The organism is Nocardia lijiangensis NBRC 108240 (genome assembly GCF_001613045.1).
In the GTDB taxonomy this organism is placed as follows: Bacteria; Actinomycetota; Actinomycetes; order Mycobacteriales; family Mycobacteriaceae; genus Nocardia; species Nocardia lijiangensis.
The window spans coordinates 1-57354 of sequence record NZ_BDBP01000043.1; the positions used below are offsets into that span (position 1 = coordinate 1).

Annotated in this window: 56 protein-coding genes and 1 pseudogene (1 of these 57 only partly in view); 32 read left to right on the forward strand and 25 right to left on the reverse strand. The window is 68.5% G+C overall.

All coding sequences use genetic code 11. The features are described 5' to 3' along the window. From NL1_RS17035 to NL1_RS17060, 6 genes are all read right to left on the reverse strand, one after another. Window positions 1-688 (reverse strand): DoxX family protein (locus tag NL1_RS17035; protein WP_156094910.1); only part of this gene is annotated, 688 nt, incomplete at its 3' end. A 177-nt stretch (window positions 689-865) separates the two neighbouring features. Beyond that, a complete protein-coding gene (locus NL1_RS17040) occupies window positions 866-1756 on the reverse strand; it encodes an alpha/beta fold hydrolase (protein WP_067840522.1) in 891 nt (296 codons plus the stop codon). Window positions 1757-1898: 142 nt separating this feature from the next. After that, window positions 1899-3575: a steroid-24-oyl-CoA synthetase gene (gene casG / locus NL1_RS17045; RefSeq protein WP_067840524.1), complete on the reverse strand. Its 1677-nt coding sequence runs from the start codon at window positions 3573-3575 to the stop codon at window positions 1899-1901. 34 nt (window positions 3576-3609) lie between these two features. Beyond that, a complete protein-coding gene (locus NL1_RS17050) occupies window positions 3610-4650 on the reverse strand; it encodes an NAD(P)-dependent alcohol dehydrogenase (RefSeq protein ID WP_067840652.1) in 1041 nt (346 codons plus the stop codon). A gap of 8 nt (window positions 4651-4658) precedes the next feature. After that, entirely contained in the window at window positions 4659-5810 is a 1152-nt protein-coding gene (locus tag NL1_RS17055; protein WP_067840526.1) for a serine hydrolase domain-containing protein, read from the reverse strand. A 4-nt stretch (window positions 5811-5814) separates the two neighbouring features. Further along, the gene (locus tag NL1_RS17060) at window positions 5815-7182 is read right to left on the reverse strand and encodes a flavin-containing monooxygenase (RefSeq protein ID WP_084510684.1); all 1368 of its coding nucleotides are present in this window, start codon (window positions 7180-7182) and stop codon (window positions 5815-5817) included. Between the two features lie 180 nt (window positions 7183-7362). Here NL1_RS17060 and NL1_RS17065 point away from each other — a divergent pair, with 180 nt between their 5' ends. Both NL1_RS17065 and NL1_RS17070 read left to right on the forward strand, forming a co-directional pair. Next, a complete protein-coding gene (locus NL1_RS17065; protein ID WP_067840529.1) occupies window positions 7363-7989 on the forward strand; it encodes a TetR/AcrR family transcriptional regulator in 627 nt (208 codons plus the stop codon). A gap of 154 nt (window positions 7990-8143) precedes the next feature. Beyond that, window positions 8144-8899, forward strand: coding sequence for a DUF6319 family protein (locus NL1_RS17070; RefSeq protein ID WP_067840531.1), 756 nt, complete (start codon window positions 8144-8146; stop codon window positions 8897-8899). 61 nt (window positions 8900-8960) lie between these two features. Here the strand turns inward: NL1_RS17070 and NL1_RS17075 are convergent, their stop codons facing one another. Genes NL1_RS17075 through NL1_RS17085 form a run of 3 tightly spaced genes read right to left on the reverse strand, consistent with a single transcriptional unit; the run spans window position 8961 to window position 11676 of the window. Beyond that, window positions 8961-10517: a GGDEF domain-containing protein gene (locus NL1_RS17075; protein WP_067840532.1), complete on the reverse strand. Its 1557-nt coding sequence runs from the start codon at window positions 10515-10517 to the stop codon at window positions 8961-8963. Further along, window positions 10517-11086, reverse strand: coding sequence for a hypothetical protein (locus tag NL1_RS17080; protein ID WP_067840654.1), 570 nt, complete (start codon window positions 11084-11086; stop codon window positions 10517-10519). The genes NL1_RS17075 and NL1_RS17080 overlap by 1 nt, the downstream gene beginning before the upstream one ends. Before the next feature lie 5 nt (window positions 11087-11091). Further along, a complete protein-coding gene (locus tag NL1_RS17085) occupies window positions 11092-11676 on the reverse strand; it encodes a pyruvoyl-dependent arginine decarboxylase (RefSeq protein WP_245673336.1) in 585 nt (194 codons plus the stop codon). A gap of 172 nt (window positions 11677-11848) precedes the next feature. Between NL1_RS17085 and galK the strand changes: the two genes are divergently transcribed. The 3 genes from galK to NL1_RS17100 all read left to right on the forward strand — a co-directional run bounded on the left by galK (window position 11849) and on the right by NL1_RS17100 (window position 15227). Next, on the forward strand, window positions 11849-12958 hold the full coding sequence (gene galK / locus NL1_RS17090; protein WP_245673338.1) for a galactokinase: 1110 nt from the start codon (window positions 11849-11851) through the stop codon (window positions 12956-12958). A 331-nt stretch (window positions 12959-13289) separates the two neighbouring features. Then, window positions 13290-14963 (forward strand): sodium:solute symporter family protein, encoded by a 1674-nt coding sequence (locus NL1_RS17095; RefSeq protein ID WP_067840659.1) that lies wholly within the window; start codon window positions 13290-13292, stop codon window positions 14961-14963. A gap of 12 nt (window positions 14964-14975) precedes the next feature. After that, window positions 14976-15227: a hypothetical protein gene (locus tag NL1_RS17100; RefSeq protein ID WP_067840533.1), complete on the forward strand. Its 252-nt coding sequence runs from the start codon at window positions 14976-14978 to the stop codon at window positions 15225-15227. 82 nt (window positions 15228-15309) lie between these two features. Here NL1_RS17100 and NL1_RS17105 read toward each other — a convergent pair whose 3' ends face one another. The 6 genes from NL1_RS17105 to NL1_RS17140 form a co-directional block, all read right to left on the reverse strand. Beyond that, window positions 15310-16023 carry a DUF8020 domain-containing protein gene (locus NL1_RS17105; protein ID WP_067840534.1) on the reverse strand — a complete coding sequence of 238 codons (714 nt, stop codon included), beginning with the start codon at window positions 16021-16023 and terminating at the stop codon, window positions 15310-15312. 133 nt (window positions 16024-16156) lie between these two features. Continuing rightward, window positions 16157-17629 (reverse strand): PepSY-associated TM helix domain-containing protein, encoded by a 1473-nt coding sequence (locus NL1_RS17110; RefSeq protein ID WP_245673340.1) that lies wholly within the window; start codon window positions 17627-17629, stop codon window positions 16157-16159. Between the two features lie 210 nt (window positions 17630-17839). Continuing rightward, window positions 17840-18403 (reverse strand): hypothetical protein, encoded by a 564-nt coding sequence (locus tag NL1_RS17115; RefSeq protein ID WP_084510687.1) that lies wholly within the window; start codon window positions 18401-18403, stop codon window positions 17840-17842. A gap of 100 nt (window positions 18404-18503) precedes the next feature. Then, window positions 18504-20504 carry a TerD family protein gene (locus tag NL1_RS36650; protein ID WP_084510688.1) on the reverse strand — a complete coding sequence of 667 codons (2001 nt, stop codon included), beginning with the start codon at window positions 20502-20504 and terminating at the stop codon, window positions 18504-18506. 118 nt (window positions 20505-20622) lie between these two features. Next, a complete protein-coding gene (locus NL1_RS17135) occupies window positions 20623-22278 on the reverse strand; it encodes an acyl-CoA synthetase (protein WP_067840541.1) in 1656 nt (551 codons plus the stop codon). A 205-nt stretch (window positions 22279-22483) separates the two neighbouring features. After that, the gene (locus tag NL1_RS17140; protein ID WP_084510689.1) at window positions 22484-24109 is read right to left on the reverse strand and encodes an acyl-CoA synthetase; all 1626 of its coding nucleotides are present in this window, start codon (window positions 24107-24109) and stop codon (window positions 22484-22486) included. A 245-nt stretch (window positions 24110-24354) separates the two neighbouring features. Here NL1_RS17140 and NL1_RS17145 point away from each other — a divergent pair, with 245 nt between their 5' ends. Next, on the forward strand, window positions 24355-25332 hold the full coding sequence (locus NL1_RS17145; protein ID WP_067840545.1) for an acyl-ACP desaturase: 978 nt from the start codon (window positions 24355-24357) through the stop codon (window positions 25330-25332). Between the two features lie 66 nt (window positions 25333-25398). Here NL1_RS17145 and NL1_RS17150 read toward each other — a convergent pair whose 3' ends face one another. The 3 genes from NL1_RS17150 to NL1_RS17160 form a co-directional block, all read right to left on the reverse strand. Beyond that, window positions 25399-26040: a hypothetical protein gene (locus NL1_RS17150; protein ID WP_067840547.1), complete on the reverse strand. Its 642-nt coding sequence runs from the start codon at window positions 26038-26040 to the stop codon at window positions 25399-25401. Window positions 26041-26219: 179 nt separating this feature from the next. Continuing rightward, window positions 26220-27443, reverse strand: a complete 1224-nt coding sequence (locus NL1_RS17155) for an acyl-CoA dehydrogenase family protein (RefSeq protein ID WP_067840549.1) — start codon at window positions 27441-27443, stop codon at window positions 26220-26222. 34 nt (window positions 27444-27477) lie between these two features. Beyond that, window positions 27478-28872: an acyl-CoA dehydrogenase family protein gene (locus NL1_RS17160; protein ID WP_373862565.1), complete on the reverse strand. Its 1395-nt coding sequence runs from the start codon at window positions 28870-28872 to the stop codon at window positions 27478-27480. Between the two features lie 290 nt (window positions 28873-29162). Between NL1_RS17160 and NL1_RS17165 the strand changes: the two genes are divergently transcribed. Beyond that, window positions 29163-29465: a hypothetical protein gene (locus NL1_RS17165; protein ID WP_156094903.1), complete on the forward strand. Its 303-nt coding sequence runs from the start codon at window positions 29163-29165 to the stop codon at window positions 29463-29465. A gap of 231 nt (window positions 29466-29696) precedes the next feature. Then, window positions 29697-31160 carry a glycosyltransferase family 39 protein gene (locus NL1_RS17170; RefSeq protein ID WP_067840555.1) on the forward strand — a complete coding sequence of 488 codons (1464 nt, stop codon included), beginning with the start codon at window positions 29697-29699 and terminating at the stop codon, window positions 31158-31160. A 2-nt stretch (window positions 31161-31162) separates the two neighbouring features. Here the strand turns inward: NL1_RS17170 and NL1_RS39555 are convergent, their stop codons facing one another. After that, on the reverse strand, window positions 31163-31348 hold the full coding sequence (locus NL1_RS39555; RefSeq protein WP_245673342.1) for an alpha/beta fold hydrolase: 186 nt from the start codon (window positions 31346-31348) through the stop codon (window positions 31163-31165). Here NL1_RS39555 and NL1_RS39560 point away from each other — a divergent pair. Beyond that, window positions 31326-31619, forward strand: coding sequence for a hypothetical protein (locus NL1_RS39560; protein ID WP_245673344.1), 294 nt, complete (start codon window positions 31326-31328; stop codon window positions 31617-31619). The genes NL1_RS39555 and NL1_RS39560 overlap by 23 nt on opposite strands. On the opposite strand, the pseudogene NL1_RS39565 reads toward NL1_RS39560, so the two are convergent. Continuing rightward, window positions 31605-32075, reverse strand: a pseudogene (locus NL1_RS39565) (alpha/beta fold hydrolase); the annotation flags it as partial. The gene NL1_RS39560 and the pseudogene NL1_RS39565 sit on opposite strands and share 15 nt — an antisense overlap. Here NL1_RS39565 and NL1_RS17180 point away from each other — a divergent pair. After that, a complete protein-coding gene (locus NL1_RS17180; protein WP_067840556.1) occupies window positions 32074-33039 on the forward strand; it encodes a Vgb family protein in 966 nt (321 codons plus the stop codon). The pseudogene NL1_RS39565 and the gene NL1_RS17180 overlap by 2 nt on opposite strands. Before the next feature lie 47 nt (window positions 33040-33086). After that, complete coding sequence (locus NL1_RS17185; protein WP_245673346.1) at window positions 33087-33614, forward strand: GNAT family N-acetyltransferase; 528 nt, start codon at window positions 33087-33089, stop codon at window positions 33612-33614. On the opposite strand, the gene hisN is transcribed toward NL1_RS17185, so the two are convergent. Together hisN and NL1_RS17195 are read right to left on the reverse strand one after the other, a co-directional pair. Next, window positions 33615-34400 carry a histidinol-phosphatase gene (hisN, locus tag NL1_RS17190; RefSeq protein ID WP_067840560.1) on the reverse strand — a complete coding sequence of 262 codons (786 nt, stop codon included), beginning with the start codon at window positions 34398-34400 and terminating at the stop codon, window positions 33615-33617. Window positions 34401-34690: 290 nt separating this feature from the next. After that, a complete protein-coding gene (locus tag NL1_RS17195; RefSeq protein ID WP_067840562.1) occupies window positions 34691-35281 on the reverse strand; it encodes an NADPH-dependent FMN reductase in 591 nt (196 codons plus the stop codon). 145 nt (window positions 35282-35426) lie between these two features. Here NL1_RS17195 and NL1_RS17200 point away from each other — a divergent pair, with 145 nt between their 5' ends. Together NL1_RS17200 and NL1_RS17205 are read left to right on the forward strand one after the other, a co-directional pair. After that, window positions 35427-36284: a helix-turn-helix domain-containing protein gene (locus NL1_RS17200; protein ID WP_067840564.1), complete on the forward strand. Its 858-nt coding sequence runs from the start codon at window positions 35427-35429 to the stop codon at window positions 36282-36284. 168 nt (window positions 36285-36452) lie between these two features. Further along, window positions 36453-38531, forward strand: a complete 2079-nt coding sequence (locus NL1_RS17205; RefSeq protein ID WP_067840566.1) for an ATP-binding protein — start codon at window positions 36453-36455, stop codon at window positions 38529-38531. On the opposite strand, the gene NL1_RS17210 is transcribed toward NL1_RS17205, so the two are convergent. Beyond that, a complete protein-coding gene (locus NL1_RS17210; protein ID WP_067840567.1) occupies window positions 38493-39179 on the reverse strand; it encodes an alpha/beta fold hydrolase in 687 nt (228 codons plus the stop codon). The genes NL1_RS17205 and NL1_RS17210 overlap by 39 nt on opposite strands. Before the next feature lie 49 nt (window positions 39180-39228). After that, window positions 39229-40332, reverse strand: a complete 1104-nt coding sequence (locus tag NL1_RS17215; RefSeq protein WP_067840568.1) for an FAD-dependent monooxygenase — start codon at window positions 40330-40332, stop codon at window positions 39229-39231. Window positions 40333-40666: 334 nt separating this feature from the next. On the opposite strand from NL1_RS17215, the gene NL1_RS17220 reads away from it, so the two are divergent. Both NL1_RS17220 and NL1_RS17225 read left to right on the forward strand, forming a co-directional pair. Further along, on the forward strand, window positions 40667-43366 hold the full coding sequence (locus NL1_RS17220) for an ATP-binding protein (RefSeq protein WP_084510690.1): 2700 nt from the start codon (window positions 40667-40669) through the stop codon (window positions 43364-43366). A gap of 102 nt (window positions 43367-43468) precedes the next feature. After that, window positions 43469-43795, forward strand: coding sequence for a MoaF-related domain-containing protein (locus NL1_RS17225; protein WP_156094904.1), 327 nt, complete (start codon window positions 43469-43471; stop codon window positions 43793-43795). 14 nt (window positions 43796-43809) lie between these two features. Here the strand turns inward: NL1_RS17225 and NL1_RS17230 are convergent, their stop codons facing one another. After that, entirely contained in the window at window positions 43810-44607 is a 798-nt protein-coding gene (locus NL1_RS17230) for an AfsR/SARP family transcriptional regulator (RefSeq protein WP_156094905.1), read from the reverse strand. A gap of 222 nt (window positions 44608-44829) precedes the next feature. Between NL1_RS17230 and NL1_RS17235 the strand changes: the two genes are divergently transcribed. The 17 genes from NL1_RS17235 to ftsX all read left to right on the forward strand — a co-directional run. After that, window positions 44830-45654 (forward strand): alpha/beta fold hydrolase, encoded by an 825-nt coding sequence (locus tag NL1_RS17235; RefSeq protein WP_067840576.1) that lies wholly within the window; start codon window positions 44830-44832, stop codon window positions 45652-45654. 56 nt (window positions 45655-45710) lie between these two features. After that, a complete protein-coding gene (locus tag NL1_RS17240; RefSeq protein ID WP_067840578.1) occupies window positions 45711-46505 on the forward strand; it encodes an alpha/beta fold hydrolase in 795 nt (264 codons plus the stop codon). A gap of 152 nt (window positions 46506-46657) precedes the next feature. Further along, a complete protein-coding gene (locus NL1_RS17245; protein ID WP_084510692.1) occupies window positions 46658-48115 on the forward strand; it encodes an NAD(P)/FAD-dependent oxidoreductase in 1458 nt (485 codons plus the stop codon). Then, window positions 48115-48936: an alpha/beta fold hydrolase gene (locus NL1_RS17250; RefSeq protein ID WP_067840580.1), complete on the forward strand. Its 822-nt coding sequence runs from the start codon at window positions 48115-48117 to the stop codon at window positions 48934-48936. Before NL1_RS17245 ends, NL1_RS17250 begins: the two co-directional genes overlap by 1 nt. A gap of 5 nt (window positions 48937-48941) precedes the next feature. Beyond that, window positions 48942-49193 (forward strand): hypothetical protein, encoded by a 252-nt coding sequence (locus NL1_RS38185; protein WP_162272747.1) that lies wholly within the window; start codon window positions 48942-48944, stop codon window positions 49191-49193. Beyond that, on the forward strand, window positions 49190-49537 hold the full coding sequence (locus NL1_RS38190) for a glycosyltransferase (protein ID WP_067840584.1): 348 nt from the start codon (window positions 49190-49192) through the stop codon (window positions 49535-49537). The genes NL1_RS38185 and NL1_RS38190 overlap by 4 nt, the downstream gene beginning before the upstream one ends. Then, on the forward strand, window positions 49534-50130 hold the full coding sequence (locus NL1_RS17265; protein WP_067840586.1) for a hypothetical protein: 597 nt from the start codon (window positions 49534-49536) through the stop codon (window positions 50128-50130). Before NL1_RS38190 ends, NL1_RS17265 begins: the two co-directional genes overlap by 4 nt. 148 nt (window positions 50131-50278) lie before the next feature. Next, a complete protein-coding gene (locus NL1_RS17270) occupies window positions 50279-51160 on the forward strand; it encodes an alpha/beta fold hydrolase (protein ID WP_067840588.1) in 882 nt (293 codons plus the stop codon). 79 nt (window positions 51161-51239) lie between these two features. After that, window positions 51240-52694 (forward strand): M14 family zinc carboxypeptidase, encoded by a 1455-nt coding sequence (locus tag NL1_RS38760; protein ID WP_067840590.1) that lies wholly within the window; start codon window positions 51240-51242, stop codon window positions 52692-52694. 53 nt (window positions 52695-52747) lie between these two features. After that, window positions 52748-53383: a TetR/AcrR family transcriptional regulator gene (locus NL1_RS17280; RefSeq protein ID WP_084510693.1), complete on the forward strand. Its 636-nt coding sequence runs from the start codon at window positions 52748-52750 to the stop codon at window positions 53381-53383. 37 nt (window positions 53384-53420) lie between these two features. Then, window positions 53421-53699, forward strand: coding sequence for a helix-turn-helix domain-containing protein (locus NL1_RS40040; RefSeq protein ID WP_307623012.1), 279 nt, complete (start codon window positions 53421-53423; stop codon window positions 53697-53699). Continuing rightward, a complete protein-coding gene (locus tag NL1_RS36655; RefSeq protein WP_307623028.1) occupies window positions 53603-54001 on the forward strand; it encodes an MmyB family transcriptional regulator in 399 nt (132 codons plus the stop codon). The genes NL1_RS40040 and NL1_RS36655 overlap by 97 nt, the downstream gene beginning before the upstream one ends. A 66-nt stretch (window positions 54002-54067) precedes the next feature. Further along, window positions 54068-55183 (forward strand): peptide chain release factor 2, encoded by a 1116-nt coding sequence (prfB, locus tag NL1_RS17290; RefSeq protein WP_067840596.1) that lies wholly within the window; start codon window positions 54068-54070, stop codon window positions 55181-55183. A 102-nt stretch (window positions 55184-55285) separates the two neighbouring features. Further along, on the forward strand, window positions 55286-56143 hold the full coding sequence (locus NL1_RS17295; RefSeq protein WP_156094907.1) for a mechanosensitive ion channel family protein: 858 nt from the start codon (window positions 55286-55288) through the stop codon (window positions 56141-56143). Next, window positions 56130-56288, forward strand: a complete 159-nt coding sequence (locus NL1_RS40505) for an Rv3103c transmembrane domain-containing protein (RefSeq protein WP_431952819.1) — start codon at window positions 56130-56132, stop codon at window positions 56286-56288. Before NL1_RS17295 ends, NL1_RS40505 begins: the two co-directional genes overlap by 14 nt. Window positions 56289-56338: 50 nt before the next feature. Further along, window positions 56339-57028 carry a cell division ATP-binding protein FtsE gene (gene ftsE / locus NL1_RS17300; RefSeq protein ID WP_067840597.1) on the forward strand — a complete coding sequence of 230 codons (690 nt, stop codon included), beginning with the start codon at window positions 56339-56341 and terminating at the stop codon, window positions 57026-57028. Continuing rightward, on the forward strand, window positions 57028-57354 hold the 5' end (the start) of the coding sequence (gene ftsX, locus NL1_RS17305; RefSeq protein ID WP_067840598.1) for a permease-like cell division protein FtsX. The gene runs 576 nt beyond the window's last position; 327 of the gene's 903 nt are visible here — the first part of the coding sequence; it begins with the start codon at window positions 57028-57030; its stop codon lies beyond the right edge, outside the window. The genes ftsE and ftsX overlap by 1 nt, the downstream gene beginning before the upstream one ends.

Sequence of the window (57354 nt, forward strand, 5' to 3'; positions counted from 1 at the left end):
CCGCGCCGCGCTCCTTGGCCACGGCGGCGATCGCCGCGCCGCGCTGCCTGGCGGCGGCGGCCCACTCGGGTCCGTGGGTCTGCACGGTCTCGGCGAATTCCGAGCCCCTGGTCACGGCGGTGTCGCCGAGCGACCTCGCGCGCACCGCCGCATCGTGCGCGTGCTGGCGCAGCGACTCACCGCCCGAGCCCTCGGCGGCCGCGCCGAAGGGCAGCGCCGCTGAGACCGTGGCGGCCGCGTTGCGGGCTGCGCGCCTGCCGCGCCAGCCGAGCGACGGCTTGCCCTCGGTATCGGCGGCGGCGATCAGCAGCCCGCCGAGCAGGCTCATGTCCTTGAGGAAGGCCGTGCGCTTGGCCGCCTTCCGATCCGGGTCCTCTTCGGCCCAGAAGTCCTGCTCGGTGACGGTGGCGGGCACGACCGTCGCCGCGAGCACGAGCGAGGCGAGGCGCGGTGCCTTGCCCAGCGCGAGGAGGACGCCGCCGGAGACCTGCGCGATGGCGTTGATCCGCACCACGGTGGCCGGGTCGGCGGGCAGCTTCGCGGCGACGTTGTCCGGCAGCGAACGCTCCCCGCGCTGGACGAGTGCCGCGGCGGTCTTGGCGCGCGGTTCCGGATGGATCAGGGTGTCGACCCCGTCGGCGACGAAGGCGGTCGCCAGCAGTGGCCGGGCTAGTCGGCGCAGCAACATGAACGTCAACCCTTTCCTCGATGGCTTATCGACCGGGTTCCCGTGGCATAGATCGCCAAACACCAAGATCAGCTTACCCCGGGCGCGGTCGATCCCGGGGTGACAGCGCACGTCAGCAGGTCGAGGCGGACTTCGGCACCGGCCGCGGCATGCGTCGATTTCGGACCGGCGCGCCGGTCACGAACTGCGCGGCAGCGACGTGTCGGTACGCGCCGCGTGCGGACGGCTCGCCCCGTGCGGACGGATCTCGGGCGCGGCGAGGAAGTCGGTGATCACGGTGGTCACCGTGGTCGGGTCCTCCACCATCGGCAGATGGCCGCAGTCGGGGAGCACCACGCTGGTGTGCGGATGCAGTGTGCGATCCAGGACGGCGCCCGCCGAGGCCGAGAGGATGTGGTTCTGCTTGCCCCAGATCGTGCAGATCGGCGGGAAAGCGGGCCCGGGGGTGAACTCGTCGAGGACGCGGAACGACGGGAAATCCTGCACGAGACCGTGCAGCGCTCGCAGCCTGCCGCGATCGCCCCAGTGCGCCTTGAGCCGCCGCGAATGCTGCAGGCCGAGGCGCTTGCCGCGCGCGCCGAGCTGGTTGGCGATGATCAGCGAGATCACCTTGTCGGGCAGCGCGAGCCGCTCGGCCAGCGGCGCCAGCGGCAGCTTGGCGTCCACCCAGGCCAGGCCCGCCTGTTCGCCCTTGCGCACGGTGTTGCGGGTCAGCGGGCTGACCAGCACCAGCGCGCGCACGTTCGACGGATGTGCCATGGCATAGCCGAGCGAGGTGGCGCTGCCGAGGCAGTTGCCGACCAGGATCACGTCGGCCAGGTCGTGCGCATCGAGGAAGGCGCCGAGCATGCGCACGTACTCGTCGAGCCGGTAGCCCGCGGCCGGTTGCTCCGATTCGCCGTAGCCGGGCAGGTCGAGTGCGAAGACTTCGTGATCGCGCCGCAGCACCGCCACCTGATCGTCCCAGATATGTCGCTGCGTTCCCGCGTTGTGCAGCAACACGATCGGCGGCCCGCTGCCGATGCGATCGAAGACTACGGTCCGGCCCTGGTGCGCGAAAGTCGCCACGTCGCCTCCTTGCGAGTGGTGCGGCGTACGACGTGCACGCCTGATTCACAAGGTAGACCTCTCTATGGCGTCGGGTCGACCCCCGAATCCAGGGCCATCGGACCGGTCGGTTTGCCGATGTTTCCGTGCGGAACGGACTCCGTCACCCCGCGGCGTCGGAGAGCGTTTCGGCAATGCCCGCGCGAATCACCTTTCCGGTCGCGTTGCGGGTGAGTGGCGTGGTCGTGAGCCGCCAGACGGCGGGCACCTTGTAGTAGGCCAGCCGCTCCCCGGCGAACGCGCGCAGATCCGCCTCGGTGACCGTCGCGCCCTCGTTCACCACCACGAGAGCGGCGACCTGCTGGCCCAGATCGGCGTCCGGCACGCCGACGACGGCGCTCTCCTGAACCTCCGGGTGTTCGTCGAGACACTGCTCGACCTCGGTGGGATAGACGTTCTCCCCGCCGCGCAGGATCAGATCCGATCGCCTGCCGGACAACCGCAGCCTGCCCTCCTCCAGGACGCCGATGTCGCCGGTGCGCAACCAGCGATCCGAGGTGATGGCCGCCGCCGTAGCCTCGGGATCGTTCCAGTAGCCGAGCATCACGTAGGGGCTGCGCACCCAGATCTCGCCCTCGACGCCCGCGCCGACCGGCTCGCCCATCGGGTCGCGGATCTCCAGGCTCACTCCGATCACCGGGCGGCCCACCGTGTCCGGGAACGCGGCGAGTTCTGCGGGAGCGGCGATGGTGGCGGCGGTCGAGCACTCGGTCATGCCGTAGCTGGTCACCAGCGCGGTCCGCGCGACGGGCAGCTGCTGCCGCAATCGATCTTGCAGCGCGGCCGAGGAGGGCGCGGAGTTGAGTGAGAAGGCGGCCAGCGAGGACACGTCGTAGGCGGAGAGGTCGGCCTCGAGCAGCCGAGTGGCCATGGTCGGCATCGCGCCCCAGTTGCTGATGCGCTCGCGTTCGATCAGCCGAAGCACCCGGTCGGCGTCGAAAGCGCCCTGGTAGATGACGGCCGTGTCGCCGGTGGCCATCCGCGGCAGCACCAGATTGTGCAGGCTGGCGATGTGGAACAGCGGCGAGGTGAGCAGGAAGCGCCTGCCCTTGGGGCCGCCGTCGTCCACCCCGCCCGTGAAGGCCGCCGCGAGCGCGTCGTTGAAGCGGTGGTAGTCGATGACGGCCAGCAGGTTCCGGTGCGTGTGCACCGCGCCTTTGGGCCGCCCGCTGGTGCCGCTGGTGTACAGGATGACGGCCGGATCGTCCTCGGCGACGGCCGTATCGGGCAGCTCGCCCGCCGCGAACTCGGCCACCAGGTCCGGGATGTCGCGCTCCATGGTGAGCACCGGAACGTCGACGCCGAGGCCGGCGACCTGCGCGGCCCGCTTGGCGTCCGCGATCAGCACCGAGGGCGCGGTGTGCTCGAGACCGTAGGCGATCTCGCGCGGCGCCCACCACGCGTTGTAGCCGACCGCGATCGCGCCGAGGCACTGCGCGGCCCAGAACGCCACCACCCACTCGGGGGTGTTCGCCGCGAGGATGCCGACGCGATCGCCCTTGCCGACGCCGTAGCGGTCCCGCAGCACCCTGGCCAGCGCGCCCGCCTCGGCGGCGTGCTCGGCATAGGAGAGGCGCCGATCCTCGGTCACCAGGTAGTCGCGGTCGCCGAGCGCGACCGACGCCGCGAGCACCTCGCGCAGCGCGCGGCCCCGGTTCTTCACCACCGGCAGCGGCGCGCCGAGGACGTCCTCGACCGTCATCTCGAACGCGCCGCCCGGCCCGGTGAGCCGCCCGACGATGGTCGCTGCCAGCGCCTGCGGGTCCATGGATTTCGTCATCGAATATTCCTCGTCGTTCGTACGCGGTTCGGGTTCACGGGATCAGCACCGCTCGCCCGCGGATCCGCCCGTCCGCCAGGCGATCGAGCGCTTCGCGGCCGTCGTCGAGCGCGAAGGTCTCGACCTCGACCCGGAGTCTGCCCGATCGCGCGAGCGCGACGGACTCGATCAGATCGGATTTGGTGCCGCCGTAGGACTTTCGTACCGTGGCGCCCCACGGCCAGCCGGGGCCGCCCGCGGGCGCCGCGGTGAGTTCCGGCGCGCCGCCGCCGAGCCCGACCATCCGGTATGCGCCGTTGGGCGCCACACACTCGACCGCCAGGCGCGCGGTCTGCTCGGCGCCGACGAAATCGAACACCGCCTCCGCGCCGCGTCCCCCGGTCAGGTCGAGGATCGCCGCGGCGGTCCCGGCGTCGGCGAGCAGTCCTTCGTCGGCGCCGCACGTGCTTGCCACGGCAAGCTTGTCCTCGCTCACGTCCACCGCGAGCACCCTGGCCGCGGTGGTGGCGGCGAGGATCTGCACCGCGACGTGACCGAGCCCGCCGACCCCGATGACGACGGCTGTCGCGCCCGGCCGCAGCTGGTCGCGCGCGCCGTCGATCGCGTGATAGCTCGTCAGCGCCGCGTCGGCGAGCGGCGCGGCCTGGGCGAAGTCCAGCTCGCCGATCGGCACGAACGCGGTCGCCGGAATGCGGATGTACTCCGCCATGCCGCCGTCGGGACCGAGCCCGGGACACGGCGGCATCGCCGTGCGACCCGCGGCAAGGCACACGTTCTCGTTGCCGCGCACGCATTCCCGGCACTCGCCGCACGACCAGCACAGGTAGACGACACCGCGGTCGCCGACCTCCCGGCCGGTCACCCGGTCGCCGATCGCCACGACGGCGCCCGCCACCTCGTGGCCGAGCGTCAGGGGATCCTCGCGCAGCCGGAACGGTATCTCCAGCACGTGCAGGTCCGAATGGCAGATGCCCGCCGCGCCGACCCGCAGCAGCAGATCGTCGGGCCCGATCGACGGCACCGGTACCTCCCGCAACTCCAGCGTGCCGGGACCGGTCAGCTGCAGCGCTCGCATCATGGAAGTCATACCGCTCCCTCCCGCACGGCCGCGTAGGTCGCGCGTAAGTAGGCGTCGGCGCGAGCCGAGCCGAGGACGCCCGGCTCCATCTTGTTCATGGTGTAGGCGAAAGTGAGACGGTGGTCCAGGTCGTTGACCACGATCGCCCCGCCGTACCCGGCCCACCAGCAGACCCGGCCCTCGGGCACCGCGGGCGCGGTCTGCGGATGCGGCAGCCCGTAGCCGATGCCGAAACGCAGCGGCACCAGCAGCGCTTGGTCCACGCCGTCGGATTGCTGCTCGAAGATCAGGTCGATTGTCTTGTCCGACAACAGCTTCCGTCCGTCCAGCGCGCCACCGCAGGACACCAGGGACTGCACCCTGGCCACCGAGCGTGCGTTGCCGTGACCGTTGACCGCGCCGATCTCGGCCCCTTGCCACCCGGCGGTGGCGGTCTCGGCGACGTCGAGCAGCGGACTGGTGAGGGTCTTGACCAGAATGCTGTCCTGGTCGAGCGCCGCCATGTCGAACTGCACGGCAGGCGGCGGGATCAGTGGCGCGATGCGCGGACGGTGCTCGGGCCCGGTGCCGATGTGGAAGTCGGCGCCCAGCGGCCCGGCGAGTTCCTCGGCGAAGAAATGCCCGAGACTGCGCCCGGTGAGACGACGGACCACCTCGCCGACCAGGTGCCCGTAGTTGAGCGCGTGATAACCCGATGCGGCGCCGGGCTCCCACCACGGCGGCTGGGCGGCCAGGCGCGCGGCGGCCGCCTGCGCGTCGTAGATGTCGGCCAGGTCGATCGGCGGCTGCCACCCGGAGACACCTGAGGTGTGCCCGAGGATGTGCCGAATCTCGATGCCGCCCTTGCCGTTCGCGCCGAACTCCGGCCAGTAGTGCGCGACCTTCTGGTGCACGTCCAGCTCGCCGCGATCGACGAGCAGCAGTGCGCACAGCGCGGTCATGGTCTTGCTGATCGAGAAGACGTTCACAAGGGTGTCGGTCAGCCACGGCGCAGTGCGGTCCTCGTCCAGGTGCCCGCCCCAGAGGTCGACCACCGGCTCGCCGTCGATCGTCACGCAGATCGACGCGCCGAGCTCGGCGCCGGAATCCAGTTGGCGCTTCAGCTCCCGCCGTACGCCCTCGAAGCGATCGGCGCAGTATCCCGAGATGTCGCTCACGGCCTCACACCCGATCCAGCGCTCGGGCCGGCACCGGCAGCGCGTTCCCCGCCGCGGCCGCGCGCTTGGCGCCCCTGGCCATCTCGCGCTGCATATCGCGCACGTACGGCTCGAATTCGACCTGGATCGTGTGGCGCGGTGAGTCGTAGTAGCGGCCCGTGCGCGCGGTCTCGGCGGCGCGGATGTCCTCGCGCATCCCGTCCGGATCGGGCGGCAGATAGCGACCGGTCAGGTACGCCGCGACCAGCTTGCTCTGCTGCTCGGCGAAGTTGACCAGCGTGGGCAGCGGCTGGGCCAGTCCCAGGTAGAAGAGGTTGTCGATGCCCGGTTTCATCATCTGCTTGAACAGCGGCAGCCGATTGTCGCTGTCCGGCAACAGTTCCGGGTCGTCGAAGAACGGGAAACTGATGTGATAGCCGGTGGCGCAGACGATCACGTCTACCTCTTCCACGCTGCCGTCGGCGAAGCGCACCCGCGGCCCCTCCAGCGCGGTGATGGCGGGCTTGAACGCGATGTCGCCGCAGCCCGCGCGATGCAGGAACTCCTCGCTGGCCGAGGGATGCGCCTCGAAGGGCTTGTGATCGGGCGCGGGCAGACCGTAGAACTCCATCTCGCCGCGGAACTTTCGGACGAAGCGCTGCTTCATCTTCAGCGCGACCTTGCGCGGAATCCACGGCGGCATACGGCGTCTGTCGCCCACCGCGCCGTGCACGTATTTCGGTAGCACCCACACGCCGCGCCGGGCCGAGACCGTCAGCCGGGCGGCGAGGAAGCGCTGGGACAGCTCGGAGGCGATGTCGAGCCCGGAATTGCCCATGCCGACCACCACCACTCGCTTGCCGCGCATGTCGACCGGGTCGAACGGATCGTTGTAAGCGTGGCTGTGCATGAGCACGCCGTCGAATTCGCCAGGGTAGTCCGGCATCCGGGGATCCCAGTGGTGGCCGTTGCACACGATGAGCGCGTCGTAGGCGCGGGTGCGGCCGTCGGAGGCGGTCACCAGCCAGCGCCCGTCGGGCTGTCGCTCGGCCGCGGTGACCAAGGTGTCGAACAGGATCTTGTCGCGCAGTCCGAAATGGTCGACGTAGTTCTTGAAGTACTCGAACAGCTGCGCGTGGTGGGGGAAGTCGGGCCACTCGTCCGGCACCGGGTAGTCCTCGAAAGCCAAGCGCCACTTGGACGTATCGATGTGCAGGCTCTGGTAGCAGGCCGACATGCCGTTCGGGTTCTTGAAATACCAGTTGCCGCCGACCTCGTCGCCCGCTTCGAAACAGTCGAACGGGATGCCGTGGTCTTGCAGGCGTTTGGCGGCGGTGATTCCCGAGGGTCCCGCGCCGATGACGCAGACCCGGGGTAGTTGCTGTGAAGTCAAAGTCGATGTCCTCGTCTGGAGCTGCCGGCGTCGGCGGGCGCCGGAGGTGACCACAGACACCGCGCGAGCCGGTCGTCGCCGAAGTGACGTAGGCAACAAATTAACACTCACTAGACTGGCTGTCTAGTGAGTGACAGAATGTCTATTGGAAGTGCCGACGAGACGGAGTTACCGTTCACCATGCCGACCAAGTCGAACCCGGCCGGGCTCAGCCTGCGCGACGAACAGAAGCTCCAGACCAGGGCCAAGCTGCTGGAGGCCGCCAAGGAGCTGTTCGGCGCCAACGGGTATGCCGCGGTGCGGGTCGACGAGATCGCCGCCGCGGTCGGGTGCAGCCGCGCCACCTTCTACCTGCACTTCACCGGGAAGCTGGACATCCTGCGCGCGGTCGCCGCGCAATCCACCGCGCCCACCGCGCTGCATTTCTACGAGGATCTGGACCGGGTGCTCGACATCGGCACCCGCGAGGCCTTCGTCGGCTGGATGACCAGGGCCATCGCCTGGTTCCACGAGTACAAGGACCTGCTGCCCGCCTGGGACGAGGCGACCACGCTGGAGCCAGAGTTCCGCGAGATCGCCAGGCAGGGCTTCGCGGCCCTGCCCAACGCGATGACCTCCTACCTGGCCCGCTGGCCTGCCGAGCGCAGGGACGAGGCGCGGCTGCGCGTGGAACTGCTTGTCGCGCAACTGGAACGGTTCTTCACCCGATGGGCGATGCAGGGCACCATCGATGTCGACGCCGACAAAGCCGCCGAGGTGCTCACCGACATCTGGTTCCCCGCGCTGCAAGCGCCCGGCGCGACGTAGCGCCCTGCCTCGAAACCTGGGCGTAGCCCTGGGTTTGCTGGAGTGTTCGGGTTGCGGTGCGGCGGTACGAATTCGCGACGCCGTGTGAATCTGTCGGTGGCGTGCGGCATCATCTGTGCACGCAGACATCAACGAAGACCGCTCGGAGTGCCCCATGCCGTCGCCAAGAACCAAGCCCAAGCCGTTGTCCGACATCGAAATCGAGCAGATCGCCACCGAGATCGCCGGTGGCCGCCCGCCCATGGTCTGGTTCACCGCCGCCGCGGTCGGTGTGCCGGAAGGGCGTTCGGGCAAGGTGGTCGCGCTCGGCGATCCGTCCGACGGTGACTTCCTGCAGGTGCGGCCGACCGGTTCGAAGGATGTACTGTCCTTTTCTCCGACCGAAGTGACGTTGACCAAGCCGTCGCGGGATCGGGCGGCGACCGCACCACCCAGCCAGCCGAAGTCGACAACCAGGAAGGACTCCACCGTGACCCAGCCGTCGACCACGACGAGCGCACCGGCGCCGACCCCTAGCACCGCGCCGGTTCCCCCCGCCCCGAAACCCGTTGCACCGGTGTCGGAATCGAGCGGTCCGGGAGCGACCGCGCCCAAGCCCGCGGCTTCCCCCAAGCCGGCCAAGGCGCCCGCCGCGCGCAAGCCGAAGGCCGCCGAGGTCACGGTGACGCTGTCCGGAACGGCCGACGGCGAGTGGACGGTCGAGGTGGTCAACGGCAAGAAGCGCTCGGTGCGCGGGCTGCCGGTGAACAGTTCGGCGGTCGCGCAGGCGGCCAAGATCCTGCATCCGGAAGTGGCCGAGGTGGTCGCCGGAATCCTGGAGGCGGCGCGGGGCGCACAGCTGGCGAAGGTCGAGCAGTTACAGGCCGAGCTCGAGGAGGCCAGGCGGCTGCTCGAGGAACTGACGGACTGAGCCGGGTCGTCCGGCGGCGCCGGATCGTCCTGCGGTTCGGGGTTGCCCGGCGGTCGCGGTATCAGACCGCGGTGCTCTCGGCGTTGGATCGCCACGTCCGGGACTCGGTGTCGGAGGTGGCGGCGGCCGGGCGGCCCGCGGGTAGGTGCGGGTGCCGGAGGTCGTCGTGAAAGGCGTAGCCGAGCGAGTACTCCTTGGCGTGGTACATCGCCGAATCCGCATCCCTGATCAGGTCGTACACGGTGGCCTCGGGGTCGCGCGGACTGTCGCACGCGATGCCGACGCTGGCGGTGATCGGCACTTCGCCCGCGCTCAGTTCGAAGGGGCGGACGAAGGCCCCGAGTAGTCGTTCGGCGAGCACCGCCGCGTCCGGCTTGCCCAGCGGAGCCAGCACCACGAACTCGTCGCCGCCGTATCGGGCGACCGCGTCGTCGCGGCGCACCACCCGCCGGATTCGCGAGGCGGCGTTGGCGATCAGCTCGTCGCCGACGGCGTGACCGTAGCTGTCGTTGACCATCTTGAAGCCGTCCAGATCGATGAACAGCAGGCACAGCGGCCGATTGCGCCAGTGCGCACTATTGCGGTTGAGCGCGCGCAGCAGGGCCGCCCGGTTCAGCAGGCCGGTGAGCATATCGTGGTCGGCCTGGTACTGGGCCCGTCGCTCGCTGCGGGAGCTGCGCTGAATGGCCCGTTCGCTGCGCACCAGCACGCCGATGAGCAGCAGCGCGAACAGCGAGGACACCACCGCCCTGTCGACCGCGCCGAGACTGGAGCCGACCACCGGCACCAGCGAGGCCACGATCAGCGCGACCGCGATGAAGCTGGCGCGCTGCCGGGAATGGTGCGGATGGATGTGGCGCGGCGCGCCGAGGCTCGCCATGGTCGGGTGCAGCGCGGCGATGCCGACCGTGGCGTAGGCGATCAGCAGCGGCGTCAGCAGCACCTCGTGCCCGATCGTCGCGGTGCCCGCGGTCTCCAGGCTGTAGCCGAGATCGCCGACCAGCACGGCGACCATGGCCAGGTGCAGCAGCCGCAGCGAAGTCTCCGAGCGCGTGGCCGTGGCGACCGAGTGGGCGACCAGGGTCAGCAGCAGGGCGTCGAGGATCGGATACGAGGCCACGACCACCGTGGTCAGGGTGGTCGCGCGCGTTTGCAGGATCGGGGAGATGAGAAAGGTCCATGAGGCCAGCAGTGCGCCGAGACCGATCAGCGCCGAATCCAGCATCAGGTCGTAGTTGCCGCGCACCTGCCTGGGCCGCAGCCACAGCGTGGCGGCCACCCCGATGCCGAGATATCCGGTCAGCGTGCAGATGTCGTCGAGCGGGCTGATCGAGTCGTCGGCGAAATCGCGCAGCATGGTGCCGAGCGCGAAGAGCACCGCCGACAGCGACAGCAGGTACCAGGGCAGCGGCTGAGCCGGTCGATGGCGCAATAGCCCCACGCCGATCATGGTGAGCGCCCCCGCGACCACCGCCAGCATCGTCACCAGCGCGAGCGCACGGGACTCGAACACCAGCGGCACCGAGATCAGCGCCGTCCATCCTCCGAGAAGCGCTACGCACCAAAGGTTCCCGGTACAGTAGCCACGGTCGCTCGCCTGCTCTTCGCTGGATGTCATCAGCCCCCCTTGGTCGCTCCGTCCCCGGTGAACTGTGCGGCGTAGTAGGTCTGTGAATCCTCCACCGCGACTTCGACGTTCGTCTGCTCATCGAGCACCGCGCGAATACTGTCGGCGAACGAGAGCTGAGTGTTGTTGTACGAGCAGATGTCCCAGCCGACCGCAGCGCGTTCGGCCACCAATATCTGGACAACTGATTTGATCATGGCATGGAAGGCGGCCCCTTGTCGGGCACTTGGCGCAACAAGGGTGAATCCCGCGTAATAGATCGCATTGCGCGCGGCGTGCTCGGGATAGCGCGCGGCGAAATAGTCCGGACTGATCCAGGGCACCGTCTCCAAATGCCTGGTCAGCGTGGTCAGACCGATCGGCTCGCCCGACGCGGTGCGCGCGACGTGCTTGTGCACCCGGGGATCGATCATCTCCTCGTGGAACTCGTCGCGGTGCAGCACCTGCCTGGCGATAGCCTTGGTGCGCAGCGGGCCGAAGGCCTCCTCGTAGAGGCGGTGGAACATCTCGATCCGGTCGTCCGGGATCGTGGTCTCGACGGTGACGTGCACATCGCTCATCGCCGTCAGCTCCACGAGGTCGTGTGGTAGGCGGCAAGCACCACGGCGCAGGCCGGGTCGCCCGCGCAGCGGGTCTGGGCGATCGACAGCTGCACGGGGCCGAAGCCCTCGGGCCTGCGGTCGGTCATGTCCGCGAGGCTGGCGCGGATCAGCCCTTCGACCTCGGCCGCGTTCTCGCCCTCGTGCTCGACGAAAAGCCCTGCTCCGGAGCCGTCGTCGCGCAGTGCCCAGCCGACGCCGGCGGCGGCCGGACGCCCGATCTCGTCGGTGTGCTGGGCGGCGTAGACACAGTAGAGCCGATCACCCCAGGGGATCGGCTTGCGGACTCGGGCGGTGCGCTGCAACACGGCGCGCGGCGGGATCACCGACGACAGGCGAATCAAGTTCGCATCACCCACTCCCAACTCGCGCAGGGCTGCATCGAAGGCCGACATCGCTGTCGGACCCACCCCTGTCGCCGCGCCGATCTCGATCGTCAGTGGTGCCCCGGGGATTTGCCGGTTGTCACGCTCCGGCCTGCCCAGGGGCGGAAGTAGTCGATCGACCCACTGCAGCCCGAGCAGGCCGCAGCGTGGGGTGGTGTGAATCATAGTGCCCTCCCAAAACTCTCGGCCTAATTTGCAGGCCGATATTGCTTCGAATTCGACAATGCGTCACGATCGCGAATCGCGCACGCGCACCGGAGGAAAGCGATGCTGGGGCGGCGTGTCTCGTAACGTGTGGCGCAGACGGACGAGCTCCGAGTCGACAAGCGAGGCAGCAGTGCGGACATGGGTGGCGCCGGGCCGGGTGAACATCATCGGCGAGCACACGGACTACAACGACGGTTTCGTGCTGCCCATCGCGTTGCCCCTGGTAACGCGGTGCGCGGCCGAGCCGACCGACGACGGACTCGTCCGGGTCGAATCACGGCAGCGGCGGGGGGAGACGGTGCGGGCCGGGATCGGCGAGCTCGCCGCGGCGCGGGATCGGCTGCCGGGCTGGGCGCGGTACCCGTTGGGTGTTGTTGCCGAATTCGTACGGCGCGGGCATGCCGTTGGCGGGCTGATGCTGGACCTCGACGGCGCGGTGCCGATCGGCGCGGGACTGTCGAGTTCGGCGGCGCTGTCGTGCTCGGTGGCGGTGGCGCTGCGAGATCTGTTCGCGCCCACCGTGGTCGACCGCGAACTGATCGATATCGCGCGCGCCGCCGAGAACGACTACGCGGGCGCCCCGACGGGCGTGCTCGACCAGTCGGCGGCCATGCTGTGCACCGCGGGACACGCGCTGTTCCTCGACATCCGTCGCTTCACCGCCGCCGACGCCGGCTACGAGCAGATCCCGTTCGACCTGGCCGCTTTCGGCCTCGAGCTCCTGGTCATCGACACCGGGCAGCCGCACGAACTGGTGGACGGCGGCTACGCGCAGCGGCGCGCGCAGTGTGAGGCGGCGGCGGCCGAACTCGGTGTGCCCGCGCTGCGCGATGTCGACGCGGCGGATCTGCCGCGCATCGCCGGCGCGGTCGTCCGCCACCGGGCGCGGCACGTGGTCACCGAGAACGCTCGCGTCGTCACGGTTGCCGAGAAATTGCGGCAGGGCGCCGACCCGCGCGAGATCGGGCCGATCCTGGTCGCGGGCCACGCCTCGCTGCGCGACGATTTCGAGGTCTCGACGGCCGCGCTGGACACCGCGGTGACGGCGGCCCTCGACGCGGGCGCCCACGGCGCGCGGATGGTCGGCGGCGGCTTCGGCGGCAGCGCCATCGCGCTCGTCGACCGCGAGCGGACCGAGCGAGTGGCCGCCGCGGTCGGCGACCGGTTCGTCCGCGCGGGTTTCGCCGAGCCGCGCACGTTCGTCGTGGTCCCCGCCGACGGAGCGCGCCGGGAGTCCTGAATACGGCGTCCGCCGTGCCGTGTTGCTCGAGCTCCGGCGAATCCCCGAACCGGCGGACTCGCTGAGCAACCGTCCAGATTTGTGCGCGATTGTGCCCCGCCGGAGCGGCACAATCACGCACAGTGGAGGTACGGACACCGCACGATGCAGGACCGGTCGGGCGCGACCGGACGAAGTCCGTCCCTAGCTCCGCGCACGGCCGGAGCGAAGGCGGAGGTACGCCTAGCTCGACGCCCGGGTTTCACGCCAGGAGGGACGCGCTGTGCCACTTGCCGATTCATCTTTCCTCAGCTCCGCGACGCCGCAGCGTCTCGTCGAGGCGGCCACCACCCTGCGGCTGGACGCGGCGCCCGTCGACTATGCCCTGGTGGCCCTGTATTTCGTGTTCGTGCTCGGCATCGGTCTGCTGGCCAGGCAGCGGGTGTCCTCCAGCATCGACTTCTTCCTGTCCGGTCGTTCGCTGCCCGCGTGGGTGACCGGTCTCGCCTTCATCTCGGCCAACCTCGGTGCGGTCGAGATCATGGGCATGTCGGCCAACGGCGCCGAGTACGGCTTCCCGACCTTCCACTACTTCTGGATCGGCGCGGTGCCCGCCATGCTGTTCCTCGGCGTGGTGATGATGCCGTTCTACTACGGCTCCAAGGTGCGCAGCGTGCCGGAGTTCATGCGCAGGCGTTTCGGCACCGGAGCGCACCTGGTGAACGCGCTGAGTTTCGCGGTAGCCCAGATCCTCATCGCCGGGGTGAACCTCTATCTGCTCGGCTCCATCGTCAACGTGCTGCTCGGCTGGCCGCTGTGGGTGTCGGTGATCGTGGCCGCGGTGATCGTGCTGTCCTACATCACCCTCGGCGGGCTCTCGGCCGCCATCTACAACGAGGTGTTGCAGTTCTTCGTCATCGTGGCGGCGCTGCTGCCGCTCACCCTGGTCGGCCTGCACAAGGTCGGCGGCTGGGAAGGCTTGCAGGACAAGGTGATCGCGTCACCCGGCGGCGCGGAACAGCTGGAATCGTGGCCGGGCAACGCGCTGAGCGGGTTCGCCAACGACTTCCTCTCGGTGCTCGGCATCGTGTTCGGCCTGGGTTTCGTGCTCTCCTTCGGCTACTGGACCACCAATTTCGTGGAGGTGCAGCGCGCCATGGCGACGCACTCCATCTCCGCGGCCCGGCGCACCCCGATCATCGGCGCCTATCCGAAGATGTTCATCCCGCTGATCGTCGTCATCCCTGGCATGATCAGCGCGGTGCTGGTGCCGCAGATGGCCGAGTACAAGCAGGCCGTGACGGCCGATCCGGACTACTCCGGTGACGTCACCTACAACCAGGCGCTGCTCTATCTGATGAAAGACGTGCTGCCCAACGGACTGCTGGGCGTCGGGATCGCGGGTCTGCTCGCGGCGTTCATGGCGGGCATGGCCGCCAACGTCTCGGCGTTCAACACCGTCTTCAGCTTCGACCTGTGGCAGCAGTACGTGATCAGGGATCGCTCCGACGGGTACTACCTGACCGTCGGCCGCCTCGCCACGGTCGGCGCCACCGTCGCGGCCATCTTCACGGCGTTCATCGCGAGCAGTTTCAGCAACATGATGGACTACTTGCAGACGCTGTTCAGCTTCTTCAACGCGCCGCTGTTCGCCACGTTCATCCTCGGCATGTTCTGGAAACGGATGACGCCGACGGCGGGCTGGATGGGGTTGGTCGCCGGAACCGCTTCGGCCGTCGCCATTTTCCTCATGCACGAGGCGGAGGTGTTCGAATTGTCCGGCCAGGGAGCGAGTTTCGTGGCCGCGGGCGCGGCGTTCGTGGTCGACATCCTGGTCAGCGTCGCGGTCACCCAGGTGACCCAGCCGAGACCCGCGGCCGACCTGGTCGGGCTGGTCTATTCGGAGACCCCGGCGGCCATGCGCACCGATCCGGAGGCCGACACGCTGCCCTGGTACCAGCGCCCGGTGCTGCTCGCGGGGATCGCGCTGGTGCTCGTCATCGCCCTCAATCTTCTCGTCGGATAAGGAAGACCGCCCATGCTGTTCGATATCCGCACCATCGTCGGGGCCCTGCTCGGCTGCTACGGCGTGATCCTGGTGGTCACCGGCCTGGTCCACGACACCGCCGCCGAGGAGATCAAGACCGGTGGTATCAACGTCAACGTCTGGGCGGGGGTCGGCATGATCGCCGTCGCGCTGGCCTTCCTCACCTGGGTGCTGCTGCGACCGGTCGTGCCGACCGAACCCGAGGCGCCGCGCGCCGACGATCAGCCGAGTCCGCCGGAGTGAGGCGTGGGGGAGCACGCGGCGAACCCCGCCCGGCCGTCGGCCGAACGGGGTTCGCGCAGGTGGGAGGGGACTTTCTAGCGGTTCACTTGGCGGGCGGGTTGAACGGCTGGTTGATGGTGGTGAAGTACTGGATCGCCGCGCCGATCGCCACCGGAGCCGTCACGAAGATCTGCCCGGCGAGGGTGCCGAGGGCGCCGACGGCGATGATGCCGCCGATGCAGCCGACCGCCGCGGCGGGGATGAAGGGGCCGAAGAGGCCGACGATGGTGGCCGAGGCGACCGTGGCACCGACGATACCGCCGAGCACGCAGCCGACCGCCCCGCCGCCGAGGCCGCCGACCAGGGTGCCGATGCTGGCGCCCATGCTGATGGTGCTCGTCATGCGGGACCAGGCCGCCTGTTCGCGCTCGTATTCGCTCTTCCACGGTGCCTTGTCCTCGAAGGGCAGGGCAACCGGCTGGTAGACGGCCTCGTCCATGGACAACTGCGGGGTGAGAGTGGCGGTGCGGCCGGAAATCGCTGCGGCGATGGGGAATTCGAACTCGTCGATGCGCAGGGTGAGCGGGGTGCCCGCGACGACGGTGCCGTCGGCGGCCTTGATCTTCAGTGCGTTGTCCTCGACGACGAGCGCGCCCGCGTCGACGGAGACGATCGAGGTGTTCTCCGTGGCGTTCGCCGTGAAGTTGATGGCGGCGGGGGCCGTGTCGGCGAGCGGGGCGGCCGAGGCGGTGCCCGCAGCGATACCGATCGTGCTGGTCAGGAAGGCGGCGGCGATGGCGAACTTCGTGATCTTCATGGTGCTGTGAATTCCTTGTGTTGTCTGAGGGGTCGCGCGGGCGCGACGGAACGACGGCCGTACCTATGACGAACGGGCAGGCCGTGATGTGACTCGCCGGGGTGGTCCGCCCGGCGCGGTTTTCACTGGGGGATCAGGAAGCGGTGGCGCGCAGCCGTCCGACGAGCCCGACCGTGACGTCCACGGCCAGGAACGCGAGCAGGCTCAGGCCGACGAGCGGCACGAACCAGCCGACGACCAACGCGGCGCCCAGCACGGGCAGCGCGAGCCACGGCGAAGTGGCGCGCACCGCGCCGCGGCGCGGAGCCCGGCCGAGTGCGAGACGCGAACCGCGGGTCGGCCGACGACGCCACCACATCAGGTAGCCGAAGACGATCACCACGATCAGGCCGATCATCGCGGCGAGCAGCAGCAGCTGATTCGGCAGACCGAACAACAAGCCCATGTGGAACGCGATGCCCCAGTTGGTGAGCTTGGCCATCAGCGGCCAGTCGGCGAAGGCCAGCCGGTCGGTGATGCTGCCGGTGGCGCCGTCCACCGCGACCGCGTCGACGGTGTACGTGCCCGGCATGCGCCGTTCCTTCACGGCGAAGGCCTTGTCCGGCTTCGCCGGAATCGCGATCTCCACCGCCTGGGTCACGCCCGCGGCACGGGCGGCTTCGTACACCCGATCCACCTGCGCGATACGGGCCTGCGGGTCGGCGGGCTGCGGCGCCGGTGCGTGCCCGCCGCCGTGGTGGTCGCCGCCGGAGGAGTGATCGGGCGCGGTCGAGCCGGGCATGGCGGTGCTCACGGCGGGCGTGGTCCAGCTGAGTTGCTCGCGCAGCTCGGTGATGTTCTCGCCCGCGTAGGTGGACCAGGTCATGCCGGTGGCCGAGAGCAGCAGGATCAGCGGCAGGATCCAGACGCCGATGGCCCCGTGCCAGTTCATCGTCCGGCCGCGGCCGCTCTTGGAGCGGTCGGGGGCGAACAGCCAGGCGGCCGAGTTGCGCTGCTTGCGCGCGCGGACCCGGCGGAACCACAGCACCAGACCGGCCAGCGCGATGACCCACAGCCACGAGGCGGCGAGTTCGCTGTAGAGCCTGCCGGGTTCACCGAGGTGCAGATCGCGGTGCAGCTTGTCGATCCAGGTGCGCAGCGGCAGTGCTCCCGAGCTGCCGTAGACGACGGATTCGCCGACCGGCTGGGCGGTGTAGGGGTTGACGAACACCGCGCGGCGCTCGGATTCGCCCAGCGAAGGATCGGTGAAGATGACCCGGGTGGTGTCCTCGGCTCCCGGCGCGGGCGAGACCGCGGCCAGCGCCAGGTCGGGCCTGGTCGCCACGGCGGCGCTGACCTGCTCCGAGAGCGGCCGGGCCGCTTCGCCCGGTTCGACCGTCAGCAGGTCACGGGAGACGAAGGCCTCCAGGGTCGGCGAAATGGCGTAGAGCGCGCCGGTGACGGCCGCGATCAGGATGAAGGGCGCCACGAAGACGCCCGCGTAGAAGTGCAGCCGCATGGCCAGCGCCTGCAAGCCGTTGCGGGCCGAGGGCTTGCGCCGCCCGGCGGATTCGGGAGGCGACGCCGAGGATTCGGCGTCGGGGGTGATGGTTTCTGTTGTGCTCACGGTCGTTTCGTTTCTGAGGTTCGGAAAACTCGGTGCGTGCGAGGCCTCGCGGCGCGCGAAGTACACCGGCCGTACCGAGGAGTGCTCGACGGGCCGAATGTGTGACATCGCCTGCGGCGAGAGTGCAGGACGCGCGCGACGGATCCGCGCCGGAACGCGGGACGACGGCGGAACGCGCACAGCGCGTTCGTGCACCGGGTGTGGGTGAAATCAGACGTGAACGAGCCGCGGCGGGCCGCGGGTGCGCAGCGTCTCGGCGGCAAGAATCCGCAGGATGACGCGGTCGCGGTGGGTGGTGCGCAGCGGAGCCGGATCGGGGATGACGGGTACGCGATGGCGCACCGGCAGCACCCGGGCCAGGATGGCGGTGCCGATCCGATAGGCCGCCTCGGCGCCGCGGATGACGACCGCGGCCACGCAGGCGGCGACGATGTGCGCGGCGAGCATCTGCGGGGTCAGCTGGGCGTCGCCGTGGTGCAGGTGCCCGGAGCTGAATCCCATCGCGACGTGGCCGAGCAGCTGCCCGCCGACCAGTGCCGTGATCAGACCCGCCGCGGTGTCGCGCAGCGGCGCGAGCCCGGCCACCAGCGCGCCGACGACCGCGGAGGCCGCGGTGAGCAGGGCGAGAGTGGTGCTGTCGGGGGCCATGCCGCCCGAGGCCCAGCCGTGGGCCGCGATGGAGACCGTTCCCGAGATCGCACCGGCCGACCCGCCGCGCAGCCGCGCGACGGCGCTGCGACGTCCCGCAGCCGACCGGTCGAACTCGATACTCACCCGCTGATGATAACGGACCTGTTACTCGTCGCCGACCACACCGAGCAGCCGCCGGAAATCGGCTTCGACCAGGCGTTTCCGCATGGAAGATTTCCGCCGGTCAGGTCCGGTCGGCCTTGAACTGATTGATGGGGCCCTTGTCCATCCTCACCTCGACGCGGCCGTCGGGTTGCAGGAACGCCGCGGGCCGGAATTCGGAGAACCGCTTGCTGTAGAGCTCCAGCCGTTCGATGAGCACGCCCTCGGGACGGTTGTAGACGATGCCGGGCACGCACGTGAAGATCCAGCTGGACTTCTTCGCCTGATCGGCGGGGATCACCACTTGGTCGGCGCCATTCTCGATGGCGAGCGAGACCCGGTACTTGAAGAAGGACCCGGTGCCGTTGTTGATCGCCGAGTAGGCGACAGGCACGATCGCGACGATCTCGGGAGCGAAGCGGACCTCGATGATCTCCTCGGTCTGCCCGCCGCCGCGGCGGACATGGCCCCTGCCGCGGTCGCCGAGGTGCCGGACCAGATCGCGGTATTGCGGGTTCGCCGGGGTGTCCTTGGCGTCGAAAGTGGCGACGTGCACTACCTCGCCGGTGTTCAGCACGATCAGGGCGTAGGCCTCGTAGTCGGTGCCGCTGGCCCATGCCACCCGTAGTCGGATCACCGGGGCCTTCTCCAGCAGGACCGGAGGAGCGTTCTTGGTGAGGGTGACCGCGCCCTTGGTGAAGTTCACGCCGGGTGGTGGTGTACCTGGTTGCGGTGGGCTCTGCGGAGGCATTCCCTGCGGCGAGGCTGGCAGTGGAAAAGCTTGCGCGGCACGCGAGTCCGGCGGCGAGCCGAAACTTGCTCCGCCGGGCGGCACAGGCGGGGGCGGGAACGATTGCGGGGCAGCCTGGTACGAGTCCGCCGACGATCCGAAACTGGCTGCGGGCGATGTCCCGGTGGGCGGCGGGGGTGGCGGCGGAAATGGTTGCGCTCCGGCTTGATACGAGCCGGGTGGCGTGCCGAAAGTTGCGCCTGGAGGAGATCCGGCGGGCGACCCAGCGTGGGGCGGCGCGGCAGGCGGCTGCCCGGGTGACGACCCGCCAGGTGGTGCGGGTGGCGGCGGAAATGGTTGCGTTCCAGCCTGATACGGGCCGGGCGGCGCGCCGAAGTTCGCGCCGGACGATGGCCCAGTGGGCGGCTGACCGAACGACGCGCCCGCGGTGGGCCCGGCGGGTGGGACAGGCGGCTCACCGAACGACGCGTGGGGTGGGGCGGCAGGCGGATGTCCGAACGACGCGCCCGCGGTGGGCCCGGCGGGTGGGACAGGCGGCTGGCCGAACGACGCAGCGTGGGGTGGCGCGGTAGGCCGCTGCCCGAACGATGCGCCCGCGGGCGACCCGGTGGGCGGGACTGGCGGCTGGCCGAACGACCCAGCGTGGGGTGAGGCGGTAGGCGGCTGCCCGAACGATGCGCTCGCGGGCGACCCGGTGGGCGGGATGGGCGGCTGCCCGAACGATGCGCTCGCGGGCGACCCGGTGGGCGGGATGGGCGGCTGTCCGTACGCGGGGGTGTGTGACGCTGCGGGCTGGACCGACGATGGCGAAAAGTGCTGTGCGGCAGGGGAAGCCACACCCCGCGCTTCGGCCTCGTCGTCGACGGAGATACCGAAATCGGTAGCCAGCCCGGCCAACCCGGTGGCATAACCCTGCGCCACGTTGCGTAGCTTCCAGCCGTTCGCCCGGCGATACACCTCGCCGAGGATGACGGTGGTCTCCGAACTCAGCCCGGTGATCGGCAGATCGTGGGCGAGCCCGCCGTCCTCGGTGATGCGGACCGCGAGCGGAATGCCGCCGAACACACCGTTGTCCACCGAGGCCGCCACCACCAGCCGGTCAGTGACCGGGCCGACGCTGGGCAGGTCGATGCAGATCGCGCCGTCGGTCAGGCGCACCGCCCCGTCCGGCGAGACCGGCTGGTTGTAGAAGACGAATTCGCTGTCGTCACCGACCTTGCCGTGGTCGCGCACGCACAGCACCGAGAGATCGATACCGGCGGGCGCCACGGTCACGTGCAGTCGCCCGCCGCCCAGCGCGACATTCCCACCCTTGCCGATCACGGTGGACATCGCGCCCCTGTCGCTCGAACTGCCTTCTCGCGCAAGCCTAATACGAGCAGACCGGGCGGTCGACAGCCGCGCGGCGCCCCCGTTCGGTGAACAGGGCGCCGCGCGAACGGTCAGGAGGTCAGTTCTCGATCTCCATCTCGATCAGCGGCTTGCGCAGCAGCTTGCCGGTCGCGTTGCGCGGCAGTTCGTCGAGGAAGATCACCTCGCGCGGCACCTTGTAGCGGGCGAGGTTCGCCCTGACGTAGTCCTTGATCTCCTGCGCATCGCGCTTGGACTCCGGGCCGGGGACGACGAACGCGCGCAACCGCTTTCCGTATTCGCGATCGTCGACGCCGACCACCGCGGCCTCGAAGATGTCATCGCGCCCGGCGATCAGGTTCTCCACCTCGAGCGGGAAGACGTTCTCGCCGCCGGAGACGATCATGTCGTCGTCGCGGCCGTCGATGTAGAGCAGGCCGTCGGTGTCGAAGTGCCCGACGTCGCCGCTCGACATCATGCCGTCGACGATCTCCTTGGTGCGTCCGTCGGTGTAGCCGGTGAACGCGAAACCGTTGTCCACGAAGATGGTTCCGGTGACGTTCGGCTGGGTGATCGGCTTGCGGTTCTCGTCGAGCAGCACGATGCGGATGCCGACGGGTGCGCGGCCCGCGGTGGTCGGCGACTTGCGCATATCCGCCGGGGTGGCCACGGTCATCACCGCGCACTCGGTGGAGCCGTACAGGTTGTAGAGGCTGTCGTTGAAGTGGTCCAGCGTGCGGGTGACCACGTCGGGCGCGATGGCAGAGCCCGCCGCGAAGATCACCTTGATGGTGCGCACGTCGTACTTGGCGAGCACCTCGTCGCCGAGATCGAGGATGCGCTGCAGCATGGTCGGCACGACAACCAGCGAGTCCGCGCGGTACTTCTCGATATTGGCGAGCGTCTGCTCGGGGTTGAAGCGACGCTGCTGGAAGACGACCCGGTTGCCCAGCGCCAGACCGAGGGTGAACTGGGAGAGGCCGGTGCCGTGGAAGATCGGCGCGGCCATGACCATCGTGCCGTTGGCGGGCAGCGGCACCCGGTCGACGAACTGCGCCGAGGCGAACGGGCTGACCCGGTCGCGCGGCGCGCCCTTCGGGGTGCCGGTGGTGCCGCTGGTCAGGATGACCATGCCGCCGGGCTTGGCCGGTGCGGGCAGCGGCGCGGTGGAGCGGCCCGCGGACAGCGATTCGACGTTCGGGATCGACGGGTCGGCGTTGTCCTTCTCGTCCACCCAGGTCAGGATGCGCGGAATCTCGGCGGGGATGGCGCTCATCAGGTCGAGGAACTCGCTGTCGTGCAGCACGGCCTTGACCTTCTCGCGCGTGGCGACGTCGGCGAACTGCGGCTTGGCGAATCCGGTGTTCATCAGCACCGCGCGCACGCCGAGCTTGCCCGCGGCCAGCAGGCTGAGCACCATGCCGCGATGGTCGCGCGCCAGTACGGCGACGACGTCGCCCGCCTTGATGCCTTGCGCTTCGAGCCCGCGCGCGAAGGCGTTGGACTGCTCGTTGAGCTGACCGAACGTCAGCTCGCCGCGCTCGTCCACGATGGCGGCCGCGTACGGCCTGGTCTGCGCGGCGTGCATGACGACGCCGGCGAACGGACCGAACTTCAGCACGTTGAACGCCGAACGTGCGGCGTGGTCCGGGCGCAGCGGGTTGAACAGGCCCCGCTTCACCATGATGTTCACGCCTTGCGCGAGGTCACCGGCCTTGCGAACGGAACCGCCGAGCGCGGGAAAGGACAAAGACATAGAGGACAACCTTCCGCGGCCCATCCACCGGGACTCGGGGTGGTGTGGACCGCAACTTCGAGATCCAGTGCTGGCGCTAACAATAGCAAGCATCTGTTACCGAGTGTGTCATCCGTCTCACCGCGCGGAGGTCTTCTCTCTCGAGTACCTCTCGGGTCGCGAATCGGATTGCGCCGCAACGGCTTCGATTCGCGACCCGGACCGATCAGGCCTCGACCTGGTACTCCACCAACACCCGGCGCAGCAGCTTCCCGGTGGGGTTGCGCGGCAGATCGTCGAGGAAGATCACCTCGCGCGGCACCTTGTACCTGGCCAGGTTGTCCTTGACGTAGGCCTTGAGCGCCTCGCCGTCGGGCGTGTGGCCGGGCTCGGCGACGATGAAGGCGCGCAGCCGTTTGCCGAATTCCACGTCGTCCACGCCGATTACGGCGGCGTCGAACACGTCGGGGCGCTCCAGCAGCAGGTTCTCCACCTCCTGCGGGAAGACGTTCTCGCCGCCGGAGACGATCATGTCGTCGTCGCGGCCGTCCACCATGAGCAGGCCGTTGTCATCGAAGTGGCCGACATCGCCGCTGGACATGTAGCCGTCGATGATCTGCTTGTTCCTGCCGTCGGTGTAGCCCTCGAACGGGGCGCCGCTGCGGACGAAGATGCGCGCGGTGACATTGCGGCCGGTGACCGGCTTGTCGTTGTCGTCGTAGAGCCGCACATCGCAGGTGATCGGCGGGCGACCGACGGTGCCGGGGGCCTGCGCCAGTTCCTCCGGCTTGGCGATGGTGGCGATCGCGACCTCGGTCGAGCCGTACAGGTTGTGCAGCACCGGGCCGAATACCTCGGCGGCGCGGATGCACAGCTCGGGCGAGAGCGCGGAACCGGCGAGCACGATGGCCTTCAGCGACGAGGTGTCGTACTTGGCGCGCACCTCCTCGGGCAGCTCGACCATGCGGTGCAGCATGGTCGGCACCGCGACCAGAATGTCGGCCTTGTGGTCGGACACCATCTTCAGGGTGGCCTCGGCGTCGAAGCGGCGGCGCATCACGATCTTGTTGGACAGCACCGAGCCCACCAGCCAAGTGCCGAGGCCGGTGCTGTGGAAGATCGGCGAGACGATCACCATCGTGCCGAACTTCTGGAACGGGATGCGGTCGATGAACTGCGCGGTGGCCATCGGCGTCACCTTGGTGCGCGGCGCGCCCTTGGGCAGGCCGGTGGTGCCGCTGGTCAGGATGATGAAGCCGCCGGGCTTGCCGGGGGCGGGCAGCGGCTCGCTGGAGTTCGAAGCGATCAGGTCGTCGAAGGTCTGCGCGCCCGCAGGCAGCTGGGCGCCCTCGTCCACCCAGGTCAGGTAGCGCGGCAGGTCCGCGGGCAGCGCGTCGAGCAGGCCGAGGAACTCGCTGTCGTGCAGCACCGCCTTGACCTTCTCGCGGACGCACACCTCGGCGAACTGCGGCTTGGCGAAGCCGGTATTCATCAGCGCGATCCGGGCGCCCAGCTTGCCCGCGGCGATCATCGACATGATCAGGCCGCGGTGGTCACGCGCCAGCACGCCGATCACGGTGCCCTCGGTGATCCCGGCGGCGTGCAGGCCGCGGGCGACAGCCGTGGACTGCTCGTCCAGCTCGCGATAGGTCAGCTCACCGCGCTCGTCGGCGAGGGCGATCCGGTCGGGCGCGATGCGGGCGGAATGCCGGACCAGAGCGGCCTGCGGGCCGTAGATCCTGGTCTCCTTCATGGTTCGCAGGGTTTCCAACGGTGCCTTGGGATCGCTGACTCCGCGAGCCCGTAGCAACCCCAGAGCCTTCACGGTTTCCAGCGCACGCGCGACGCTCACTCGAACACCTCCACTGACATTTCGCGTCGGCACTCGCCCTCGCGATCCGGTTATGTGGATGCCTACCGTAGCAGCGAACGTGTCATGGGTCACAACTAAAGCCGACAAAGCGGACAATGAGACAATGGAGTGCGACGGGGCTCAGCTGGTGCGGGTCCTCCCGGGCGGCGCCGTTGTCCCGCGCTTGCGCCTCGCCACCTGCCCGGACTGCCGAACGACACTCGCCGCCCGGAGGGGACACGAGCATGTCGAGGAATCTGACCCAACTGGAACTACTGATCGAGCTGGAGCCGACCGTCGAGCGCGAGCTGAACCGGCACCTGGCGACGGCCAAGAGCTGGCACCCGCACGAGTACGTGCCGTGGAGCGAGGGACGCAACTTCGCGGCGATGGGCGGCGCCGACTGGGAACCGGACCAGTCACGATTGTCCGAGGTGGCCAAGGCCGCCATGGTGGTCAACCTGCTCACCGAGGACAACCTGCCCTCCTACCACCGCGAGATCGCCGAGAACTTCTCCAGGGACGGTGCGTGGGGCAGCTGGGTCGGCCGGTGGACCGCCGAGGAGAACCGGCACGGCATCGCGATGCGCGACTACCTGGTGGTCACCAGGGGAGTCGATCCGGTCGCGCTGGAACACGCGCGCATGGTGCACATGACCAAGGGCGCCGACACGCCCGCCACCTGGGACGACACCAACGTGCTCTACGGCTTGGCGTATGTGACGTTCCAGGAGCTGGCCACGCGGGTCAGCCATCGCAACACCGGCAGGGTGTGCGACGACGCGATCGCCGACAAGATGCTGCAACGCATCGCCGCCGACGAGAACCTGCACATGGTCTTCTATCGCAACATGTGCGGGGCCGCTCTGGATCTCTCGCCGGACCAAGCGCTGGAAGCGATTTCGATGATCGTGCGGAAGTTCCAGATGCCCGGCGTCGGCATGCCCGACTTCCGCCGCAAGGCCGCGCTCATCGCCAAACACGGCATCTACGATCCGCGCCAGCACCTGGACGACGTGCTACTTCCGGTGATGCGCAAATGGAATATCTTCGAACGCAACGATTTCGGCGCTCGCGGTGAACGGTTCCGCGCGGAACTCGCCGCGTTTCTGGAGAAGCTGGAGCGCGAAGCGGCGCGGTTCGAGGAACGCCGCGACCGCATTCTGATGGCGGAAGCGGCCCGCCGATTGGCCGCCGAGACAGGCGATTCCGGGCGGAACTGAGAGAACCGGCGTCGGGGAATTCGGATGTGCGTCGCGGTGGTGGCGGCCGCCGCGACGCACGACGGCTCAGTTGTAGACCGCGCCCATCGAGGGGATCGAGATGGTGCCGCGCTGATACTGGAACCCGTCCGGGTTGGCGTCGCTGACCGGGACCGACCAACGGTGCCACAGGGTTCCGTACACCGCCGAGACGATCATGCCGGGGCCCAGGTCGAGCGCCCGCGAGCGGATGGTCGTGTCCACCGGTACGTCGTTGTGTTCGTAGAGCACCTCGGTGCCGCTGCGGCCGCTGGACAGATTGACCCACAACGCTTCCAGCTTGGCGCCGCCTTGATTCGGCGAGATGGTGCCGGGGCCGCCGAAGAAGGCGAGGCGGAAACCGTCCGTGCCCAGTGCGATACCCGATCCGTACACGCCGGGGCCTGCGCCGCGCCCGATGTCGGACTGTGCCGGAACCTGGAACGGCTGGGCGGGCAGCGCGACCGTGCTGGTCGCAGGCACCCTGCCCTGCTGGGCGAGCAGGCGATCGATGGCCTCCTCCGCCATCGGATTGCCCTCGGCCGCTTCGCGAAGCATCTGCACCGCAACGCTCCAGTCGATGGTCGGCAGCTCGGGCTCCGCCGCCGCACTTCCGCTGAACACCGTCGCCAACACAGCCGAAACGGCCGCCGCCGCGGTGAGATGACGCTTGAAACTCAGTCGACGCATAACCAATCTCCTTGCCAGAGTCCTTGGTACAGCCCTTACTGAAATTCGTCCGCAGATTCGCGGTGACCCCGAGACCCTAGCCGATCCCCGAACCCCAACCACAACCCCACCCCGAAACAGAAAACCGGTGCGGGGCCACCCAACCCCGCACCGGTTCTCTGTAATCTCCCGCTAGCGCGTCACTTCAGCTCGGAGCTGGTCTTGCCGAGCACGCGGCGCGCGACGATGAGCTGCTGGATCTGCTGGGTGCCTTCGAAGATGTCGAGGATCTTCGAGTCGCGGCCCCACTTCTCCAGCAGGGTGCGCTGGGAGTAGCCGAGGGTGCCCGCCAGTTCGACGGCCTTGAGGGTGACGTCGGTGCCGGTGCGGCCCGCCTTGGCCTTCGACATGGAGGCTTCCAGCGAGTTGGGCTTCTTGTTGTCGGCCATCCACGCCGCGCGCAGCGAGAGCAGGTAGGCGGACTCGTAATCGGCTTCCATGCGCAGGAATTCGGCGGCCGCGGCGTGCTGGTTGATCGCCGGGGTGTCGTAGGAGATCTCGATACCCGCGGCGGTCAGGATGGCACGCAGCTCCTCGAGCGCGGCACGGGCCACGCCGACGGCCATCGCGGCCACCAGCGGACGGGTGTTGTCGAAGGTCTGCATGACCCCGGCAAAACCCTTCTCCACGTTGACTTCCGGGCTGCCGAGGATGTTGTCGGCGGGAATCCGGCAGTCCTGCAACAGGAGTACGGCGGTGTCGGAGGCCTTGATGCCGAGCTTGTGCTCGAGGCGCGCCACCGAAAGACCCGGAGCGTCCCGCGGCACGACGAACGACTTGATCGCCGCGCGGCCCAAGCTCTTGTCGACGGACGCCCACACCACGATGTGGGTGGCGCGCTGACCGGCGGTGACGAAGATCTTCTCGCCGTTGAGCACCCATTCGTCACCGTCGCGCACGGCGGTGGTGGTGACGGCGGCGGAGTCGGAACCGAAGGACGGCTCGGTGATGGCCATCGCGGCCCACACCTTGCCGAAACGCTTCAGCTGCTCGTCGGTGGCGACGGCCGCGATGGCCGCATTGCCCAGGCCCTGATAGGGGATCGACAGCATCAGGCCGACGTCGCCCCAGGAGGTCTCCAGCGCGTTCAGCAGCGCGGACATGTTGCCGCCGTTGGTGTTTCCGAGCAACTCGGTGGCGTGCGCGTCGGACTCTCCGGAGCGGCCGCCCGCGGCGCCGCCGATCTTCTGGGTGCCGGAGTCGGCCAAGCCCTCGACCATGGCGGCCATGGTGTCCAGCTCGACCGGGTACTCGTGCTCGCCGAGGTCGTATTTGCGCGAGATCGGCCGGAAGATCTCCGAGGCGACCTGGTGGGCCTGGTTGGCGCTGGCCCGCAGCTTCTTGGGGAGTTCGAGATTGATCATTGTGGAAGGTCTCCTGAAAGAAGGAACGAGCCGGTCAGATGAGCACGACACCCTCGGCGACGCCGATGGCCCGCAGATCGCGGTACCAGCGCTCGACCGGGTGTTCCTTGGTGAAGCCGTGGCCGCCGAGCAGCTGCACGCCGTCCAGGCCGATCTGCATGCCCTTGTCGGTGGCCAGCTTGCGTGCCAGCGCCGCCTCGCGGCCGAAGGAAAGGCCCTGCTCGGCGCGCGACGCACCCCGCAGGGTCACGAGCCGCAGACCGTCGAGTTCGATGGCGATGTTGGCGACCATGAACGCGACCGCCTGGCGGTGCGAGATCGGCTCGCCGAACGCCTCGCGCTCGTTGACGTAGGGAATCACGTAGTCCAGCACGGCCTGGCCGGTGCCCGCGGCGAGCGAAGCCCAGCCCAGACGCGCGAGGCGCACCGCGTCGGCGTAGTCCTCGGCGCGGGTCTTGGCATCACCGTCGCCGAGGATGGCGTCGGCGGCCACGGCCACGTCGTTGAGCAGCAGGCGGCCGATGCCCGCGGCGCGCAGACCCATGCTCGGGTCGGCCTCCACGACCAGGCCCGGGGCGTCGGACTCGACGATGAAGAGCGCGGGGCGGCCGTCGAGCTCGGCGGCGATCAGGAACAGCTCGGCGTCCGCGGCGGCGGGCACCAGGCTCTTGACGCCGTTGAGGCGGTAGCCGCTCGGCGAACGCGTGGCCTTGGTCTGCAGCGCGAACGGGTCGAACAGCGGGCGCGGCTCGTTGATCACGACCGAGGCCTGCGGGACGTTCTCCCCGGTGAAGGCGGGCAGGTAGGTCTTCTGCTGAGAATCGGTGCCCCACTGCGAGAGCGCGACCGCGACGCCGCTCGGCGCCAGGATCGGCAGCGCCAGACCCATGTCACCGTGCGCGAGCGCCTCGGCGACCATCGAGTTGGTGACCGCGCCGCGTTCGGAGGCCGCACCCTCGAGCTCCTCGGGCACATTGATCAGGGTGATGCCGAGTTCGGCCGCGCGCTCGAGCAGGTCGCGCGGCGCCTTGGCGGAGTTGTCGGCCTCGTAGGCCGCGGGGCGCAGGATCTCGGCGGCGAATTCCCGCACCGTCTCGACGATCATCTGCTGTTCGTCGGACGGGGTGATGTCGAAGAGATCCTTCTTCCTCGACTCGTTGTCCGCGAGCCGCTTCGGCGCGCCGCCACCGGCGATCTTGCTGAACGCGCGGGTGGCCGCACCCAAGGTGCGGAAGCCGGTCTTGGTGCCTTCGTAGGTGACTCGCTCGATCGGCTTGCGCAGGTTGTACTTCTCGGCGAGCTCCGACCCGGTGAGGGTGGTCATGGCCCGCATGGCGGCACCCATCCAGTCCCGCTTGGGCTGGTTGAGGCCGACGGCGGACGTGTCTGGACGCCGCTTCGTTGCGCTGTCTCGGGTGCTCATCATCACCTGTTTTCTCGGGTGGGTGGGGTGAGGTCTTGCCCCAGCTATCTTACTCCTGAGTAAGGCTATCTTACTCCAGAGTAAGAAGGCCGTCGAGCGGCCTTTCGGGTCGATGCTGCCGGAGGTTGCCAGCAGTTGCTGGACGGACGACCGATTCGCCTCCCGATCCCAGGTGGCCGCTGTTTTTTCAGTGATACCTCACGATTGGCAAATAGTGAAACGAATGCGCTTCACAAACGAGTGGATTCGGCTACCGTGGCGGCACGTTGTCTGCCCCCGAAATGGAGGTCTTGTTCATGAAACGGCTTGTGGTATTGGTCGGGTTCGCGGTAGCGGTGGGGCTGAGCGCCCCCGCGGCGGTCGCCGCGCCCGGTCTGCCGTTGCAGCCCATCGATGTGGATCCCGGCGGGCCGCCGCGGGTCGACTTCGGCTCCGGCGCACCGGTACTGGACTTCGGCTCGGGTGAGGCGGGGACGGGTATCGATCTCGGATCGGGCGAGGTCGGCTTCCCGTCCGGCTCGGCGGGCTCGGGCTCCGGCGGGTCCGGATCCGCGTCGGGTTCGGGTACCGGCTCCGCGCGGCCGGGTGGCGCGGGCTGACGGAGGCGGTTCCGCGGGGCTGTCGCGTCGGATGGTGTGTGGCCCCGCGGAGCTGGTCGACGCGGTGTCGGCCGCTGGGAGGGCGGCGCATCGGGTCGCTGTGCTTTCTGGGCCGCTGCTTCTTGGGACGCAGCGCGTCGGGCCGGAGATGCCAAGGGCCGCATGTATAGCCGGATGCACGGGGCTGTGTCATGGTGGCCGACCGCGCGGCAACTGTGTCATGGTGACCGGATGTACTGGGTGGCGGGGATTTTCGCCGTCGTGCTGGTCGCGTTCTCGAATCGGTACGGCTACCACCGCGATGAGCTGTACTTCCTCGCGGCGGGCAGGCATCCCGCGTGGGGTTATGCGGATCAGCCGCCGTTCACCCCGCTGGTGGCCAGGGCGATGTCGGCGATCGATCCCGAATCGTTACCGCTGCTACGGGCCCCCGCCGTGCTCGCGGCGACCCTCGTGGTGGTCTGCGCCGGGCTGATGGCCCGGGAGTTCGGCGGCGGTCGCGCGGCGCAGGCGCTGGCCGCGGCGGCGGTTGCGAGCGCCGCGCTGGTGCAGGGTGCGGGGCACTTGCTGAGCACGGCGGTGTTCGATCTCGCGGCGTGGGCGTTGCTCGGGTTGCTGGTGCTGCGCTTGCTGCGAGACCCTGCCGGGGACGGCGCGGCGACCGATCGCCGCCCCGATCCCCGCTGGTGGCTTGCGATCGGGCTGGTGGCCGGGCTCGGCCTGCTGAACAAATCGCTGCTGATCTTTCCCGCCGCGGCGCTGGTGATCGCGTTGCTCATGGTCGGTCCGCGAAAGGTCTTGGCGACCAGGTACTTTCCCGCGGCGGTCGGGCTGGCGACCGTGCTCTGGCTGCCGTATCTGTGGTGGCAGGCGCACAATGGATGGCCGCAGTGGGATGTGGGGCGGGCGATCGCGGGTGGCTCGTCCGGCACGTCCGATTCGCCGATCATGTTCGTGCTGTTGCAATTCGGGCTGATGGGGCCGCTGCTGACACCGCTGTGGATCTACGGGCTGTGGCGGCTCTGGCGGGAACCGCGCTATCGCGCTTTCCCGGTCGCCTACGGACTGCTCTTCGTCGTCTTCCTGGTGACCGGAGGGAAGGCCTATTACATGGGCGGGATGTATCCGATCCTGCTCGCCGCCGGTGCTGTGCCGCTCGCGGCCTGGCTCGGTCGGCGGCGTGAGCGCTGGGCGGGGGTCGGCGCGGTCGTGACGGTGAACGCGCTCGGCTCGGCGGTATTGTTCCTGCCCGTTCTTCCGGTCCCGGCGCTGCCCGAGTCGCCGGTGCTCGCGGTCAACTACGACGCGGGGGAGACCATCGGATGGCCGGAGTTCGTCCGCCGAATCGGCTCTGTCCGTGCGGGTTTGGGCCCCGATGTCGCCGTGCTCACGGCCAACTACGGCGAGGCGGGCGCGATCGAACGCTTCGGCGCGCCCTACGACCTGCCGACACCGCACTCCGGCCACAACGCCTACTGGTGGTGGGGCCCGCCTCCCGATACCGCCACCGAGGTGCTCGCCGTCGGCATCGAACGCGACCAGCTCGCCGAGCTGTGCGCCGCCGTCGAACCGGCGGGTCGCCTCGACAACGGCCTCGGCATCGATAACGACGAGCAGGGCGAGCCGCTGTTCGTCTGCCGTGAGCTGCGCGCACCCTGGAGCGAACTGTGGCCGCGCGCAAAGCATCTCGGCTGAACCTAGAGCCGGTGCCGACGCAGGAACTCGTCGACCGTCTTCCACCACTGCTCGGGCTGCTCGATCATGAGCACATGCCCGGCCTCGATCTCGGCGTACTCCGCGCCCGGAATGGCCGCGGCCAGCGCGCGCGAATTGGCCGGGTCGATCAGCAGGTCGGCGGTGGTGTTCAGCACCAAGGTCGGCACGGCGATATCGGCCAGATCGGCTGTGGTGTCGACGTTTTCGATCAGGGAGGCTTGCTGCCTCGTCCCGCCGGGAACGGCCGCGGCGGGTCTGCCGGATCAGTGCGTCGACCTCGGCGGCGGGCAGCGAGCCGAGAAAATCCGCCGAGAAGCCGACCAGGGCCGCGAGGCGCGCGAAGGTCTCGGTGTCGCCGAGATCGAGCAGATCCTGCCAGGCCTGGGCGATGATCCTGGCGCGATTGTCCGCCTTCGAAAAGCCCGCGGCCAGCAGTAGTCCGCGCACCCGGCCGGGATGGCGCACCGCGGCCCGCACCGCCACCGTGGTGCCGAGCGAGAACCCGATGACGGTGAAGGTCTCGACGCCCGCGTCCACCGCGGCCGCGACCAGGGCGTCGGCCAGTCCGTCGAGATCGAGCCGGGTGTCGTCGCCCGGGTAATCGGAGGCCACAACGGTGTGCGTCGCGGCCAGCGCCGCAACGATGCCGCCGAAATTGCTCTCGATCGAGCCGCTCGCCCCGTGCGCGAGGACAATGCCGGGCCCGGCGCCGGTGACGGTGGTGGTCAGGGGAATCGCAGTCATGCCGCAGAAGTTAGGTATTGACATGGATGTGAAGGCCAACCCGGAGTGCAGCGAGACGCCATCCAGGACTGGCTCGGCCGGGAATGACGCGACCGCAAGGGTCTTCGAGCAGGTCGCGTCGTCGCGAGGCGGTGTTAGCGTATGCCGCATGCCATTAGGGATGGGGATCAAGCACCTCGTCGTCGCGGTGTCGACGATCGCGGCCGGACTGGCGATCGGATCGCCAACGGCGCAGGCGAATTTCGTGCCCACGTCGTGTGCGCAGGGGTGGGTCGCCGAGACCGTGGTCGAGGGCGTCGGCAAGCTGGAGAATCTGGACAGCGACGGCGCGGGCGGGTTCTACGTCACCGGCATCAACGATGGCTTCCTCGCCCACGTCGACGCCTCCGGCCGCTTCGAACACCTGGTGACCGGGCTCGACAACCCCGCGGGCGTGCGCGTGGCCGGCCGCTCGGTGTACTACCTGACCGGCGACGGCCTGGACGTTCCGCCGGGCACGCTGCAGCGCTACGACATCGACACCGGCGCGGTCGAGGTCCTGCTCACGGGCCTGAACGGACCGAACGGCCTGCTGGTGCTCCCCGACGGTGACCTGCTGTTCACCACCCTCGGCATCAAGGGCTCGCCGACCGGCATCTCGCGCTACCGCCCGTCTACCGGCGAGTACACGAAAACCTGGTCGGCGCTGCCGTTGACCAACGGACTCGCGCTCGCGCCCGACGGCCGGTCCGTCTTCACCGACAGCCTGGAGCTGAAGGTCTTCCGCATCCCGCTGGACGCCCCCAACAGCTGGACCGTCGTCTCGGGCGTTCCGCAGCTGCTCGCGCTGCCCGACGACATGGAGGCCACCCGCGACGGTCAGCTGTTCGTCGCCGATCACGCGCTGGGGGCCGTCTATCGGATCGACACGGCCAGCGGCGCGGCGTGCGCCATCATCACCGGACTGATCAAGCCGGGGCCTTTCCGCAATCCGCCGGACGGCGCGACATCGGTGCGCATCGTGCGCGACGGCGACGGCTGGGTGCTCTACGTGACGAGCATGGACGGCACCCTGCGCCGGTTGCGTCCGCCCGCGGGGCTCGACCTCACACCCGCCGACGAACGGCGGCGATAGCCCGAACGTGCGCCTGCACCGCCCGCGCGGCCAGTAGGTTGGCAGCCATGGTGGATTCCCCAGCGCTCGAACCCCTCGGGATGGTTCCGGCGACCACGGCCGACGCCGCCGCCCTCATCGCGCTCCGCGACCGCTTGGCGCGCTGGATGGTGGCCAACGGCATCGCGCAGTGGCTGCCCGGCGAATACCCTGTGGCGACTCTCGCGCGGGAGGCGGCGCGGGGCGAGTGGTACGTGCAGCGCGAGCCGACCGGCGAGGTGGTGGCGGCCGTGCGGCTGGTCTGGCACGATCCCGACTTCTGGGGCGCCGACGAGATCGAGGCCGGGTACGTGCACGGACTCATGGTCGCGCCCGGCCACCGTGGTCGCAGCCTCGGCGCGCGCATTCTCGCGTTCTGCGCCGAACGTACCCGTGCGCGCGGGCTCGACCGGCAGCGCCTGGATACCGCCGCGGACAACCGGGCACTCCGGAAGTATTACGCCGCACAGGGTTTCATCGAGCTGCGGGAGACGACGCTGCCGCCGCAGTTCCACGGCACCGACCGCGTCGTCCTGATGGAGAAGCTGCTCGCCTAGTCAGCGCGCGAAGCGGGACAGCACCGCCTCGTGCAGCAGGCCGTTGGTGGCGACGGCGTCGCCGCCGTGCGGGCCCGGCGCGCCGGACAGCGAGGTGAATGCCCCGCCCGCCTCGCGGACCAGGATGTCGAGTGCGGCCAGATCCCACAGCGAGACTTCGGGTTCGGTGGCGATGTCGACCGCGCCCTCGGCGAGCAGGCAGTAGTTGAAGAAGTCGCCGTACCCGCGCACCCGCCACACGTCGTCGGTGAGCGCGAGGAAGTCCTCGCGCATGCCGCGTTCGCGCCAGCCGGACAGGCTGGAGAAGGCCAGGCTGGCGGAGTCGAGCGCGGCGACGGCGGACACCGAGATCGGGTGGGGTGCACCGGGATGGAAGGTGGACCAGGCGCCCGAACCCGCCGCCGCCCACCAGCGCCGCGCCAGCGCGGGCGCGCTCACCACGCCGACCACCGGCACACCGTCCTCCAGCAGCGCGATCAGGCTGGCCCAGATCGGCACACCACGCACGAAGTTCTTGGTGCCGTCGATCGGGTCGACCACCCACTGGCGCCCGCTGAATTCCGCGTCGCCGCCGAACTCCTCGCCGAGCACCGAGTCCTCCGGCCGCTCGTGCGCCAGCACCTGGCGTATCGCCCGCTCCACCGCGAGGTCGGCGTCCGAGACCGGCGTCAGATCCGGCTTCGCGTCCACCTTCAGGTCCAACGCGCCGAATCGCGCCTTGGTGATCGTGTCGGCCGCGTCGGCCAGCCGCAACGCGAGTTCGAGGTCAGAGGAGTGTGCAGCCACGTCAGCAAACCCTAGTGGACAGAGCTGAACGTAGTTCGCAGACAGCCCGAGCGAATGCAGCGGTGCGTCTACTCGACAGCGCCGGAGGCAACGCGCCGACAGCCCGGACGGCCAGTGGAGGCGGAGGTACGCCGTATAGACGCTGTCGAACGAACTCCGTCGCCGCCCGTGCATGGCCCTGGCGGAAGGTGGGGCGCGCACCTGGTGGAGGCGGCGGCCGTAGTCCGTCGATAGCCCGCACAGGCGGTCGGAGTCTCACGACGAACTCGGCCGGAAGGGGGAAGCGCCCTTCAGGCGGCGACCGACGCCGTCCGCGCGGCGGCCAGCGCGGCGGACCACCAGTGCAGCCGGTCGAGCATCGACTGCGCGGCGGCCGCGGGCTCGTCCGGTTCGTGCAGCCGACCCGTCTCGTCGAAGAGCAGGTAGTAGCGCGGGAACGAGACGTACTCGCGGACCGTGTGCGCGTTCAGTTCGTTGAAGACCTGCCGCAGGTGCTCGATCGCGAGCAGCCCGCCGCTGCCTCCGCTGTAGCCGACGAATCCGATCGCCTTGGCGTCCCACTGGGTGAAGTGCCAGTCGATGGCCGACTTCAGCGCGGCCGGGTAGCTGCGGTTGTAGTCGGGGGTGACGATGACGTACGCGTCGGCGGTGGCAAGCCGCGCGCTGAGATCGAGCATGCCCGCGGGCCGCGGCGGGTTCGGCTCCAGCGCGGGCGGGGCCGCGGGCAGTGCGAGCGGCAGGTCCGCGTCGGCCAGATCGATCACGTCCACCTCGAAGCCGCCGTGCCGGGCGGCCTGTTCGGCGAACCAGGCGGCCACCGTCGGACCGAACCGTCCCTCGCGGACGCTGCCGATGATCACCGCGAGCTTGAGTGATGACATGTTTGCTCTCCTTGCGAATCGAGTGCGGCCGGTGCGGCCGCTGTGTCTCAATCTGCTGCGGAACGCGCGGGACTGGTTAGGCCGTGGGGAGAGTGGTAGCGCCAGGGCCACCCTCGCGGCGGGCTCCGCTTGTACCGTTCCAAGGGTGAGCGACAACGAGTTGGGCCTGTTCTTGCGCAGCCGGCGAGAGGCGGTGACGCCTGCCCATGTCGGTTTGCCGGCGGGGCCGCGACGCCGCACACCCGGCTTGCGTCGTGCCGAACTCGCGACCCTTGCTGGGGTTAGCGTCGAGTACATTATTCGTCTCGAGCAGGGGCGCGATCGTCGCCCGTCGCCGTCGGTGCTCTCGGCTATCGCCGACGCATTACATCTCGCCCCGAGCGAGCGTATTCACCTGTACCGCTTGACCAAAGCGGCTGATGCGGGCTTCAGTTGCATGGGTGCCGCGGGCCCGGCCCGCACGGTTCGTCCCACGGTCCGCGCCATCCTCGACCATATGGAACCGGCTCCCGCGGTGGTGGTGAACCGTCTCAGCGATGTTCTGGCCTACACCGAGGGCTATCACCGTCTGATGGCACCGACGGGTGTGCTCGACGATCCGTCCACGGCCAATCTGGCCTTGTTCGTTTTCGGTGACTCCCGGGCCCGGGACTTCTATCCGGATTGGGAACATGTTGCCGACGAGCAGGTCGCTGCTCTCAAGCAGGGGCCGTTCCGCAATGATCCGGCCACTGCCGCTTTCGCTGATGAACTCGAGATCGTTGCCGGTGAGGAATTCACGCGCCGTGTCGCTACGGTGCCCAACCTGCCCGCCGCGACTGGCACCACCCGCGTCGAACACGCCGAGGCTGGTCCGCTGCGCGTCGCTTATGAAACCCTTGATCTTCCCGCCGATGATGACCAGCAGTTGTTCGTCTATCTCCCGGCCGACGAGGCCAGTGCCACCGCTTTGGACAAGCTCGCGGGCCGCCATCCAGGTGCTTTGCGTGCGGTCTCGGGCTGAATCACACCCAGCGGGACTCGACCCGACTTCAGATGCCTTTGCTTATCCGCTCACGCCGCTGAGGGCGCGCCTGCCCAACGCCGATCAGCATTGACTGAGCATTGGGACAGGTGCGGCACAGTCGTTCGACTGATTCGATACCCGCCGTGGCCTCATACATTCGTCGGCATGCCGACAGACACCACACGAACACCATCGAGGCTGGCGCACACCTTGGCCGCCGGGCGGGACCGGGCTTTCGTTGGTAGGCGTGCCGAACTCGAGTGGTTCGCCGCGGCACTCGCCGGGACGTCCGAGGCCCGGCCCGTGCACTACTTACATGGGCCGGGCGGCATCGGGAAGTCGACGTTGTTGCGGATATTCGCCGGGCTGGCGCATCAGGCCGGCCGTCCCGTAGTCGAAATCGACGGCCGGTCGGTGGTTCCCACGCCCGAGGGGTTCCTGGCCGCTGCGGGGCCCGCACTGCATGAGCCAGGGGTGGTGCTGCTGATCGATACATTCGAAAAGTGCCAAGGGCTGGAGGGCTGGTTGTGGGAGCGGTTTCTGCCGCAGTTGCCGGTCGGCGCGGTGGTGGCGGTTGCCGGGCGGGCCGAGCCGGATCTGTTGTGGACCTCCGACCCCGGGTGGGTCGATCTACTGTGGGTCACTGCGCTCCGGAATCTCGCTCCGCAGGAGGCCGCGGAGTTTCTGCACGCCCGGCGCGTGCCGGCCAGTGCGCAGCAGGCCGTGCTCGAATTCACCGGCGGCAACCCCCTCGCACTGGCATTGGCGGCGGTCGTGGTGGTGAAAGACGGTGCCCCGAAGGGTGATTGGCGCCCGAGCCAAAACACCATCGCGACGCTACTGCGCCAATTGATAGGCAGCACACCCAGCCCCGAGCACCGCCGGGCGCTCGAGGTCTGCGCACACGCCTATGTCACCTCGGAGTCGTTGCTACGCGCGGCATTCGGTGACCGGGCAACGGAGTTGTTCGCGTGGCTGCGGGTGCAGCCGTTCATCGAATCCACCGCCGCCGGGCTGTTTCCACACGATGTGGTGCGGGAGGCGCTGGAGGCCGATCTGAAGTGGCGGGACCCGGAGGGGTTCGCCGAGATGCATCACCAGATGCGGGAAGTGCATCTGGCGCAACTGCGTTCGGTTCCGGAGTCACAACTGCTGCAGGCGACCGGTGCGTTGATCTTCCTGTATCGCACCGACCGGCAGATCTCGGAATTCAATGTCTGGCGCGACGTCGGGCTCGTCGAGGACCATCCGTACGTCGAGTCGCAACGCGAGCAGGTGCTGGAGCTGGTGCGACGCCACGAAGGAGAGGAATCGGCCGCGATCGCGGCATTCTGGCTGGACCATCAGCCCCAGGCCTTCCGCGTCTACCTCGCCACACAGACCGGTGAACTCTGCGCGTTCTCCGCCTGGCTCGAAGTCGCCGATCCCATCGGGCTGGAGGTCGATCCAGTGGTCGCGGCAGCGTGGCGATACGCGCGGGCCAACGGTCCGTTGCGGTCGGGGGAATACCTGGCCTTGGCTCGCTTCACCATCGATGCCACCGCCTACCAGCGGGCGGCGGCAGCGACCACCCTTGCCCAGTGGCGTGCCACCGGTGAGATGATTCGTGGTGAGCGGCTCGCCTGGTCCTTCGTCGTCATGCGCGACGACGGCTCCTGGGACGCGCACCTCGGCGATATCAATATGCTGCCTATCGACTCTCCGCCGGTCGTCGGCGCCCATCGATACGCGCTGTTCGCCCACGACTGGCGCACGCAACCACCGGGTCCGTGGCTGGAGGAGAAGTCCGCCGCTATGCTCGCGGGCGCCTCCATGGCCGATGGGCCGGTTCGCGGCCCCGCCGAGCTGGTGGTGCTGTCTCGTCCGGAGTTCGACTCGGCCATCCGCGACGCCCTGCGCACATTGCGCAGACCGGTTGCGCTCGGCGACAATCCGCTCAACCGGAGCCGGCTGGTGAAAGAGAGCGGCAAGTCGCTGAGCGAGGTGCTCACCGACGCGGCGCAGTCACTGCTGAACGAGCGCGGTGGCGAGAAGTTGCATCGGGCTGTCAGTGTCGCCTATTTCAGGGGCGCGCCCACCCAGGAGGTGGCGGCGGAGCTGCTGGGCTTGCCGTTCAGCACTTACCGACGCCATCTCGGCACCGCCGTGGAGCGGATGAGTGAGCTGCTCTGGCATCAGGAGCTGAACGGCCACGAGGCTGCGAAGTCACCAGGAAAGCCCGGGTCCGTGAGGGGGAAACAGTGACGTCCAGAAGTCTTGCAGCGCTTCGGCTGCTGCCGCCGGGTGCTCGGCCATCCACCAGTGGCCCGCGTCTGGCATCAGGTAGTGGTTTGCCGCGAGTTGCCGGGCGATTTCGGCTGCCGGTTGGTAGTCGTCGTAGGGGTCTTGTAGCGGGGTGATGACTAGTCCTGGCGCGGTGGAGCGCTCGAGGTCGGGCCCCCAGTCGCGGTAGGGATTGGGGGTGGCGGAGCGGTAGAGATCGAGGATGGCGTTGCCCATGCGGGTGTCGATACCGGTCGCTTGCCGGACGAATTCCTCGCCGGCGCCGCTGGTCTGCCAGGTTTGGGCCAGCTCGTGCCAGCGGTAGTCCGGGTGCATGATGGCCGCTCCATCGGCTACCCAACTGCGCAGTGGAACAACGTATTTGGTGACGATGCGGTAGGTCAGCAGGGCACCCCAGTCGTGGCCGACCAGGTCGATAGGGCCCGGAATTCGGTGCAGTTCGGCGGCCAGCCAGTCCGCGTATGCGTCCTTGGTGGCGGCGAACGATTCCGGCCTGACGCTCCCGAAGCCGGGCAGCGACAGTGCCATGCTGTCGCCGTCGAGGTGGGCGCGCAGGCTGTCCCACAGGGCGGCGGTTTCCGGGACGCCGTGGACGAAGACGACAGTCATTCGAGTTCCTCTTTCGAAAGATACTGAGCAGCAAACAGTTCGGTGTGGCTCACGGCTGAGCGCGGAGCGGTCCGTAGTCGCGCGCGTAGATTCGGGAGGCGGCCAGACGCAGCACCGGGTTACGAATGACCGGGGCCGAGCCGCGGGTGCTGTCGCGCCGCCGCGCCCTCGCCTGCACCCACTGGGTGCGCGGAAGCCGCCGCTGCCGATACTGCTCCAGCCGCTGCTCGATTTCGCCGCTCCCGCAGAGTGATTCGGCCAGGACGAGGGCGTCCTCGACCGACATCGCCACGCCCTGGGCCATATTGGGTGAACTCGCGTGCGCTGCGTCACCGATGAGGATGACGCGCCGGGTCCGCCACGTCGGGTCGGTGACTTCCTCGATGACGGAGATATAGGCGTCGGTGGCCTCCGGCGCCGCGAGCAGGTCGCGGGCCTGATGGTCGAAGTGGGAAAAGTGTTCGGCCAGTTGTGCTCCGGCCGCAGCCGGTTCGGGCGTCGACAGATCGGCGTAGCAGTACAGCCGATCCTTGCCGACCGGCACCGCGAGGAATGTCGTCCCGCGTCCCAGCCACACGGTCCAGCTGTCGATACCCGCGGAGTTACCGGTGACGAACCGCCAGCAGACCTGACCCGCATAGCTCACGTCGGCGTCCGGATTCACGATGCGCCGCAACTCGGAGTGCACCCCGTCGGCCCCGACCACGACGTCGTAGTGACCGCTGCTCCCGTCGCTGAACGACACTTCCACACCGGATTCGGACTCGGTCAACGCGCGCACGGTGACACCCGCCTGGATGGACAGGCCCAGATTGTCGACGAGGGCCGACCGGAGCCGGTCATGGGTAATGCCCACGGGCTGTCCCACGCCCTGCCACAGATCGGCCATGTCGATGTCGGCGAGTTTGCGACCCCGATGGTCCAGCAGTCGCTGCGCGCGGATCGGCGCGGCGTCCGCGTCCAGCGCAGCACCGAGGCCGAGTTCAGTCAGTGCCCGAACAGCATTGCCCGGCAAGAAGAGTCCGGTCCCGGCCGGGCTCTGCGTCCGTCGCTCGACAATGTCGACCGACAATTCGCGACGATCCAGCGCAGTAGCGGCAGCTATCCCCGCGATTCCCGCGCCGACGACGAGAACGCTGAGCGAATTCGACATGTGGCCTCCTGGTGGCGCCTGACCGGCTCACTCCGAGCCGGTAGGCCAACCACTGTCCGCCGCGCCGAAGCTCATTCGCCAGACCAGAAACTGCCCACTTCCGGTCCCGACGATCCGCCGCCGGAAGTGCTCGCGGCACCATTGCTTGCATGGTGCGGTACTCCGTTTCCGAGTGCGCGGCCGGAAGAACGTACGTGACCGGGCATCGCCCCGGTATCCGTCAGACGACTTCGACAGCCAGATCAGGGCAGAATTCGGATAAGGTCCAATCGATACGGCATAAGCCGACCAATTGGGATGTTTCCCAGCATCGGAGAGACGGAGAGGGCGCGCAATGCGGGGAATGCTGGTCGGCCGCGACCAGGAGCTGTCCCGGATAGCAGAGGCGCTATCCCCGCACACGGCGGGCCCCTCGGTGATCGCCGTACTGGGCGAGGCGGGAATCGGCAAGTCCGCGCTGCTGGACGCCACTATCACCGATGCCATCGCACGCGGTGCGCGGGTGTTGCGCGCCCGGGGCAGCGTCGCCGAGGCCGACCTCGCCTACGCCGGACTACACCAGTTGCTGTTCCCGCTCCTCGACCACGCAGACGCGCTCCCCAGCCGGCAGCGGTCCGCGCTCCTCAACGCCTTCGGCTTCGGTGACGAGACCGCCGCGCCCGATCGCATGATCTTCAATATGGCGGTGCTGACGCTGCTGTCGAACCTGGCCGAACAGCAGCCGCTGCTGATCGCGCTGGACGACCTGCAATGGTTCGACCCAGCCAGCCGCGCTCTGCTGGCCTTCCTGACCCGGAGGCTGGAGGGCGAACCGATCGCCCTGCTCGCCGCCTGCCGGGGTGAACGGCTGCCGGACGAGTTCGAGGACGCGCTTCCCTCGATCCTGCTGGCGTCGCTCGGGCCGCTCGAAGCGCAGCAGGTGCTGGACCTGCTGCCCGATGCACCGGACGGCGCGCTGCGGGATCGGGTGCTCGCCGCGGCGGAAGGCAACCCGCTCGCCTTGCACGAATTGCCCAGGGCCATGCGCAATGCCGACGTCTTCGCTCCGGCTATTCCCGTCACCGATCGGCTCATCCGGGCTTTCGCCGCGCAAGTCGCGACGCTGCCCGCAGACACCCGGCACGCACTGCTGGTCAGCGCCGCCGCGGACAGCACCGACCAGGCGGTGGGGAAAGCGGTGCTCCCGCCGGCGGGCGCGCAGGTCTGGCGGCCCGCGGAAGAGGCCGGACTCATTCGGGTGGGTCCCGGCCGCATCGAGTTCCGCCACCCCCTGGTTCGATCGGCGATCTATGGCGCCGCGCCCGCATCGGTGCGCAGACAGGTACATCTCGACCTCGCCGAGGCCTTGTCCGACGACATCGTCCGCCGCGCCTGGCACCTGTCGGTGGCGACCGTCGAGCCGGACGAGGAGGTCGCGCAGATCATCGAGCAGGCCGCGACGCGGTCCTGGGGTCGTGGCGCGCTGGCGGAGGGCGCGACCGGCCTTGTGCGCGCGGCCCAGCTCACTCCCGGCGTCCGAGATCACGGCCGCCGGCTGTTCCACGCCGCGATCGAGTTCTTCGCCGTCGGAATGGTCTCGCAGGCAACGACACTCGCCGCCCGCGCGGGCGAGCTCGTCGCGCAGAACGACGAAGCCCTCGAGGACGCCATCGCCAGGTCGTGGCGCGGCATCGCCGCGATCCAGGACCTCGAATTGGATCGGGCCTTCCTGCTGCTCACACCCGTGCTGGACAACGCCGTGCCCTACGACGCGGGCACATTGACCGCCCTCACCATCGTCGGCGAGGGCACCTATCTGTCGGGCCGCGCCGAACATCGCGCCCGCAGCCTGCGCGCCATGGGCGATATCGACTGGATCCCAGCGGAATACCGGCTGGACATGCAGGTGGCGGTGGATCCCTTCGGATTCGCCGAGACCGCCCGCGCGAGCCTGACCAACCTGATCGCCGCGCAGCAGGAGCACACCGCACTGAGTTTCCACCTCGCGCGGATCTGCCTGCGGCTCGATGAGACCGCGACGGCGGCGGGCCTGCTGAACGCGGTCGCCTACCCCGAACGCACCGACGCCCATGTGCTGCTCGGCGGAATGATGGCCGCCTACCTTGGCACCGCGTACTTCTACACCGGCCGCTGGGACGAGGCCGAACGCGCCGTCGCCAAGATCGGCGACGACAACGGCACACTCTTGTCGATCCAGTTCCGCCGGTTTACCCAGGCCGCTATCGCCGCGCTGCGCGGCGATACGGCCCGCGCGTCGACCTCGGCCGCGGACATCCTCGCCCACATCCCGGATCCCGCGAGCACCAGCGAGCTGACCGTCAAGGCCCACTGGGTCGCCGCGATGGCGGCGATCGCCGAAGGTGACCACCGGGCCGGGTTCACGTGGCTGCGAAAGACATTCGACGATAGCGGCGCGCCTCTGCACTACGGCCTCTCCGCCTACTACGTCGCGGACCTGGCGGCGGCCGCCATCCGGACCGGCCAAACCGAGGATGCGCGGACCGTGCTCGGCCATGCCGTGGCCGCCACTGCCGCGGGCCCGTCGCCGCGGCTGCGACTGATCTTCGACCGTGCGCGCGCCCTGCTCGCCGCAGGCGCGGACGCCGAGCAGTATTTCCAGGCCGCCCTGGGCGACGCGGTGGGCGAGCAATGGCCGTTCGAAAAGGCGCAGACCCAGCTGGAATTCGGCGAATGGCTACGTCGCGCCCGCCGGATCGCCGAGGCCCGGCCCATACTCAGCGACGCTCTGCGAACTTTCGAACGACTGGGCGCCACGCCGTGGGCCGAACGGACCCGCGCCGAACTGCGCGCGGCGGGATCGAATCCCAAACCCGTCCGCCGCGGCGCGCTGGCCGACCTGCCCGCTCGCACCCGGCAGATTGTCGAGCTCGCCGCGGCGGGCTACACCAACCGGGAGATCGGTGAGCGGCTGTATCTGTCGCACCGGACGGTCGGCAGCCACCTGTACCAGGCTTTCCCGCTGCTCGGCGTCACCGCGCGGTCCCAGCTGAGAGACGCGGTCGCGGAAGGCTAGACGCGACACCGCGCGCGACAGTCATGTGACGGATGACGTCGACGCTCACGTCCCGGCAGAATCGGGGGCAGGTCCGTACGCCACCGAGGAACGGGGTTAGTCATGGCGCTGCGGATATTCGGTAGTTGCTTCCTCGCCTATATGGATGACTACGTGGCCATGTTGCGGTACGAGTCCCCCACCCGCTTGACGATCACGGTGCTGGAGGGCCCCGACGCGGGTCATCGCGAAACCGTCGAAAACGCCATGGTGGAGCTGCGCCCCGGTCTGTTCTTCAGCACCTGGCGCGAGCGCAGCGGCGCCGTGGTCGCGCAGATCGCCGACTTCCCCAACGGCGTCGTGCGCGCCGTGGTCGTGCCTGCCGGGGGCGGCGCGGTGATTCTCGCTGGGACGTTGCGATTGCTCGACGCCGGGTGCGACGACGAGTAGGCGGCCGTGCGTGGTCAGCAGGCGCAGGTCGCGCAGCGGTGCAGGGCGATGTCGTCGGTGAGGATGCGCTGGTGCAGTGTGGCCAGCGCGGCGCTCGGCTCCAGGCCCAGATCCGTCACCAGGCGCTGCCTGGCGTCCAGATAGACCGCCAGCGCCTCGGTCCGGCGGCCGCTGTCGTGCAGGGCCGTCATCATCAGCGCTGTCAATCGCTCGCAGTGCGGATCGATGATCCGCAACGCCTCGACCTCCGCTATCGCACGGTCGAATTCACCTGTCGCCAAGCCGCTTTCGACAGCAGACTCCTGTAGGCCGCGCCGCAGCCGCCGCAGCCGCGCACGCTCCACCGCCGCCCACGGCCCCGGCACCCCGGACAGCGGATCGCCACGCCACAATGCCAGCCCGGCCAGCGCTTCTCGGTCTGCACCCGCGAGATCGCCAGCGGCGCGCGCCATTTCCGCCGCGTGCCGATGCCGTTCGGCGGCATCGGCATCGGTATCGACCGGCAGCGCAAGGCGGTAGCCACCACGCACCGAGACCAGGGCGTCGGGGCGACCGTCGTGGACGGCCAGCTGCCGGCGCACCGACCACACGAAATTCCGGATGGCTGCGACCGCCGCATCAGGACTGTCGTCCACACCCCACAGGCCATCGATCAGCTCGTCGATCGACACCACCCGGCCCGCGTTCCGGGCCAGCATCGCCAGCAGCGTCTGCGGCTTCTGCTGCTGGATCGCTACCGGATCCTCTCCGGACCACACCTGCACTGGTCCGAGTATCGAAAGCCGCAACAACGTCATCTCCGTGCTCGACACCGCCTTGTACTCCTCACTCTGGGTAGAAGCCCATGATCACGGCGAAAGCTGCTCACTTGCCAGCCCATTCGGCTGTCCAGCAGTGCTCGAATCGGCGTTGGCAGCGATCGAATCGGCGTTGGGCGACTGGCAGAACCGTCGTGGTTCGACAACGCGACGCAGTCGCCGATGCAGTCGTTCGACGGATACGGCAGGGGTGCCCGGCTTCGTAATTTCCCAGCCATGACATCGACATTCACCACCACAGACGGGGCCGAGATCTTCTTCAAGGACTGGGGCGTCGGACAGCCGGTCGTCTTCAGCCACGGCTGGCCGCTCAACGCCGACGCATGGGACGACCAGGCCCGCCTGGTCGCCGAACACGGTTACCGCGCGATTGCCCATGACCGCCGCGGCCACGGCCGATCCACCCAAACCTGGGACGGCAACCACATGGACCGCTACGCCGACGATCTGGCCGAGCTGATCGAGACGCTCGATCTGCGCGACGCCGTACTCGTCGGACATTCCACCGGCGGCGGCGAGGTCGCCCGCTACCTCGGCCGCCACGGCAGTGGCCGGGTCGCCAGGGCCGTGCTGCTGGGCGCGGTGCCGCCGGTCATGGTCAAGTCGGAGACCAATCCCGAGGGCACCCCGATGGAGGTGTTCGACGGCATCCGCACCGGCGTCGCCACCGATCGCTCGCAGTTCTACTGGGATCTGAGCGAAACCTTCTACGGCTTCAACCGCTCCGGTGTGGCGGCGTCGGAAGGGATGCGCCGCGCATTCTGGCGGCTGAGCATGCAGGCCGGAGTCCGCGCCGCCTACGAGTGCATCACCCAGTTCTCCGAGACCGACTTCACCGAGGATCTGCGGCGCATCGATGTACCGGTGCTGGTTGCACACGGCGACGACGACCAGATCGTCCCGCTGCACGACTCGGCGGTGAAATCCGCTGAGCTGATCAAGAACTCGACCCTGCGCGTCTACCCCGGCGGCGCGCACGGGCTGCACGGCGAATTCCGGACCGCCTTCGAAGCGGACCTGCTCGAGTTCCTGAAGAACTGACTTCCCCCAAACTTTGAAATCGCCACGAAATACCCTGCACAGCAAAGGAATTCGCCATGCCCATCACCAATTCCGCCAAGATCGCCGCCGCCGCCGTTGGCCTGAGCGCCACCCTGGCCGGCTCCGGCTGCGCCGTCGCCGAACCCACCCCGGTGCAGCCGACCATCGTCCTGGTCCACGGCGCCTTCGCCGAATCCGCCAGCTGGAACGGCGTCATCGACCGGCTGAACCAGCAGGGCCTGGCCAACATCGCGGTCGGCAATCCGCTGCGCAGCGTCCAGGGCGATGCCGACGCTGTCCGCGGTGTGGTCGCCTCCATCGACGGGCCGGTCGTGCTGGTCGGGCATTCCTATGGCGGGCAGGTCATTTCGCAGATCAATGACCCCAAGGTCAGGGGCCTGGTCTACGTGGCCGCCTTCGCCCCTGAGGAGGGCGAGACCATCGGCGAGCTGTCCGGCAAGTTCCCGGGTAGCACCCTCGGCGAAACCCTGAACAAGGTCGTCCTCGTCGACGGCAGCACCGATCTCTACATCCAGCCCGAGAAGTACCAGAAGCAGTTCGCCGCCGACGTACCCAACGCGCAGGCCACCCTAGACGCCCGCACCCAGCGCCCGCTCAACGATCGCGCGCTCAACGGCAAATCCGGTGCGCCCAGCTGGAAGGCCCTGCCGTCCTGGTTCGTCTACCCCGATGCCGACTACAACATCCCGGTTGCCGCGCACCGGTTCATGGCCGAACGCGCCAGGGCCCGCGCGACCGTCGAGATCCCGGGCGCCTCGCACGCGCTCACGGTCTCCCAGCCCGACGCCGTGGCCAAGGTCATCGTCGACGCTGCGGGCGCCGTTTCCTGATCACCCCGCCGATGTCGATGCGGTGCCGCGTGCAGGGCCACGCGGCACCGCCGGACGTTCAGCGCGATTGAGCAGTTTCCGGTCTGGGAAGTGAGCGCTATTCCCGCCGAGAGTTGCATCCGACCTGCTCCGAAGAGTCGAAAGGAACCATCATGCGAACCACCGAAAATGGCCGGCCGATGCACGTGGTAGTGCTCGGCGGCGGGCCGATCGGCACGACCGCGGCGCTGCTGCTGGCTGGCGAAGGTCATCGAGTCACATTGCTGGACAAGGATTCCGGCGGGCCCGGCTCCGATGCCGAGCAGGCCTGGGATCAGTGGCGTCGACCGGGTGTCAATCAGTTCCGGCATCCGCATCTCCTGTTGCCCGGCGGGTATCAGGTGCTCTCCCGCGAACTACCCGATGCGCTCGCCGAACTACGGGCGTTGGGTGCGCGGCCACACAACATGCTCGACGCTGCCTTCGATCTGGCCGCGATCGGCGGCCGCAAGCCCGGCGACGAACGGTTCGACACCCTCGCCGCTCGTCGGCCCATCATCGAGCAGGGCCTCGGCAATGCCGCCGTGCGGGCGGGAGTCAGCGTGCGCCGAGACACCGCGATCGCCGGATTCCTGACCGAGGCAGTCGCCGCGATCCCGCACATCACCGGCGTGCGGACCGCGCAAGGCGAGGAAATCCACGCTGATCTGGTCATCGATGCGATGGGCCGCAATTCTCCCGCGAGCAAGATGCTCACCGACGTCGGCGCGGTCACCCCGGTATTGGACAAGCACGAGACCGGGTTCTTGGCCTACAGCCGGTACTTCCGCTCGGCCGACGGTTCCTACCCGGCGCAGGCGGCGTGGCCGTTGGAGCACCACGACAGTCTGGGGCTGACCACCGTTCCCGGCGATGCGGGCACCTGGGCACTGGCCCTGTTCGTCTCCGTCAAGGACCGCGCGATGCGGGCTTTGAGCGATCCGGAGGTCTGGCAGCGGGTCGCGGCGCTGTATCCCGGGATGGCGCACTGGGCTTCTCACGGCGAGCCGATCACCGGGGTGCTGGCGATGTCCGGGATGGAGGCCCGGCATCGGAGTTTCGTCGTCGACGGCAAGCCGGTGGCGACCGGCCTGCTCAGTATCGGAGATGCGTGGGCGACAACCAATCCCACCTTCGGGTTCGGCCTCACCATGGGGATGTCCCATAGCCTGTTGCTGAGAGATGTGGTGCGCGAGGTCGGCTTCGACGATCGGGAGAAGCTCGCGCTTCGGTTCGACGAGATCACCAACAGCATTCTCGGACCCGCCCAGCAGGCCTCGGCCTCCTGGGATCTGCACCGGCTCGCGCAGATCGACCTGGAAATCGAGGCCATCCCTTACCAGAACGGCGTCACCTACCGAACCGAGGATCCGGACTGGAACCTGCGGCAAGTGGTGGAGGCCGCGAAGCTGAGGGATCCCGATGTACTGCGGGCTTTCGGCGACATCGGTTCCGGGCTGAGCAGCCCCGAGGAAGCGCTGGCGCGCCCCGGTGTACTCGATCGAATCAGCGAACTCGGCGGCGGCGCAATGGGATACCCACAGCCTGGCCCGTCCCGTGCCGAGCTGCTCGCCGTGATCGGAGCGAAGTAGTGCGTATCGAAACCAATGGCATCGAGTTGCAGGTACAGGTCAGCGGCTCGGGCCCGGATGTGCTGCTGGTGCACGGCTATCCGGATACCCACGCCGTGTGGCGCTACCAGGTGCCGGCGTTGAACGCCGCCGGCTATCGCACTATCGCCCCCGATCTGCGCGGGTTCGGGTCCTCGGACAAACCCACGGAACTGGCGCAGTACGAGCTCGCCGAGTATGTCGCGGATCTGGTGGGTGTGCTGGACGACCTGGACGTGCAGCACGCCCACGTCATCGGACACGACTGGGGTGCCTCGCTGTCGGTGCTGCTCGCGGGGCTGCATCCCGAGCGGGTCGACAGCCTCACCACCCTGTGGGTCGGAACTGCGGCGGCGGTCGTGGACGCGGGCCTGCCGCAACGCGAGAAGTCCTGGTACTTCCTGTTGTTCCAGTCTTTGGGCATCGCCGAACGTTGGCTCTCCCAAGACGATTTCGCCAACACCCGGCAGTGGCTCGCGAGTCATCCGGACCTGCTCGAGGTCATCGAACGGATGCGTGACCCGCGGGCGCTGAGCACCAGCCTGGGGCTGTACCGCACCGGAGCCGGACCGGAGTTCCTCGTCGATCCGCCCGTCCTACCACCGGTACTCGCGCCGATGATGGGCGTGTGGAGCAGCGGCGACGCATTCCTTACCGAGCAATCGATGCTCGGCAACGAGAAATACGTCAAAGGGTCGTGGCGATATGAACGTCTCGACGGCATCGGCCACTGGATGCAACTCGAGGCACCGAACAAAGTCAACAAGCTGCTACTGGACTTCTTGCCGGAACCGACGCAGTGATGCACATGCGAATTCTGTTCTCCAGCACGCCCGCTCATGGCCATCTGCTGCCGCTGGTCCCGCTCGAGAGAGCGGCCCGCCGGGCCGGGCACGTCACCGCCTTTCTGACCCACGGATCCGTCGCGGACGTCGTCGCTCCCGCCGAGGTGCTCTCGGCCGGTGCGACGCTGGGGGAGGCCTTGGCCGAAGTGCAGCGCCGTACCGGGGCCGACGCCAGTACCGATATGAGTCCGTCGACACGAGCCGAGTCCACGTGACCGGTTTCGTGCCCATGCGGTACCTGCTGGATGGGGTTGATGTGGTGGTCACCTCCGGAGGTGCGGGCACAGTGCTTTCGGTGTTGGGTGCGGCTGTTCCGATGGTCATCCTGCCGCTGGGATTGGACAAGCCGCTCAATGCCGAACGCGCGGCAGCGGTGGGAGCTGCGGTGGTCATCCAAGATCCCCGCCAGGCAGGTACTGCCGCTGCTCGAGTCCTGGGTACCCCGTCGTTCGCGGTGGCGGCGTCCCAGATGGCGGCCAGGATCGCCGCTATGAAGCCAGCAGATGAAGTCCTTGCCTTATTGCTCGACCGGATAAGCCTGAGGAGGTCCGAAACATGAAGACAATCAGTCGATTCCAGCGTTCCATGCTCGTTGCAATCACGCTTGCCGGGTTGCTGAGCGCTTGCGACAGCAGCACGGCGACGGAGACCTCGCCGACGACATCGACGCCAGCTGCGCCGTCCCCGGCCGCCGTGCCGCCAACAGCCGACGCTCGGCCGCCCACACTGGCGAAGACGCAGGGCTGGTTGCAGATTTTCAGCGGTATCGCCCCGGCCGGCGCGGTGCATGTGCAACTCGCCGTGACCAGCAATCCCGATATCGGACAGTACGTTTCAGACGGCAGCGGCCGGTCGCTGTACCGATTCGACAAGGACACCAACACACCGCCGACGTCTACGTGTACCGGTCAGTGCGCCGCGACGTGGCCACCACTGACGGTCGCTCGTGGGCAATCAGTATTCGCGGCCGGGGTCGATCCGCAGCTCGTCGGATTCATCGAACGTGGCGACGGCAGTTGCCAAATCACCATCGGTGGCTGGCCCGTCTACTACTTCTCGAAGGACAAAACCCCTGGTGACCTGCTAGGTCAAGGCGTCGGCGGGACGTGGTTCGCGGTCACGCCTACTGGGGGTAAGGCTCTTCGAAAGTAACCAGCACCGAACCGGGTCAACGACATGATCCCGGACTTCCAGTCCACAACTGCGCTCTAGCCGATCGGGTGCCGGGCGGTTGCGCCGCCATCGCCCGGCACCGAAAGCCCCTCAGGGCGTGCACCTCCGAACGAAAGAAGCTCGCACGATGACTCGAACCATTCCCGGATTCGACTACCACCGGGTCCCCGTGGCCGACGACATAGCTCTCAACGTCGCCGTCGCCGGCTCGGGAACCCCGATCGTGCTGTTGCACGGTTTTCCGCAGACCCACCTGATGTGGCGGCACGTCGCCACCGACCTGGTCGCAGCGGGCCACACCGTCTTGGCCCCGGACCTGCGTGGTTACGGCACCAGCGACAAACCGGTCGAAGCTGGGCCCGACACCTACTCGAAGCGGACCATGGCAGCCGACATCATCGCCGTGGCAAAAGCTTTCGGCCACGACCGTTTCGCGCTCGCCGGACACGATCGTGGCGCACTGGTGGCCTTCCGAGCAGGCCTCGACCACCCCGACACGATCAGTCATCTCGCGTGCCTGGACGTGCTACCCACGCTGGACATGTGGGACGTGCTGCACGGCGCCAGCGCCGCCGTGGGATTCCATCTGTACCTGATGGCGCAGCCACCTGGCCTGCCCGAACAGATGATCGCCGCCAGCGCCGACGCGTTCTTCGCCTTCTTCCTGGACCAGTGGACCAAGGATCCATCCGCGATTCCCGACTCGGTGCGCGCGGCCTACCTCGAGGCAAGCCGCGAGGCCGTCCCTTCGATCGTGGCCGACTACCGCGCTTCGGCGACAGTCGATGTCGAGCATGATCGTTCGGACCGTGCCGCAGGTATCCGGCTGACGATGCCTGTGACGGTCATGCAGCAGGACTGGGGTGCCGCACTCGGATACGAGGCCGCGGCTCTGTGGTCGAACTGGGCACCGGATCTGGACCACGTCACCGTCGACGCGGGTCACTTCATGGCGGAGGAGGACCCTGGCTCGGTTGCTGCCGCGATTCGCGATCTCGTGCGCCGCTGACCGACGTCGAACTCCCGAATGCATAGTCAAACTATATGTATATTTTCACTATGGATTGGGTTCGAGAGGTTGATACCCCATGGTGGAAATGAACCGTCGACGGCTGTTCGGGCTCGGCGCGATGGCTGCTGTCGCCGGTTGTTCTCGCATCGATGCCGGCAATGGTGACGCGGTCCGGGCAGGAACCGGCGAGATCGCCGAGATCATCGGGTCGGTACCGCCGATCTCGGCATTTCCGACCGCCGAGGAGATGAACACCTTCGTCGACCGGCTGGCTGTGGACCATCCTGGCCGAGTGCTGGTCACCGAGATCGGCCGCTCCCGGAGCGGCCAGACGATTCGCAACGTGCGCATCGGATCCGGGCCGCGCCCGATACTTGTGCTCGGTAGTCCACACTCGAATGAGCCGATCGGCTTGGCCACCACCCGTCACCTGCTGAGCCGATTGGCCGCCGACGAGTCGCTGACATCTTCGCTGGAAGCGACCTGGAATTTCGTCCCGCTGGTGGATCCGGACGCCACGCGGCTGGGCGAAGGCTGGTTCGGTGGCCCGTTCACGCGCACCACTGTGGCGCGGCACTTCTACCGGCCGCCCTCTGATCTGCAAGCCGAGTGGACCTTCCCGATGAACTGGCGGGGCACCGCGATCGGCCGGCCGTTGCCGGAGACCCAGGCACTGATGACACTGATCGACGCCACTCGCCCCGCGCTGGTGGCTTCGCTGCACAACGCGGACTTCAGCGGCGGATTCGCCTACGTCAGCGGCGGCGACAGTGACTACTGGAACTCGCTGACCAGGCACATCACCGGCAACGGATTGCCGCTGTACCGAGGCGAACCCGACGCCCCAGGTGCGGAGTTGCTGGCCGAAGGCATCTTCCGGATGCCGAGCTTCGACCAGATGTGCGGCGCGATTGCGGCCGGCGGCGAGGATCCGCTGTCGCTGTCCGGCGGCAGCAGCGGCCACTACGCCGGACAGTACGGCGGCGCGTACCTGGTCAGCGAATTGCCGCTGTGGACCGACCCGCGCCTGGCCGACCACACCGGCTCCGAGATGTCGGTGGCTGAATTGAACGCCGCATGCGCGGCGTCAGCCCAGGAAATCGCCGACACCGCCACCGATGTGCTCGCGCGGATGGGCGGCCTGCTGAGCCGGACCAGCCCCTTCCATGCCTTGGTCGAAGCGTCCATTCCCGCAGCGCGAGCCACGGCCGCGGCCAAGCGTGCGGCCCGCGCGCCCGATCGGAAAGCCACCCGATCCGAGGTTGCCACCGACCTGTACGGCTGGTCGGCAATGCTGCGGTTACGCATGGCCGGCCCGCTCGCTCGGCTGCTGCGTGAGGAGGCCACCCGCACCGGATCGCCCGAACTTCACGCCGAAAGCGTGCGTTTCGACGCCGTCTTCGATCGGTGGTGCGCTGAGATCGAACGCGATGCACCCGGGGAACTGGTTCCACCGAATCGACTGGTCGCAATCCAGGCATCGTCCGTCATCACGGCGGTGACTCGGTTGCGCGATCAACGGCCGGTGTAGGTGGCCGTAATGTCGGCTGGACCAAGCTCTCAGCAGAAGGGACGAGGACGCCGATGCGCCTGACCCGGGCCGAAACCCGTCAACGAAAACGGGAGTCGTTGATCGATGCCGCGATCGCCGAGATCGCGGCCAAAGGTTACGCGGCGGCACGGTTGGACGATATCGCCGACCGCGTCGATGTGACGATTGGCTCGATCTACTCGATTTTCGGTAGCAAGCAACAACTGCTCGTGGCGGTCGTGGAACGGCTCGGCGCCGAACTCATCGCTGCAACAGCCGATCTGGAGGATCCGGAGCTGTCGTTGGAACAGGTGCTGCATGGTATCGGCGCCGCATGGTTCCGCGCCGCGACCGCGCCGCTGGCGCGCCAGGCTTTCGCATTCGAAATGGAGCTTCTCAGTACGGTTTTGCGTGACCCGTCGGTCAGTTCCGTACTGGGCGAAACGGCCAGCGCGCGCGACCATGCACGATTCGCACAGCTGCTGACCGATCGTGCGATCACCGAAGACCTCATCGGGCCACGCACAACCAACGACCAGGCTCGACATCTCGCCCTCATCTTGACGGCGTGGATGACCGGGCTGGCACAACAGGCGCAACTCGTGCCCGAGACGCTCCAGGAGGACGACTTCGTCCGATCCGCGGTCGCGGCGGTCACACTGCTGCCTCGAATCGATACAGCCACCTGAAGGTCGCAAGGAGTACTGGCATGCGCCACTCACTGGGGTGAGTGTCGAATACATCACCCGGCTGGAACAGGGGCGTGATCGTCATCCCTCGCCGCCGGTTCTCTCCGCACTTGCCGACGCGCTGCAGCTCACGCCGAGCGAACGCATCCACCTGCACCGCCTGACCAAGTCCGCCGACCCCGGGTTCAGCTGTATGGGCGATGCGCTGACGACGACCCCCTGGCCAACCTCGCGCGATTCGTCTTCGCGGACCCGCGCGCCCGCCTTGTTTACCCGGACTGGGACGACGTGGCCGACCAGCGGGTCGCGATGCTGAAGCACGGCCCGTTCCGCGCCGACCCCGCCATCGCGCACCTCACCGACGAACTCACCGTGATCGCGGGAGACGAGTTCACCCGGCGGGTGGAGAGCGTGCCGAGCCTGCCCGCGGCCACGGGCATCACCCGGCTCGCTCACCCGACGGCGGGCCCGCTGCGCCTGGCCTACGAAACCCTCGACCTGTCCGCCGACGACGACCAGCAGCTCATCGTCCACCTGCCCGCCGACGAGGCCACGGCCGCGGCGCTGGACGTGTTGGCGGGCCGCTGCCCCGGCCAGCTGCGCGCGGTCTCCGGCTGAGCCCGCCCCGGCAAATGGGCAGGCACACGTTTCCCGCCGGCGACTGGCCCGGTAGCGTAGTAGATCGTGCATCCTGACGTTTCCGCTGATCTCGCCGAACTCGACGCCACGCTGAAGACGGTCGAGTCGGTCCTCGACATCGAGGAACTGCGCCGCCGTATCGATGAGCTCGAGCACCAGGCGGCCGATCCCGACCTGTGGAACAACCAGGACCACGCTCAGCAGGTGACCAGCCAGCTGTCCCACGCGCAGGGCGAGTTGCGCCGGGTGGAGGAGCTGCGCCAGCGGCTCGAGGATCTGCCGGTGCTCTACGAACTCGCCGAGGACGAGGAGGGCGAAGCCCGCGCTCAAGCCCTGGCCGAGGCCGACGCCGAACGCACCGCGCTACACAGCGACGTCGAGGCGATGGAGGTCCGCACCCTGCTCTCGGGCGAGTACGACAAGCGCGAGGCGCTGGTCAACATCCGCTCCGGCGCCGGTGGCGACGACGCCGCCGACTGGGCCGAGATGCTGATGCGCATGTACATCCGCTGGGCGGACCGGCACAAGTACTCCGTCGAGGTGTACGACACGTCCTACGCCGAGGGGCAGGGCATCAAGAGCGCCACCTTCGCCGTGAAGACGCCGTACGCCTACGGCACCCTCTCGGTCGAGATGGGCACCCACCGCCTGGTGCGGATCAGCCCGTTCGACAACCAGGGCCGCCGCCAGACCTCGTTCGCCGAGGTCGAGGTGCTTCCCGTGGTCGAGACCACCGACCACATCGAGGTGCCCGAGACCGAGATCCGCGTCGACGTGTACCGCTCCTCGGGTCCGGGTGGCCAGAGCGTCAACACCACCGACTCCGCGGTGCGCATCACACACATCCCGACCGGCATCGTCGTGACCTGCCAGAACGAGAAGTCCCAGCTCCAGAACAAGATCTCGGCCATGCGCGTGCTGCAGGCCAAGCTGCTGGAGCGCAAGCGGCAGGAGGAGCGCGCCGAAATGGACGCGCTGAAGACCAACGAGGGCGCGTCCTGGGGTAACCAGATGCGCTCCTACGTGCTGCACCCGTACCAGATGGTCAAGGACCTGCGCACCGCCTACGAAGTCAACAACCCGACCGCGGTGCTGGACGGGGACATCGACGGGTTCATCGAGTCCGGAATCCGGTGGCGCATGCGGGAGCAGGCGAATTGATTTGAGGTGCGCGGCATTCCGGTGCGACGCGCGGCCCCGGCCGGTACTCCGTTGTAGCCTGTCTGGCGTGCGTGTTGCGGATGGTGTGAGACGGCAACCGAGATGGACGCGGTGAACGTGGCGGCCTCCGCCGCCGATTCCACAGCGTGGCTGCGATCCAGCGGCCTCGAGGTCGTGCTGCTGATTCTCGGCGCGATGTTGTTCAGCCGATTCGCCACCTTCGTGCGCGACCGGGTCACCAGCAAGATCGACGCGGGCTTCCGCAGCAGCGACGCGCTGGTGCGGACCGAGGCGGCCAAACACCGGCACGCGCTGGCCCAGGTGCTCACCTGGGTGGTGCTGACCATCGTCTACGTGCTGGTCGGCATGGAGGTGCTGCAGCGCCTCGGCTTCCAGGTGACGGGACTCGTCGCCCCCGCCGCGGTGCTCGGCGCCGCGCTGGGTTTCGGCGCGCAGCGCATCGTGCAGGACATTCTGGCCGGATTCTTCTTGATCACCGAGCGGCAGTACGGATTCGGTGACGTAGTTCGCATCGCCGTGACTGGATCGGCGGACCTCGCCGAAGGTACGGTCGAGGACGTCACGCTGCGGATCACCACGCTGCGCAACGCCGACGGCGAGGTGATCACCGTGCCGAACGGGCAGATCGTGAAAGTGACCAATCTGTCGAAGGACTGGGCTCGCGCCGCGATCGACGTTCCGGTGGCGGCCAGCGCCGACATCACCAGGGTGAACGAGATCTTGCACAAGGTAGGAGCCGAGGCGTTCCGCGACCGCAGGCTCGAGCCGCTGCTGCTCGACGAACCCACCGTGATGGGCGTGGACGACCTCACCATGGACCAGATGAACATCCGAATGGTTGCTCGAACGTTGCCGGGTAAACAGTTCGAGGTCGGACGCGAACTGCGGGTCCGAGTGGCTGCGGCTCTGCGCCGGGAAGGTATCAGTGAAACCACGTAAATCGACCGCGATCCTGGGGGCCACCTGGGTCGCGACCTTCGTGTTGTACCTGTTCGTCAAGCCCGATCAACCGGCCGCGACCGAAATCACGCAGGTCGTGAACACCCTACCGGCCGTAGTGAATACGGAGCAGGCCGGACAGTAGCTGCGTCTCCCGAGTGGATGCGCGGGCTTAGCTGGTTAAACTGGCTCCCCGTGATCACCATGCGGAACGTCACCAAGTCGTACAAGACGTCGACGCGACCCGCGCTGGACAACATCACGGTCGATGTGAACAAGGGCGAGTTCGTCTTCATCATCGGACCGTCCGGTTCCGGCAAGTCGACCTTCATGCGTCTGCTCCTGAAGGAGGAGGCGCCGAGCGCCGGGGAGATCCGCGTCGCGGACTTCCGCGTCGATCGGCTCCCCGGACGCAAAGTGCCGAAATTGCGCCAGCGCATCGGCTGCGTTTTTCAGGACTTCCGGCTGTTGCAGCAGAAGACGGTCCACGAGAACGTCGCGTTCGCCCTGGAGGTGATCGGCAAACGTCGCCAGGTCATCGACCGCACGGTGCCCGAGGTGCTGGACATGGTCGGTCTCGGCGGCAAGGCGAACCGGCTGCCCAGCGAGCTGTCCGGCGGCGAGCAGCAGCGGGTGGCCATCGCCCGCGCGTTCGTGAACCGGCCGCTGGTGCTGCTGGCCGACGAGCCGACCGGCAACCTGGACCCGGAGACCAGCGGCGACATCATGTTTCTGCTCGAGCGCATCAACCGCACCGGAACGACGGTGCTCATGGCCACCCACGACAACCACATCGTCGACTCGATGCGCAGGCGGGTGGTCGAACTCGACCGCGGCCGCCTGGTGCGCGACGACGCGATCGGCGTGTACGGAGTAGATCGGTAATGCGCGCGAGTTTCCTGTTCAGCGAGGTCGTCACCGGCCTGCGCCGCAATGTGACGATGACCGTCGCGATGATCCTGACCACCGCGGTGTCGCTGGCGATGCTGGGCGGCGGCCTGCTCTCGGTGCGGATGGCCGACAAGACCGAGCAGTACTTCACGGGCCGCCTCGAGGTGCGCTTCTACCTCGACGAGAACATCTCCGCCAACGACCCGGACTGCGCCACCGATCCGTGCCGCTCGCTGCTTGCCGACATGAAGAACACCTCGGGTGTGGTCAGCGTCCAGTTCCTCAATCGCGCCGCCGCGCTGGAGGAGGCGAAGAAGCTC

Bases quoted from the DNA above. Each gene is read 5' to 3' on its own strand.
- NL1_RS17240 (WP_067840578.1), top strand. From the start codon at position 45,711: ATGCCCATCACCAATTCCGCCAAGATCGCCGCCGCCGCCGTTGGCCTG.
- NL1_RS17105 (WP_067840534.1), bottom strand. From the start codon at position 16,023: ATGAAGATCACGAAGTTCGCCATCGCCGCCGCCTTCCTGACCAGCACG.
- NL1_RS17185 (WP_245673346.1), top strand. From the start codon at position 33,087: ATGGTGGATTCCCCAGCGCTCGAACCCCTCGGGATGGTTCCGGCGACC.
- NL1_RS38760 (WP_067840590.1), top strand. From the start codon at position 51,240: ATGGTGGAAATGAACCGTCGACGGCTGTTCGGGCTCGGCGCGATGGCT.
- NL1_RS17065 (WP_067840529.1), top strand. From the start codon at position 7,363: ATGCCGACCAAGTCGAACCCGGCCGGGCTCAGCCTGCGCGACGAACAG.
- NL1_RS17205 (WP_067840566.1), top strand. From the start codon at position 36,453: ATGCCGACAGACACCACACGAACACCATCGAGGCTGGCGCACACCTTG.
- NL1_RS17050 (WP_067840652.1), bottom strand. From the start codon at position 4,650: ATGCGAGCGCTGCAGCTGACCGGTCCCGGCACGCTGGAGTTGCGGGAG.
- NL1_RS17165 (WP_156094903.1), top strand. From the start codon at position 29,163: ATGAAACGGCTTGTGGTATTGGTCGGGTTCGCGGTAGCGGTGGGGCTG.
- NL1_RS17215 (WP_067840568.1), bottom strand. From the start codon at position 40,332: ATGTCGAATTCGCTCAGCGTTCTCGTCGTCGGCGCGGGAATCGCGGGG.
- NL1_RS17295 (WP_156094907.1), top strand. From the start codon at position 55,286: ATGGACGCGGTGAACGTGGCGGCCTCCGCCGCCGATTCCACAGCGTGG.
- NL1_RS38185 (WP_162272747.1), top strand. From the start codon at position 48,942: ATGCGAATTCTGTTCTCCAGCACGCCCGCTCATGGCCATCTGCTGCCG.
- NL1_RS17270 (WP_067840588.1), top strand. From the start codon at position 50,279: ATGACTCGAACCATTCCCGGATTCGACTACCACCGGGTCCCCGTGGCC.
- NL1_RS17135 (WP_067840541.1), bottom strand. From the start codon at position 22,278: ATGTCTTTGTCCTTTCCCGCGCTCGGCGGTTCCGTTCGCAAGGCCGGT.
- NL1_RS17245 (WP_084510692.1), top strand. From the start codon at position 46,658: ATGCGAACCACCGAAAATGGCCGGCCGATGCACGTGGTAGTGCTCGGC.
- NL1_RS17075 (WP_067840532.1), bottom strand. From the start codon at position 10,517: ATGACATCCAGCGAAGAGCAGGCGAGCGACCGTGGCTACTGTACCGGG.
- NL1_RS17070 (WP_067840531.1), top strand. From the start codon at position 8,144: ATGCCGTCGCCAAGAACCAAGCCCAAGCCGTTGTCCGACATCGAAATC.
- NL1_RS17155 (WP_067840549.1), bottom strand. From the start codon at position 27,443: ATGATCAATCTCGAACTCCCCAAGAAGCTGCGGGCCAGCGCCAACCAG.
- NL1_RS17080 (WP_067840654.1), bottom strand. From the start codon at position 11,086: ATGAGCGATGTGCACGTCACCGTCGAGACCACGATCCCGGACGACCGG.
- casG (WP_067840524.1), bottom strand. From the start codon at position 3,575: ATGACGAAATCCATGGACCCGCAGGCGCTGGCAGCGACCATCGTCGGG.
- NL1_RS17225 (WP_156094904.1), top strand. From the start codon at position 43,469: ATGGCGCTGCGGATATTCGGTAGTTGCTTCCTCGCCTATATGGATGAC.
- NL1_RS17145 (WP_067840545.1), top strand. From the start codon at position 24,355: ATGTCGAGGAATCTGACCCAACTGGAACTACTGATCGAGCTGGAGCCG.
- NL1_RS17265 (WP_067840586.1), top strand. From the start codon at position 49,534: ATGAAGACAATCAGTCGATTCCAGCGTTCCATGCTCGTTGCAATCACG.
- NL1_RS17085 (WP_245673336.1), bottom strand. From the start codon at position 11,676: ATGATTCACACCACCCCACGCTGCGGCCTGCTCGGGCTGCAGTGGGTC.
- NL1_RS17195 (WP_067840562.1), bottom strand. From the start codon at position 35,281: ATGTCATCACTCAAGCTCGCGGTGATCATCGGCAGCGTCCGCGAGGGA.
- NL1_RS17180 (WP_067840556.1), top strand. From the start codon at position 32,074: ATGCCATTAGGGATGGGGATCAAGCACCTCGTCGTCGCGGTGTCGACG.
- NL1_RS17220 (WP_084510690.1), top strand. From the start codon at position 40,667: ATGCGGGGAATGCTGGTCGGCCGCGACCAGGAGCTGTCCCGGATAGCA.
- NL1_RS36650 (WP_084510688.1), bottom strand. From the start codon at position 20,504: ATGTCCACCGTGATCGGCAAGGGTGGGAATGTCGCGCTGGGCGGCGGG.
- NL1_RS17210 (WP_067840567.1), bottom strand. From the start codon at position 39,179: ATGACTGTCGTCTTCGTCCACGGCGTCCCGGAAACCGCCGCCCTGTGG.
- NL1_RS17100 (WP_067840533.1), top strand. From the start codon at position 14,976: ATGCTGTTCGATATCCGCACCATCGTCGGGGCCCTGCTCGGCTGCTAC.
- NL1_RS17280 (WP_084510693.1), top strand. From the start codon at position 52,748: ATGCGCCTGACCCGGGCCGAAACCCGTCAACGAAAACGGGAGTCGTTG.
- NL1_RS17150 (WP_067840547.1), bottom strand. From the start codon at position 26,040: ATGCGTCGACTGAGTTTCAAGCGTCATCTCACCGCGGCGGCGGCCGTT.
- NL1_RS17170 (WP_067840555.1), top strand. From the start codon at position 29,697: ATGTACTGGGTGGCGGGGATTTTCGCCGTCGTGCTGGTCGCGTTCTCG.
- NL1_RS17235 (WP_067840576.1), top strand. From the start codon at position 44,830: ATGACATCGACATTCACCACCACAGACGGGGCCGAGATCTTCTTCAAG.